General features: G+C 35.4%; 57 protein-coding genes, 1 other RNA gene and 2 other annotated features (1 of these 60 running past the window's edge). Of the genes, 55 read left to right on the top strand and 3 right to left on the bottom strand.

Annotated features, from left to right (window positions below):
- The 4 genes from CD172_RS01820 to CD172_RS01805 form a co-directional block, all read left to right on the top strand.
- Positions 1-35: the end of a uroporphyrinogen-III synthase gene (locus CD172_RS01820; protein ID WP_103345292.1), read on the top strand. Its footprint begins 646 nt before the window's first position; 35 of the gene's 681 nt are visible here — the last part of the coding sequence; its start codon lies beyond the left edge, outside the window; the stop codon is at positions 33-35.
- The gene (hemB, locus tag CD172_RS01815) at positions 32-1,009 is read left to right on the top strand and encodes a porphobilinogen synthase (RefSeq protein ID WP_060551210.1); all 978 of its coding nucleotides are present in this window, start codon (positions 32-34) and stop codon (positions 1,007-1,009) included. Before CD172_RS01820 ends, hemB begins: the two co-directional genes overlap by 4 nt.
- 15 nt (positions 1,010-1,024) lie before the next feature.
- Positions 1,025-2,311 carry a glutamate-1-semialdehyde 2,1-aminomutase gene (gene hemL / locus CD172_RS01810; RefSeq protein ID WP_103345291.1) on the top strand — a complete coding sequence of 429 codons (1,287 nt, stop codon included), beginning with the start codon at positions 1,025-1,027 and terminating at the stop codon, positions 2,309-2,311.
- A 215-nt stretch (positions 2,312-2,526) separates the two neighbouring features.
- Positions 2,527-3,597, top strand: a complete 1,071-nt coding sequence (locus CD172_RS01805; protein ID WP_103345290.1) for an AbrB family transcriptional regulator — start codon at positions 2,527-2,529, stop codon at positions 3,595-3,597.
- Between the two features lie 55 nt (positions 3,598-3,652).
- On the opposite strand, the gene CD172_RS01800 is transcribed toward CD172_RS01805, so the two are convergent.
- Entirely contained in the window at positions 3,653-4,204 is a 552-nt protein-coding gene (locus CD172_RS01800) for a DNA-3-methyladenine glycosylase I (RefSeq protein WP_085622502.1), read from the bottom strand.
- A 55-nt stretch (positions 4,205-4,259) separates the two neighbouring features.
- Positions 4,260-4,469 (top strand) — a binding site (T-box leader).
- A gap of 42 nt (positions 4,470-4,511) precedes the next feature.
- Between CD172_RS01800 and CD172_RS01795 the strand changes: the two genes are divergently transcribed.
- The 28 genes from CD172_RS01795 to CD172_RS01665 all read left to right on the top strand — a co-directional run bounded on the left by CD172_RS01795 (position 4,512) and on the right by CD172_RS01665 (position 33,495).
- On the top strand, positions 4,512-7,142 hold the full coding sequence (locus CD172_RS01795) for a valine--tRNA ligase (protein WP_103345289.1): 2,631 nt from the start codon (positions 4,512-4,514) through the stop codon (positions 7,140-7,142).
- 11 nt (positions 7,143-7,153) lie between these two features.
- A complete protein-coding gene (locus CD172_RS01790) occupies positions 7,154-8,416 on the top strand; it encodes a bifunctional folylpolyglutamate synthase/dihydrofolate synthase (RefSeq protein WP_103345288.1) in 1,263 nt (420 codons plus the stop codon).
- A 170-nt stretch (positions 8,417-8,586) separates the two neighbouring features.
- Positions 8,587-9,300, top strand: a complete 714-nt coding sequence (locus CD172_RS13110) for a prepilin peptidase (RefSeq protein WP_082624728.1) — start codon at positions 8,587-8,589, stop codon at positions 9,298-9,300.
- Positions 9,297-9,980, top strand: a complete 684-nt coding sequence (gene radC, locus CD172_RS01780; protein ID WP_060551203.1) for a RadC family protein — start codon at positions 9,297-9,299, stop codon at positions 9,978-9,980. The genes CD172_RS13110 and radC overlap by 4 nt, the downstream gene beginning before the upstream one ends.
- Positions 9,981-10,316: 336 nt before the next feature.
- Positions 10,317-10,775, top strand: a complete 459-nt coding sequence (locus CD172_RS01775) for a DUF4930 family protein (protein ID WP_103345287.1) — start codon at positions 10,317-10,319, stop codon at positions 10,773-10,775.
- Positions 10,776-10,845: 70 nt separating this feature from the next.
- Positions 10,846-10,989, top strand: a complete 144-nt coding sequence (locus tag CD172_RS12665) for a hypothetical protein (RefSeq protein WP_165805190.1) — start codon at positions 10,846-10,848, stop codon at positions 10,987-10,989.
- Between the two features lie 231 nt (positions 10,990-11,220).
- The gene (mreC, locus tag CD172_RS01770) at positions 11,221-12,057 is read left to right on the top strand and encodes a rod shape-determining protein MreC (RefSeq protein WP_060551201.1); all 837 of its coding nucleotides are present in this window, start codon (positions 11,221-11,223) and stop codon (positions 12,055-12,057) included.
- The gene (gene mreD / locus CD172_RS01765) at positions 12,054-12,578 is read left to right on the top strand and encodes a rod shape-determining protein MreD (RefSeq protein ID WP_103345286.1); all 525 of its coding nucleotides are present in this window, start codon (positions 12,054-12,056) and stop codon (positions 12,576-12,578) included. Before mreC ends, mreD begins: the two co-directional genes overlap by 4 nt.
- A gap of 28 nt (positions 12,579-12,606) precedes the next feature.
- Positions 12,607-12,680, top strand: a sequence feature (ribosomal protein L21 leader region).
- 11 nt (positions 12,681-12,691) lie between these two features.
- The gene (gene rplU / locus CD172_RS01760) at positions 12,692-13,000 is read left to right on the top strand and encodes a 50S ribosomal protein L21 (protein ID WP_037565481.1); all 309 of its coding nucleotides are present in this window, start codon (positions 12,692-12,694) and stop codon (positions 12,998-13,000) included.
- A gap of 2 nt (positions 13,001-13,002) precedes the next feature.
- A complete protein-coding gene (locus CD172_RS01755; protein ID WP_037565480.1) occupies positions 13,003-13,323 on the top strand; it encodes a ribosomal-processing cysteine protease Prp in 321 nt (106 codons plus the stop codon).
- Between the two features lie 10 nt (positions 13,324-13,333).
- A complete protein-coding gene (gene rpmA, locus CD172_RS01750; protein WP_014613716.1) occupies positions 13,334-13,618 on the top strand; it encodes a 50S ribosomal protein L27 in 285 nt (94 codons plus the stop codon).
- A 168-nt stretch (positions 13,619-13,786) separates the two neighbouring features.
- Entirely contained in the window at positions 13,787-15,076 is a 1,290-nt protein-coding gene (gene obgE, locus CD172_RS01745) for a GTPase ObgE (RefSeq protein WP_103345285.1), read from the top strand.
- A 15-nt stretch (positions 15,077-15,091) separates the two neighbouring features.
- Positions 15,092-15,535, top strand: coding sequence for an ACT domain-containing protein (locus CD172_RS01740; protein WP_037565478.1), 444 nt, complete (start codon positions 15,092-15,094; stop codon positions 15,533-15,535).
- 12 nt (positions 15,536-15,547) lie between these two features.
- Positions 15,548-16,147, top strand: a complete 600-nt coding sequence (gene ruvA, locus CD172_RS01735; protein WP_103345284.1) for a Holliday junction branch migration protein RuvA — start codon at positions 15,548-15,550, stop codon at positions 16,145-16,147.
- 15 nt (positions 16,148-16,162) lie between these two features.
- Positions 16,163-17,158, top strand: coding sequence for a Holliday junction branch migration DNA helicase RuvB (gene ruvB, locus CD172_RS01730; protein ID WP_103345283.1), 996 nt, complete (start codon positions 16,163-16,165; stop codon positions 17,156-17,158).
- A gap of 13 nt (positions 17,159-17,171) precedes the next feature.
- On the top strand, positions 17,172-18,197 hold the full coding sequence (gene queA / locus CD172_RS01725) for a tRNA preQ1(34) S-adenosylmethionine ribosyltransferase-isomerase QueA (protein ID WP_103345282.1): 1,026 nt from the start codon (positions 17,172-17,174) through the stop codon (positions 18,195-18,197).
- Positions 18,198-18,210: 13 nt separating this feature from the next.
- Complete coding sequence (tgt, locus tag CD172_RS01720; protein WP_103345281.1) at positions 18,211-19,350, top strand: tRNA guanosine(34) transglycosylase Tgt; 1,140 nt, start codon at positions 18,211-18,213, stop codon at positions 19,348-19,350.
- A 15-nt stretch (positions 19,351-19,365) separates the two neighbouring features.
- Positions 19,366-19,629, top strand: a complete 264-nt coding sequence (gene yajC, locus CD172_RS01715; RefSeq protein WP_039645397.1) for a preprotein translocase subunit YajC — start codon at positions 19,366-19,368, stop codon at positions 19,627-19,629.
- 308 nt (positions 19,630-19,937) lie between these two features.
- Entirely contained in the window at positions 19,938-22,217 is a 2,280-nt protein-coding gene (secDF, locus tag CD172_RS01710) for a protein translocase subunit SecDF (RefSeq protein WP_103345280.1), read from the top strand.
- A gap of 92 nt (positions 22,218-22,309) precedes the next feature.
- Entirely contained in the window at positions 22,310-24,592 is a 2,283-nt protein-coding gene (recJ, locus tag CD172_RS01705; protein ID WP_103345279.1) for a single-stranded-DNA-specific exonuclease RecJ, read from the top strand.
- 11 nt (positions 24,593-24,603) lie between these two features.
- Positions 24,604-25,122: an adenine phosphoribosyltransferase gene (locus CD172_RS01700; protein WP_037565470.1), complete on the top strand. Its 519-nt coding sequence runs from the start codon at positions 24,604-24,606 to the stop codon at positions 25,120-25,122.
- A 411-nt stretch (positions 25,123-25,533) separates the two neighbouring features.
- Positions 25,534-27,723 (top strand): RelA/SpoT family protein, encoded by a 2,190-nt coding sequence (locus CD172_RS01695; protein ID WP_103345278.1) that lies wholly within the window; start codon positions 25,534-25,536, stop codon positions 27,721-27,723.
- Between the two features lie 11 nt (positions 27,724-27,734).
- Positions 27,735-28,187, top strand: coding sequence for a D-aminoacyl-tRNA deacylase (gene dtd, locus CD172_RS01690; RefSeq protein WP_037565468.1), 453 nt, complete (start codon positions 27,735-27,737; stop codon positions 28,185-28,187).
- Complete coding sequence (locus CD172_RS01685) at positions 28,184-29,059, top strand: N-acetylmuramoyl-L-alanine amidase family protein (RefSeq protein WP_060551190.1); 876 nt, start codon at positions 28,184-28,186, stop codon at positions 29,057-29,059. Before dtd ends, CD172_RS01685 begins: the two co-directional genes overlap by 4 nt.
- Before the next feature lie 324 nt (positions 29,060-29,383).
- Positions 29,384-30,655, top strand: a complete 1,272-nt coding sequence (gene hisS, locus CD172_RS01680) for a histidine--tRNA ligase (protein WP_060551189.1) — start codon at positions 29,384-29,386, stop codon at positions 30,653-30,655.
- Entirely contained in the window at positions 30,655-32,421 is a 1,767-nt protein-coding gene (gene aspS, locus CD172_RS01675) for an aspartate--tRNA ligase (RefSeq protein ID WP_103345277.1), read from the top strand. Before hisS ends, aspS begins: the two co-directional genes overlap by 1 nt.
- 52 nt (positions 32,422-32,473) lie before the next feature.
- Positions 32,474-32,665: non-coding RNA, 6S RNA (ssrS, locus tag CD172_RS01670), on the top strand.
- 62 nt (positions 32,666-32,727) lie between these two features.
- Positions 32,728-33,495, top strand: a complete 768-nt coding sequence (locus CD172_RS01665; RefSeq protein WP_037565464.1) for a tRNA threonylcarbamoyladenosine dehydratase — start codon at positions 32,728-32,730, stop codon at positions 33,493-33,495.
- A gap of 108 nt (positions 33,496-33,603) precedes the next feature.
- Here the strand turns inward: CD172_RS01665 and CD172_RS01660 are convergent, their stop codons facing one another.
- On the bottom strand, positions 33,604-34,860 hold the full coding sequence (locus tag CD172_RS01660) for a replication-associated recombination protein A (protein ID WP_103345276.1): 1,257 nt from the start codon (positions 34,858-34,860) through the stop codon (positions 33,604-33,606).
- Positions 34,861-35,002: 142 nt separating this feature from the next.
- On the opposite strand from CD172_RS01660, the gene cymR reads away from it, so the two are divergent.
- From cymR to CD172_RS12660, 4 genes are all read left to right on the top strand, one after another.
- The gene (gene cymR, locus CD172_RS01655) at positions 35,003-35,422 is read left to right on the top strand and encodes a cysteine metabolism transcriptional regulator CymR (protein WP_060551185.1); all 420 of its coding nucleotides are present in this window, start codon (positions 35,003-35,005) and stop codon (positions 35,420-35,422) included.
- Positions 35,423-35,496: 74 nt separating this feature from the next.
- The gene (locus CD172_RS01650; RefSeq protein ID WP_103345275.1) at positions 35,497-36,327 is read left to right on the top strand and encodes an aldo/keto reductase; all 831 of its coding nucleotides are present in this window, start codon (positions 35,497-35,499) and stop codon (positions 36,325-36,327) included.
- A 66-nt stretch (positions 36,328-36,393) separates the two neighbouring features.
- Positions 36,394-36,579, top strand: coding sequence for a CsbD family protein (locus CD172_RS01645; RefSeq protein WP_103345274.1), 186 nt, complete (start codon positions 36,394-36,396; stop codon positions 36,577-36,579).
- 85 nt (positions 36,580-36,664) lie between these two features.
- Positions 36,665-36,829, top strand: coding sequence for a hypothetical protein (locus CD172_RS12660; RefSeq protein ID WP_164671788.1), 165 nt, complete (start codon positions 36,665-36,667; stop codon positions 36,827-36,829).
- A gap of 51 nt (positions 36,830-36,880) precedes the next feature.
- Here CD172_RS12660 and CD172_RS01640 read toward each other — a convergent pair whose 3' ends face one another.
- A complete protein-coding gene (locus tag CD172_RS01640; RefSeq protein ID WP_103345273.1) occupies positions 36,881-37,891 on the bottom strand; it encodes an LLM class flavin-dependent oxidoreductase in 1,011 nt (336 codons plus the stop codon).
- A gap of 220 nt (positions 37,892-38,111) precedes the next feature.
- Between CD172_RS01640 and CD172_RS01635 the strand changes: the two genes are divergently transcribed.
- The 19 genes from CD172_RS01635 (at position 38,112) to CD172_RS01545 (ending at position 57,656) form a co-directional block, all read left to right on the top strand.
- Positions 38,112-39,251: a cysteine desulfurase family protein gene (locus tag CD172_RS01635; protein ID WP_103345272.1), complete on the top strand. Its 1,140-nt coding sequence runs from the start codon at positions 38,112-38,114 to the stop codon at positions 39,249-39,251.
- 2 nt (positions 39,252-39,253) lie between these two features.
- Positions 39,254-40,363, top strand: a complete 1,110-nt coding sequence (gene mnmA, locus CD172_RS01630; RefSeq protein WP_103345271.1) for a tRNA 2-thiouridine(34) synthase MnmA — start codon at positions 39,254-39,256, stop codon at positions 40,361-40,363.
- A 38-nt stretch (positions 40,364-40,401) separates the two neighbouring features.
- Positions 40,402-41,076, top strand: coding sequence for a tetratricopeptide repeat protein (locus CD172_RS01625; RefSeq protein ID WP_103345270.1), 675 nt, complete (start codon positions 40,402-40,404; stop codon positions 41,074-41,076).
- Between the two features lie 3 nt (positions 41,077-41,079).
- On the top strand, positions 41,080-43,452 hold the full coding sequence (gene recD2, locus CD172_RS01620; RefSeq protein WP_103345269.1) for an SF1B family DNA helicase RecD2: 2,373 nt from the start codon (positions 41,080-41,082) through the stop codon (positions 43,450-43,452).
- A 232-nt stretch (positions 43,453-43,684) separates the two neighbouring features.
- The gene (gene alaS, locus CD172_RS01615) at positions 43,685-46,315 is read left to right on the top strand and encodes an alanine--tRNA ligase (RefSeq protein ID WP_103345268.1); all 2,631 of its coding nucleotides are present in this window, start codon (positions 43,685-43,687) and stop codon (positions 46,313-46,315) included.
- A gap of 63 nt (positions 46,316-46,378) precedes the next feature.
- Positions 46,379-46,651 (top strand): IreB family regulatory phosphoprotein, encoded by a 273-nt coding sequence (locus tag CD172_RS01610; protein WP_039645438.1) that lies wholly within the window; start codon positions 46,379-46,381, stop codon positions 46,649-46,651.
- Positions 46,644-47,072, top strand: coding sequence for a Holliday junction resolvase RuvX (gene ruvX / locus CD172_RS01605; protein WP_037565451.1), 429 nt, complete (start codon positions 46,644-46,646; stop codon positions 47,070-47,072). The genes CD172_RS01610 and ruvX overlap by 8 nt, the downstream gene beginning before the upstream one ends.
- Positions 47,073-47,086: 14 nt before the next feature.
- Positions 47,087-47,407, top strand: coding sequence for a DUF1292 domain-containing protein (locus CD172_RS01600; RefSeq protein ID WP_060551176.1), 321 nt, complete (start codon positions 47,087-47,089; stop codon positions 47,405-47,407).
- 329 nt (positions 47,408-47,736) lie between these two features.
- A complete protein-coding gene (locus CD172_RS01595) occupies positions 47,737-48,381 on the top strand; it encodes an O-methyltransferase (RefSeq protein WP_060551175.1) in 645 nt (214 codons plus the stop codon).
- Complete coding sequence (locus tag CD172_RS01590) at positions 48,374-49,303, top strand: peptidase U32 family protein (protein ID WP_037565448.1); 930 nt, start codon at positions 48,374-48,376, stop codon at positions 49,301-49,303. Before CD172_RS01595 ends, CD172_RS01590 begins: the two co-directional genes overlap by 8 nt.
- 35 nt (positions 49,304-49,338) lie before the next feature.
- Positions 49,339-50,604, top strand: a complete 1,266-nt coding sequence (locus CD172_RS01585) for a peptidase U32 family protein (protein ID WP_060551174.1) — start codon at positions 49,339-49,341, stop codon at positions 50,602-50,604.
- Between the two features lie 4 nt (positions 50,605-50,608).
- Positions 50,609-51,235 carry a uridine kinase gene (gene udk / locus CD172_RS01580; RefSeq protein ID WP_037565447.1) on the top strand — a complete coding sequence of 209 codons (627 nt, stop codon included), beginning with the start codon at positions 50,609-50,611 and terminating at the stop codon, positions 51,233-51,235.
- Positions 51,236-51,262: 27 nt separating this feature from the next.
- Positions 51,263-51,739 (top strand): transcription elongation factor GreA, encoded by a 477-nt coding sequence (gene greA / locus CD172_RS01575; protein ID WP_060551172.1) that lies wholly within the window; start codon positions 51,263-51,265, stop codon positions 51,737-51,739.
- A gap of 363 nt (positions 51,740-52,102) precedes the next feature.
- A complete protein-coding gene (gene pxpB, locus CD172_RS01570; protein WP_103345267.1) occupies positions 52,103-52,834 on the top strand; it encodes a 5-oxoprolinase subunit PxpB in 732 nt (243 codons plus the stop codon).
- On the top strand, positions 52,824-53,849 hold the full coding sequence (locus tag CD172_RS01565; RefSeq protein WP_103345266.1) for a 5-oxoprolinase subunit C family protein: 1,026 nt from the start codon (positions 52,824-52,826) through the stop codon (positions 53,847-53,849). Before pxpB ends, CD172_RS01565 begins: the two co-directional genes overlap by 11 nt.
- Positions 53,840-54,283: an acetyl-CoA carboxylase biotin carboxyl carrier protein gene (locus CD172_RS01560; protein WP_103345265.1), complete on the top strand. Its 444-nt coding sequence runs from the start codon at positions 53,840-53,842 to the stop codon at positions 54,281-54,283. Before CD172_RS01565 ends, CD172_RS01560 begins: the two co-directional genes overlap by 10 nt.
- A gap of 12 nt (positions 54,284-54,295) precedes the next feature.
- Entirely contained in the window at positions 54,296-55,660 is a 1,365-nt protein-coding gene (locus CD172_RS01555) for an acetyl-CoA carboxylase biotin carboxylase subunit (RefSeq protein ID WP_103345264.1), read from the top strand.
- A complete protein-coding gene (gene pxpA, locus CD172_RS01550) occupies positions 55,653-56,414 on the top strand; it encodes a 5-oxoprolinase subunit PxpA (protein ID WP_103345263.1) in 762 nt (253 codons plus the stop codon). Before CD172_RS01555 ends, pxpA begins: the two co-directional genes overlap by 8 nt.
- A gap of 3 nt (positions 56,415-56,417) precedes the next feature.
- Positions 56,418-57,656: an NRAMP family divalent metal transporter gene (locus CD172_RS01545; protein ID WP_103345262.1), complete on the top strand. Its 1,239-nt coding sequence runs from the start codon at positions 56,418-56,420 to the stop codon at positions 57,654-57,656.
- The last annotated feature ends 15 nt before the right edge of the window (positions 57,657-57,671 follow it).

Raw genomic sequence — 57,671 nt, 5'->3', positions numbered from 1 at the left:
TTAATAAAATTATTGAAGAGGGGTCAAATATATGAAGTTTGATAGACATAGAAGATTACGCGTTTCACCAACAATGAGATCAATTGTGCGAGAGACACATTTACGTAAAGAAGATTTAATTTATCCGATTTTTGTTGTTGAAAAGGATGATGTTAAAAAGGAGATTACATCTCTTCCTAATGTATATCAAATCAGTTTAAATTTATTACATGAAGAAATCAAAGAAGCTTATGATTTAGGCATTCGTTCATTTATCTTTTTTGGTATTCCTAATGAAAAGGATGCATGTGGTACTGGGGCGTTTATAGATGATGGTGTGATTCAAAAAGCGACGCGCATTGCAAAAAAACTTTATGACGATATTTTAGTTATAGCAGATACATGTTTATGTGAATATACAGATCATGGACATTGTGGTTTGATTGACGATCATACACACGATGTTGATAACGATAAAACTTTACCTTTACTTGTTAAAACAGCGGTTTCTCAAGTTAAAGCAGGCGCTGACATTATCGCACCAAGTAACATGATGGATGGGTTTGTTGCAGAAATTCGTCAAGGTTTAGATGAAGCAGGTTATCAACATATTCCAATCATGAGTTATGGGATTAAATATGCGTCTAGTTTCTTTGGACCATTCCGAGATGCCGCTGAATCTACGCCATCTTTTGGTGACAGAAAAACATATCAAATGGATCCTGCTAATCGCCTTGAGGCACTTCGTGAATTAGAGAGTGACCTGAAAGAAGGTGCAGATATGATGATTGTTAAACCTGCACTCAGCTATTTAGACATTATTAGAGATGTACGAAATAACACGAACATCCCAGTTGTTGCATACAATGTGAGTGGTGAATATAGTATGACAAAAGCTGCAGCGATAAATGGTTGGATTGATGAAGAAAAAGTGGTCATGGAACAAATGATTTCTATGAAACGTGCAGGGGCAGATTTAATTATTACGTACTTTGCGAAAGACTTATGTCACTATATCGAGAGACAATAGGAGGTTATGAACGATATGCGTTATGAAAAATCAACTCAAGCTTTTGAAATTGCTGAAAAATTAATGCCTGGTGGCGTTAATAGTCCCGTTCGTGCATTTAAAGCGGTAGACACACCTCCTTTATTTATGGAACGTGGTGAAGGAAGTAAAATATATGACATTGATGGCAATGAATATATTGATTACGTATTGAGTTGGGGACCTTTAATTTTAGGTCACCGGGATCCTAAAGTGATAGATGCGATTCATAAGGTTGTGGATCGTGGCACAAGTTTTGGTGCATCTACCCTTGAAGAAAATAAATTAGCGCAACTTGTTATCGATCGTGTCCCTTCAATCGAGAAAGTAAGAATGGTTTCTTCTGGTACAGAAGCGACGCTTGATACATTAAGACTCGCGCGTGGTTATACTGGGAAAAATAAAATTATTAAATTTGAAGGAAATTATCATGGGCATAGTGACTCTCTATTAATTAAAGCGGGTTCCGGTGTTGCGACACTTGGTTTACCGGATTCACCAGGTGTACCAGAGGGCACGGCTAAGAATACAATTACGGTCCCTTATAATGATATAGAAGCGGTAAAATATGCATTCGAGCAATTTGCCGATGATATCGCGGCAGTGATTGTCGAACCAGTTGCAGGTAATATGGGTGTAGTTCCCCCAGTAGAAGGGTTTTTACAAGGTTTAAGAACCATTACACATGAACATGATGCATTGTTGATTTTTGATGAAGTTATGACTGGATTTAGAGTAGGTTACCATTGTGCACAAGGTTACTTTAATGTCACACCAGATTTAACTTGTCTAGGAAAAGTAATTGGTGGTGGCCTTCCAGTGGGGGCGTTTGGTGGTAAAAAAGAAATTATGGATCATATCGCACCGAGTGGTGATATCTACCAAGCGGGAACGCTATCAGGAAATCCGCTTGCCATGACAAGTGGCTATATGACGTTAAGTCAATTGACTCCTGAAAGTTACGTATATTTCAATGAATTAGGGGACGCATTAGAAGAAGGACTTAAAACAACCTTTGCTAAATATAACGTACCGATTGTGATTAATCGTGCCGGTTCGATGATAGGTTTCTTTTTAAACGAAGGACCTGTGACGAATTTTAAACAAGCGAATCAAAGTGATTTAAAATTATTCAGCATGATGTATCGTGAGTTAGCGCAAGAGGATGTCTTTTTACCTCCGTCACAATTTGAAGGTATGTTTCTTTCTACATCACACACACATGAAGATGTTCAAAAAACAATAGCAGCTTTTGATACAGCTTTAAGTAGAATTATTAAGTAATGTTAAAAATATTAAAATTGTCATAAGTTTGTTTTATGAGTAGGTTGCCGTGGCAATAATAGGATTGGTTTTCCATTGAAAAGATGTGAGGTATACAAGTAAATGATGCAAGAATGAATTGATGTACATATGTGACAATTGCTACAATCAACATCGTTTTATTTTATATCACTTGAAAATGGAAAACCTATAATTTTTTATTGGCGGTGTTTGAGATGAAAAGCACGTATCTAAAGCATAATTTAATATTATTTGCACTTGCATTAGCGTGTAGCTTTATTTTGTACTTTCTCAATATTATGCTGCCATGGATGTTTGGACCTATCATAGCCAGTGTGATTGCTGTGCGTGTTTTAAAACTAAATGTAAAATGGCCATGGCTTTTAAGTGAGTTAGGTTTAATTATGTTAGGTGTACAAATAGGAAGTGCATTTACGTCTAAAGTGATAAATGATATTAAATACGATTGGTTTTCTATTATTCTAGTTACAATCCTTTTATTGGTATTAGCGCTTATCGTGTCAATAGGGTTTAAGCGTATTGCTAAAGTGAATACTGAAACGGCATTACTCAGTGTGATACCCGGTGCACTCAGTCAAATGCTTGTAATGGCTGATGAAAATAAAAAAGCGGATATTCTTGTCGTGAGTTTAACCCAAACGTCACGGATTATATTTGTCGTCATACTGGTACCACTGATTTCATTCTTTTTTAAACATGATCAATCAACGACAGCTGAACACAATCTCCCACTTACTCAAGTTCTCAACATTCTGGATGTGTTCATTCTCGTTATGAGTATAGCGTTGGTTTATTTTTTAATGAAATGGATCAAGTTCCCAACCAAAATGTTGTTAGCCCCTATAGTGGTTTTAATTGTGTGGAATATTGCTACAGGTCGTGCTTTTACTGTAGATTATCCTATTATTGCGATAGCACAAATGATGTATATGATTCGTATTGGTATTCAAATTTCACATCTTATTGATCGTATGAAAGGTCGCGTTGCTGTTGCGGTAGCGTATCAAAATATTTGTTTGATTTTAGGTGCGTTTATAATGGTTTTTGCAATTAAAACTTTTAATACTGCATCTATCAATGAACTCTTTTTGAGTGCAGCGCCTGGTGGGATGAGTCAAATTGTTTTAATTGCACTTGAAACCGGGGGAGATGTTGCGATGATTTCTAGCTATCATATCTTTAGGATATTTTTTATCCTCTTTATCATCGCTCCAATCATTCATTACTATTTAGGTTATCGTATGAAGCGGAATGCGGATAATTAAATTATAAATGAGCAGTATAATGCATTTGATAAAACGATGCACTATACTGCTTTTTTTAAGGTCTATAAGGACAATCTATAAGATGACTATTATACATACCACACGCTTCCATAAAAGAAAAAATGGTCACTGGTCCGATAAACTTAAATCCATAATGCTTTAAATCTTTAGAAAGTTTTTTGGCTGTATCATTGACTGTTATACGTTCATCAGCTGTTTGATATTTGAAATCAATTGGCGTGTGATTGACATAAGACCATAGGAAGTCACTGAAACTGCCATGTTCTTGTTCAATTTTAATATAACCTTTTGCTTGTGAAACAATAGCTTCAAGTTTTTTTCTATTATGAATGATATTAGGAAATGTCATTAGCATATCGATATCATTTTGTGTCATTTGCGCTATTTTATATGGGTCAAAATCATGAAACGCTTTTCGATAATCGTCTTTTTTCTTTAAAATAGTCAACCAAGATAATCCAGCGTGTTGAGATTCTAATGCTAAAAGTTCAAATAATGCGAGACTATCATACATTGGCTTTCCCCATACATCATTGTGATAAGCGAGATAAATAGGGTCTTTCGTACCAAAAGCACATGCATTCATAAATATCACTCCAATTATTGACTTCATTATGGATTCAGTATACTATAATAATGAATTAAATATTAAATTTGGGAAGAGTAGGTAAGTCACTTTTTTAAGAGAGTGCATGGTGCTGTGAATGCATAAAAGTCTTATTGAAGGTAGCCCACGTGTACTTTAACTGAACCATCGGAGTAAGTTAAAGCGTCTCATGAGCGTTAATCATTAGAGTGCAATAGTGTATACTATTGAAAATAGGTGGTACCACGGAACATCCGTCCTATATCAGGACAGATGTTCTTTTTTATTTTACGGAGGGATTAAAACTATGGAAATGCAACCTAAATATCATCCGCAAGAAGTTGAAGCGGGTCGTTATCAAGAGTGGTTAGACCAATCACTTTTTAAACCTACAGGAGATCAAACGAAACCAACATATACAATTGTCATCCCACCCCCAAATGTTACAGGTAAGTTGCATTTAGGACATGCTTGGGATACAACTTTGCAAGATATTTTAACGCGCATGAAGCGTATGCAAGGTTATGACACATTGTATCTACCAGGTATGGATCATGCAGGTATTGCGACTCAGGCTAAAGTTGAGGCAAAAATGAAAGAAGAAGGTATTTCACGTCATGATATCGGACGCGAAAAATTCCTTGAAAAAGCTTGGGATTGGAAAGAAGAATATGCAGACTTTATCCGTCAACAATGGGCAAAACTTGGTTTGGGTCTTGATTATTCCCGTGAACGTTTTACATTAGATGAAGGTTTGAGTAAAGCGGTACGAAAAGTTTTTGTTGATATGTACAACAAAGGATTAATTTATCGCGGAGAACGCATTATTAACTGGGATCCAGAAGCACGTACCGCATTATCAGATATCGAAGTGGTACATGAAGATGTCAACGGTAAATTTTATCATTTTAAATATCCTTTTGCTGATGGAGAAGGATATATTGAAATCGCTACAACGCGTCCAGAAACGATGTTAGGTGATACAGCAATTGTTGTAAATCCAGATGATTCACGCTATCAGGATGTGATTGGTAAAAAAGTTATCTTACCACGCGTAGGTCGCGAATTACCTATTATTGCAGATAGCTATGTAGATAAAGATTTCGGTAGTGGTGCGATGAAAGTGACACCTGCACATGACCCAAATGACTTTGAAATCGGAAATCGTCATGAACTTGAACGCATCGTGGTAATGGATGAATCGGGTCATATGAATGATTTAGCAGGTGAATATGCAGGACTAGATCGCTTTGAATGTCGTAAAAAACTCGTTGCGGACTTAGAAGCTGAAGGCCTTGTAATTAAAATTGAAGATCATGTGCATTCTGTCGGTCATTCTGAACGTACAGGTGCAGTGGTGGAACCTTATTTATCTACACAATGGTTTGTTAAAATGGCACCTTTAGCTCAACAAGCATTAGATAATCAAAAAGGTGATGGCCGTATTGAATTTGTGCCAGCTCGTTTTGAGAAAACTTTTAATCGATGGATGGAAGAGATTAGAGATTGGACAATTTCTCGTCAATTATGGTGGGGGCATCAAATTCCGGCTTGGTATCATAATGAAACCGGTGAAATTTATGTTGGTGAACATGCACCTAAAGATGCCCACAATTGGACACAAGATGAAGATGTCCTTGATACGTGGTTCTCAAGTGCATTATGGCCATTTTCAACGCTTGGTTGGCCAGATGAAGAGGCGCAAGATTTTAAACGTTATTATCCAACCAATGTACTTGTAACAGGATATGATATTATTTTCTTCTGGGTCGCACGTATGATATTCCAAGGTTTAGAATTTACAGGTCAAAAACCATTCAATGATGTGTTATTACATGGTTTGGTTCGTGCTGAAGATGGTAGAAAAATGAGTAAATCTTTAGGAAATGGTGTAGATCCTATGGATGTCATTGATCAGTATGGTGCGGATAGTTTAAGATTCTTCTTAGCTACAGGTTCATCACCAGGGCATGATTTACGCTATTCTACAGAAAAAGTTGAATCCGTATGGAATTTCATCAATAAAATTTGGAATGCTGCGCGTTTTAGCTTAATGAATATCGGCGAAACGTTCAAATATGAAGATATTGACTTAACTCAAGATTTATCAGTCGCAGATCAATGGATTTTAACACGCTTGAATGAAACTATTGAAACAGTGACGCACTTAAGTGATAAATATGAATTCGGTGAAGTAGGTAGAGTACTTTATAACTTTATTTGGGATGAATTCTGTGATTGGTATATTGAAATGAGTAAAATACCAATGAATGGTGATGATGAGAATCAAAAAAATGTAACGCGATCCGTTTTAAGTTATACACTTGACCGTATGATGCGCTTACTTCATCCTTTTATGCCATTTGTAACAGAGCATATTTGGCAAAACTTACCACATGAAGGCGAATCTATTGTCACAAGCGAATGGCCAACTGTAAATAATGCATTGATGTTCTCAGAAAGTAAACAAATCATGCAACAGCTTGTTGAAATTATTAAGTCCGTTCGTCAATCACGACTAGAGGTGAATACACCTTTATCTAAAGCAATTCCTATTAAAATTCAGGCTAAAAATGACGCAACAAAAGCATTGTTAATTGCAAATCAACATTACTTAGAGCGTTTCTGTAATCCGAGTGAATTAGAAATAAGTACTGAAGTGTCTATTCCTGAAAAAGCAATGACTTCTGTAGTGAGTGCAGGTGAAGTTATTCTTCCATTAGAAGGTTTAATTGATATGGATAAAGAAATCGCGAGACTTGAAAAAGAGCTTGATAAATGGCAAAAAGAGTTAGACCGTGTGAATAAAAAATTATCAAATGAGAATTTTGTTAATAAAGCACCTGAAAAAGTCATTAATGAAGAACGTGCAAAAAAAGCGCAATATCAAGAAAAATTTGACGGTGTTCAATCAAGAATCGAACAACTAAAAGCTTAGGAGTATAGGGTATGAATTATCTAGATAGTTTATATTGGATACACGAACGTACAAAATTCGGCATAAAACCTGGTGTGAAACGCATGGAATGGATGTTAAGTCGCTTAAATCACCCTGAACGTAATATTAAAGCAATTCATGTTGGGGGTACAAACGGCAAAGGTTCAACTGTTGCGTATTTACGTACAGCGCTTGTTAATAATGGTTATGAAGTCGGCACATTCACATCTCCTTATATTGAAACATTCAATGAGCGTATCAGTTTGAATGGTGAACCAATATCAAATGATGCAATTGTAGCGCTAGTAGCACGCGTAAAACCTGTAAGTGAAGCAATGGAACAAGAGACGGATTTAGGTGTTGCAACGGAATTTGAAATCATAACAACCATGATGTATCTCTACTTTGGTGAGATACATCCCGTTGATTTCGTCATCGTTGAAGCAGGGTTAGGTGTTAAAAATGACTCGACGAATGTTATTCAACCTATCTTAAGCGTCTTAACAAGCATAGGACTAGATCATACGGATATTCTGGGCCATTCTTATTTAGATATAGCAAAAGACAAAGGTGCTATTATTAAGCCACATACACCGGTTATATACGCAGTTAAAAATGAAGAAGCTTTAAAATATTTGAGACAACTCGCGATCGATTTAAATGCCCCAGCAATGGAGTATGACCGAGATATTTTAGTAGTGTCAGAAGCAGATGAATTTACGTATAGATATAAAGACTATGAAATGGAAAATATTGCCTTAAAAATGCTAGGAGAACATCAAAAAGAAAACGCTGCTTTAGCTATTACAGCATTGATTGATCTATTTGAACGACAAATCATTGATATTGATTTTAATAAGATGATTCAAGGTATAGAAAGTGTACAGTGGAAAGGGCGAATCGAAAAAGTAAATGACAGCCCTTTAATTATTATTGATGGTGCGCATAACAAAGAAAGTGTAGATGCGCTTGTCGATACGATTGGTCGTTATTATGGTCTTGATAAAGTCGATATTTTGTTTTCTGCTATTAAAGGTAAACCTATTTCTTCGATGTTAACTGCTTTTAATACGATTGCAAACCATTTTTATGTTACTGGCTTTGAATTTCCTAAAGCTTTACCGAAACAAACACTTTATGATGAAGTAGAGTTTAAAGACAAAACTTTAATCGATGACTATGTCGACTTCATTAAAAATTATCAAGGTGAAGCGTTATTAATAACTGGAAGTTTGTACTTCATAAGTGAAGTCAAAGCTAAGATGGGATACTAATTAATACAGTTTATTAAAAACGTGCTTAAACTTTGAAAGATTATTACAATTTTTCAAGTACTTTAGGCGCGTTTTTAATTATATAGTCAATTAAACGTGGGAAAATAAGAGTGATCGAAATTTATATTTATTGCCTGCCGTCATGTATACTTTATGTGAGGGAGGTCATCATGATTTTACAATGCTATTTTGGAAGTTGTTTAATGAGTTTTCTATTATGTGTTTCGCGATATCGTTTACATCATTGGAAACAATTATTTTCACGGTCAAAATGTAACCATTGTTTTAAAACTTTAAGGTGGTGGATGCTCATTCCAATAATGAGTTTCATTTTACTCAAAGGGAGATGTTTTTACTGTCATTACCAAATACCACGTTTTTTATGGGTCGGTGAATGCTTAGGCGCGTTCACAAGTTTTTTAATTTTTACACATGCATTTCAAATCGAAACAATGTATTTTTATCTTTTGAGCTTCATTTTACTGACGATGAGTTTCATTGATGTTCAGTCTTATATTGTCCCACATCGTCTTTTGCTATTATTACTAGTGATGGTAGCAATCATGAGACCAGGCCAGTTTCATTTTTCTCTTCTTACATGTTTATGTATAAGCATACTTCTAGTCATAGGAATTGTATTTCACCACTTCATAGGATTTGGTGACATTAAACTTTTGATGATTCTATTTACGATCTTACCTGTCCCATTCGTCCTTTACACAATATGGTTTACTTTTCCTTTAGCATATTTATGTTATCCATTTTACGCTCCATTTTTATCTGATAAGCATTATATCCCCCTTGTTCCTTTTATCACACTATCATTTTTTATTGTTGCTTATTGTTATCCACTGTTGAATGTATGGTTAGGAGGTGTCATATGACCCGCATCAAAGATTTATCTCCTGAAGAAATGCCCAAAGAGCGTTTAATTCATTCAGGTGCTCAAGCGCTATCTAATACAGAATTGTTAGCCATATTAATTAACACTGGTAGCAAAGGGCGATCGAGTTTAGATATTGCAACCACTTTATTGTCCCAAAGTAAGACGTTGAGCGCTTTACAAAATATTTCATTGCAAGAATTAGTAACTTTTGAAGGTCTCGGGACAAGTAAAAGCACGACATTGTTGGCAGCTTTTGAATTAGCGCGACGTTTAAATTTTAAAGTTGATAAAAACAACTCACAAATGATTAAACATCCTGATCAAATCGCAGCCATGTTATATCCTCAACTTCAATTTGAAAAGCAAGAACATTTTATCGTGTTCATTTTAAATACTAAACATCAAATCATTCATCAAGAAACATTATTTAAAGGCACTTTGAATAGTGCTATCATTCATCCAAGGGAAGTTTTTAAAATCGCGCTTAAATATTCAGCGCATGCGATCATTGTGGCACATAATCATCCATCTGGTGACCCAACACCATCTTCTGCAGATATCGAAACGACCATACGTTTAGCAGCATGTGGAGACACGATGGGGATTCAACTACTCGATCATATAGTGATTGGACACCAATGTTATGAATGTGTCATTATTGATGAAAACAAAAAATAAACGCTATACGTAATTTTACGTATAACGTTTTACATTAAAGTTGAAAATTTTCAGCAAGCAACATGAATAATTTATAACACAAGTAAATGATTAAAACAAATATTCCGGCTTTGATTAAAAATCTTATTATCGTAACACTTACTCTAAATAGTAATACGACAAGTAATATAATTAAGAATATTGAAAGTATGCTCAATAATCGTCACTCCTTTACTCTAATATACGCATTTTAAATAAAAATTGCATCCGACTTGCGCTCGTGGTTAAATTAAGTCTATAGAATGAGGTTGGATGTGAGTAAATGATCTATAATTGATTGATAAAGGAGGCATATCAATGAAATTGATTTTAAGTCTAATAAAAATGTTTATCGTTATCATATGTATTGGATTAATTGCATTTTTTGTCATTAAAGACGTGCCTCAAATCAATCAAGCGAAATGGAATCCGTTACAAACGACAGTACAACAAAATGTAGATGAAGACGGTTTTATCATTCCAACTGAAGGGAAAAAATATGTCGTTGAGGATAATGAAATTTTAAGAAATGTTCCTTCAAGTCAGGCGCGTAATTTCTTTAATTGGATTGATAAATATGAATTTATGCAAGTTAATGCATTTTCTAGAATGGGTTATGATGATAAATATTTAATTGCTGAGAGAGACACGCAATATATAATATATCAATTTGGAAGCCGCCATGTACGAGTCTATACGACCGAGCATGATTTATATTCAGACTTAAATCAACTTGGACATCAAATTGAAATGCATCCTATAACAGCATATCAATAATGACGCTGATATTTGAAAATTTATCTCAAATACGTTAGGCTTGAATAAAATTGTAAAAAGGGTGAGTCATATGTCTACAGAAAATAATGCGCAACAAAGCAATGAACAATTAAAAGCGCAAAAGTTATTTGCTCAATGGCGAAAGGACGAAACTTTATACAAAGAAGATGCGCCACAAAACGATAAGTCTAAAAAAGACAGTCAGTCTCTATAATTGATATTATTTGTCACCATAATTCATCTTTATATGAACTATGGTGGCTTTTTAATATTAATTGTCGTTTTAAAGTCTTAAGGGTTGGGACAAAACAATTTTGTATATCCAATCTTCTTTCAATTAGTATTCCAGTTATTTTAGAATAATTATCTCTTGTGGCTTTATTTCATTGTCATAGTGATATAAAATAATGAGTGTTATTTACAATTACATATTGAGGTGTTGAGGTTGTCTCATTTTTTTAAAAATAATAAATTAATCGTGTTGTTTTGTGCGCTCATTATTTTTATAGCTTTAATTGGATTGTCAATACGTTCACACTCACAATCCATTCCTGAGCAATATGCAGGTGATTCTATTTCGTTTGGTCAACGCGTCTTTTCATATCCTATGCAAGTCATTTCTGCGACTACAAAAGCCATTTTTCATAACGAAGCACAACCATCGCAATCAGAAAACCAACTTAAATCTGATAACCAACGACTTCAAGCTGAAAACAAGCAGTTACGTGATGATTTAAAAATCAGTGATATTTCTAAATATGATCCTATGGCTGTCAACGTTATCGCACGGCATCCTGATCAATGGATGAATACATTAATCATTGATAAAGGCGCAAAGTCAGGTATTACAGAAAACATGGCAGTATTAACACCCAATGGTTTGATTGGGCGCGTGACAAAAGTTAATCAATTCTCAGCACAAGTCAATTTAATATCTACAAAAGGGCGTACAAATCGACTTTCCGTACATATATTAAATAAAGACAAAGAAGCTTTTGGTTTAATTGATCATTATGATGAAAAATCGGACCGACTCATTATTTCAGATATTGATAACAGTCATAAGTTGTCTAAAGGAGATAAAGTGATTACAAGTGGTTTAGGTGATCAATTACCACGGGGCATTTTTGTAGGAGAAGTTGAAAAAGTTCAAAATGATCAGTATGGATTGTCTAAACAAGTGGTAGTGAAAACAGGTGCAAATATTAATCAAATCGGCACAGTTTATGTTGCAAAACGTGATCCTAAAACAGTAGATCGTTCTGAGGAGGATGCATCATGAAACGTGCATCAGTTTACCTCATAGTTGCGATCATATGTTTTTATTTAGATACGGTTCTTACGATGATGTCGCCGATAAAGATTTTTGGCATCCAGTTTATTATGGTGCCGCGTCTCACTTTAATCATTCTATTATTAATGACCTTTTACAGAAATGTGTATAGTGCATTGATTTTAGGTATGTTCCTAGGGTTAATGACCGACCTATACTTTGGTGAAATATATGGCGTTTATTTAATAGCGTATTTAATGCTGATTTTGTTTGTTGAAAAGTTTTTTTCACTTTTTTATCGAGACCATGCAGTAGTATTCTTAGTGATTTTAGTCAGTGTTATTGTACTTGATATTTTTGTAGCGTTCTTATATCACTTGGTAGGCTTGATTGACTTTAATATTTTAGATTATTTACTTTTTAGAGCACCTTTAACGTTGCTGCTAAATGCCATTTTACTCATCTTCATTTATACCTTGTTAGATTACCGTCAAAATCGCAAAAGAACTATTGACATCAAAATCAAGTGATGGTATGATGCAGTAGTTGAGTAGTTTTAGCTACATACAACCGCTCAAATATAGGTTTTAAGTACATGATGTCACCTATATATGGCGTGACTTAATTATAGGAGGTGCAAAGTATGTTTGCTATTATTGAAACAGGTGGAAAACAAATCAAAGTAGAAGAAGGTCAAGAAATTTACGTTGAAAAATTAAACGGTAATGAAGGCGATACTTTTACTTTTGATAAAGTCTTATTCGTAGGTGGAGATAGCATCACTGTTGGCGCGCCAACAATCGAAGGTGCAACAGTATCTGCGAAAATTAACAAACACGGTCGTGGTAAAAAAATCACTGTATTTACTTACCGTCGTCGTAAAGACTCTAAACGTAAAAAAGGTCACCGTCAACCATATACGAAGTTAACAATCGACAAAATTAGCCTTTAATTATGATTAACGTTGATATTAAGTTAAATGATGACGGACAGGTCACAGATGTGATAATGGAAGGACATGCAGATTTTGCTGAACATGGACAAGATATTGTGTGTGCAGGCGCATCAGCTGTACTTTTCGGTAGCGTCAATGCTATTATAGGATTAACTTCTGAAAGACCTGATATAGATTATAGTGATGACGGAGGCTATTTTCATTTCCGTAGCGTAGATACATCTAATGAAAAAGCACAGTTAATCTTACAATCTATGTTAATATCTTTACAAACAATCGAAGAAGAATATAAAGACTACATTAAATTAAATTATAAGTGAGGTGTAACTCATGCTTAAATTAAACTTACAATTTTTCGCATCTAAAAAAGGGGTAAGTTCTACAAAAAACGGACGTGACTCTGAATCAAAACGTTTAGGTGCTAAACGTGCAGATGGTCAATTTGTTACTGGTGGATCAATTTTATTCCGTCAACGTGGAACAAAAATTTACCCAGGTGAAAACGTAGGTCGTGGCGGCGATGACACATTATTCGCTAAAATCGACGGCGTTGTAAAATTTGAACGTAAAGGTCGCGACAAAAAACAAGTATCTGTATATGCAGTTGCTGAATAATTTGTCCACATACACACACCAGAAGGTTGCTTCTGGTGTTTCTTTTTTATCTAATGCTATTTATGAAGTGAAATGCTTGATTAAACATACGTTGAATTCTATGCCATTTCTATAGTTTTGACTTCAAAAGCTAGATATTAACATATAAAATGAAAATGAGGTGAAATCATGTTTGTCGATCAAGTTAAAATATTTTTAAAAGCAGGAGACGGAGGTAATGGCATTACAGCTTATCGCCGTGAAAAATATGTTCCTTTTGGTGGTCCAGCTGGCGGCGATGGTGGTCGTGGCGCATCTGTCATTTTTGAAGTGGATGAAGGTTTAAGAACTTTAATGGATTTTCGCTTTCAGCGCCATTTCAAAGCTAAAAAAGGTGAAAACGGACAAAGCAGTAATATGCATGGTAAAAATGCTGAAGATCTTGTATTAAAAGTGCCTCCAGGTACTATTGTAAAAGATGTAGAAACAGAACAGACATTAGCTGACTTAGTAGAGCACGGGCAACGTGCAACGATAGCTAAAGGGGGGCGTGGCGGTAGAGGCAACTCTCGTTTTGCGACGCCTAAAAACCCTGCACCGGATTTTAGTGAAAATGGAGAACCTGGTGAGGAACTAGAAGTAACTTTGGAACTGAAATTGTTAGCCGATGTTGGACTTGTTGGTTTCCCAAGTGTTGGAAAATCTACTTTACTTTCCATTGTGTCTAAAGCTAAACCAAAAATAGGAGCCTATCATTTTACAACAATTCAACCCAATTTAGGTGTAGTAACTACACCAGATCAACGTAGTTTCGTTATGGCTGATTTACCTGGTCTTATTGAAGGTGCATCAGAAGGTGTTGGGCTTGGTCATCAATTTTTACGCCACGTTGAACGCACAAAAGTTATTGTTCATGTTATTGATATGAGCGGCATGGAAGGGCGCGATCCTTACGAGGATTATGTAACTATAAATAGAGAAATGTGCGCTTATGAAGAAAAATTACAGAAACGTCCTCAAATTATCGTTGCAAACAAAATGGATATGCCTGAAGCCGAAGCACAACTTGAATTGTTTAAAGAACAGCTCGAGGAAGATGTTACAATCATACCAATTTCGGCATATACGCGAGAAAATATTGATCAACTGTTATATTCAATTGCCAACACTCTAGAATCTGTTAAAGATATTGATTTCAATGCTGAGGAGGAAACGCCTGGCATTCACCGTGTTGTTTATAAACATACGCCGTCTGTAGATAAGTTTACAATCTCTCGTGATGATGATGGTGCTTATGTTGTCAGCGGTAATGCAATAGAACGACTCTTCAAGATGACGGACTTCAATAGCGATCCAGCTATTCGACGATTCGCTCGACAAATGCGCTCAATGGGTATTGATGATGCGTTACGTGAACGCGGTGCTGAAAATGGTGATATCGTTCGTATTCTAGGTGGAGAATTTGAATTTGTAGAATAATAGGAGCGGGTTAAAATGAAATATCAGTATTTTCTTATACGGGAAGATGTTTTGCCTTACGTGGTTTCAAAAGTACTTCGCGTAAAAGAGAGCTTAAAAGACAATCCATCATTAACCGTGCAAGAGGCAGTAAAACTTCACGACTGTTCAAGAAGTGCTTTTTATAAATATAGAGATACCATTTTTCCTTTAGATGAGGTCAACAATGCTTCTAAAGAATTTACGATTATTTTATTTGTGACAGATAAAGTAGGCACACTTGCGACGATTTTGGATAAAATTTCTCAACTTCATTTATCGGTTTTAACCATTCACCAAAGTGTCCCTATAGATAAAAAAGCGTCAATCACGTTATCTTTAAATGCCAGTAAGACCGATTTAAATGTATACGATATCATTAATACTTTGCGTCAATTAGATAATGTACATAACGTAGATATTATCGGAATGAATATGTAAGGAGATATGAAAATGTACGCATATATTAAAGGAACACTGAAACATTTATATCCGACACATGTGGTGGTAGAAACGTCTTCTGGTGTCGCATATGAAATTCAAACGCCTAATTCTTATCGTTTCCAAAGTCAACTTAATCAAACATGTATCATCTACACAGCTTTAATCGTTCGTGAAGATGCGCAATTGCTTTATGGTTTCATAGATAATGAAGAAAAAGATATGTTTCTAAGTTTAATTAAAGTGACTGGCATTGGACCGAAATCTGCATTAGCCATACTGGCAGCAAGTACACCTAACCAAGTGAAATTAGCAATCGAGAGTGAAAATGATGCGTATTTAACACAATTTCCTGGAATCGGTAAAAAGACAGCACGTCAAATTGTTTTAGATTTAAAAGGGAAAGTAGTTGTGACTGAAGAGCAAGATGCTACGCTCATGATACAATCTGATACCAACACATCCGTGTTTAAAGACGAAGCAATTCTTGCATTAGAAGCATTAGGATATTCTAAACGAGAACTCAATAGGATTGAAAAGAAAATGGCTAAAGAGTCATTTGATACTGTAGATGAAGCAGTTAAATTTGGTTTGCAACAACTCATTTCATAACTAAGGAGGAGTTCAATGGATAAAAAACGTATGGTTGATGGTCACGAAACGGTAGAAGATCATGATTTTGAACTATCATTACGTCCTGATCGTTTACGTCAGTATATCGGTCAATCATCTATAAAATCTAATTTGGAAGTTTTTATTAAGGCAGCTCAGCTTAGAAAAGAACCATTAGATCACGTATTGTTATTCGGTCCTCCTGGCCTTGGGAAAACGACATTATCACATATTATAGCAAATGAAATGAATGTGAATTTACGCACAGTTTCAGGCCCATCTATAGAACGCCCTGGTGACTTGGCTGCTATTTTAACTGGTTTACAACCTGGTGACGTATTGTTTATTGATGAAATTCATAGATTAAGTAGTGTAGTGGAAGAGGTCCTTTACCCAGCAATGGAAGATTTTTTTCTAGATATTGTTGTCGGAAAAGGTGAAGAAGCGAGAAGTATACGTATTGATCTGCCTCCATTCACGTTAGTAGGTGCAACTACGAGAGCTGGTAGTTTAACAAGTCCTTTACGCGATCGATTTGGGGTTCATTTAAGGTTAGAATATTATAGAACCGAAGAACTACAACAAATCATTACCCGTACTGCAGAAGTGTTAGGGACAATGATCGATTCTGAAAGCGCCCTTGAAATAGCCAAGCGCAGTCGAGGTACCCCAAGAATTGCCAATCGTTTGTTAAAACGTATTCGAGATTTTCAACAAGTTAATGAAGACGATCAAATTTATATTGAAACTACAAAATATGCATTAGACTTACTTCAAGTTGATGAAGAGGGTCTAGATTATATCGACCATAAGATGATGGCATGTATAATTGAACAATATCGTGGTGGTCCAGTCGGATTAGACACCATCGCCGTATCTATAGGAGAAGAACGTATCACTATAGAGGATGTGTATGAACCTTTCTTAATTCAACAAGGGTTTATTGAACGCACACCAAGAGGTCGAAAAGCAACACCTAAAGCTTACGCACATTTTAATTATTCTGTTTAAATGAGGGACTAATTTGAATATAGAAGATTTTAACTATCACTTACCTGAAAACTTAATTGCTCAAACACCACTTAAAGAGCGCGACACGAGCAAACTTTTATATATGAACCGCGAGACAGGTGATATTCAGGACTTACAGTTTAAAGAGGTTATTCGATTTTTCAAACCTGGAGATACACTCGTATTAAACGATACTAAAGTCATGCCTGCACGGTTGTTTGGGTTAAAGAAAGAAACAAACGCCAAAGTAGAAATGTTAATGCTTACCAATATTGAAGGCGATGATTGGGAAGTGCTTTTAAAACCTGCTAAAAGAATAAAGGTTGGCCAATCTATCTCTTTTGGTGATGGTAAAATTGTAGCGACGTGTATGAAAGAGTTAGATCAAGGTGGCAGGGTAATGCGATTGCATTATGAAGGAATTTTACAAGAGCGTCTTGATGAACTAGGTGAGATGCCACTGCCACCATACATTAAAGAACGGCTTGATGACCGTGACCGTTATCAAACGGTTTATGCAAAAGCAACTGGATCTGCAGCAGCACCTACAGCGGGCTTACACTTTACCGATGATTTGTTGAAAAAAGTACAAGATAAAGGTGTTCAAATTGCATTTGTGACACTTCATGTAGGTTTAGGAACGTTTCGACCTGTTAGTGTTACGGATGTCAATGCACATGAAATGCATAGCGAATATTACACAGTGAGTAAAGAGACAGCTCAATTACTGAATGAAACAAAAGCAAAAGGTCACCGCATTATTGCCGTAGGTACAACTTCAACACGAACATTAGAGACGGTAGTAAGAGATCATGGTGAATTTACGCAAGCAAGTGGATGGACAAATATTTTTATCTATCCTGGTTTTGAATTTAAAGCCATTGATGGCTTAATTACAAATTTTCATTTACCAAAATCAACATTAGTGATGCTTGTGTCTGCTTTTAGTTCAACACAATATGTTTTAAACGCATATACACATGCGGTCAATGCAAAATATCGATTTTTTAGTTTTGGAGATGCAATGATTATTATATAGAGAGGTTTTGACTATGCCAGCAGTTACTTACGAACATATCAAGACGTGTAAACAATCTGGTGCCCGTCTAGGAATTGTTCATACACCACATGGTTCATTTGAAACACCGATGTTTATGCCAGTAGGGACTAAAGCAACGGTAAAAACGATGAGCCCAGAAGATTTAAAAGCGATGGAAGCGAAAATTATCCTTAGTAATACGTATCATCTTTGGTTACAACCTGGAAATGATATTGTAAAAAAAGCTGGGGGTCTTCATAAATTCATGAATTGGGATGGTCCGATTTTAACAGACTCGGGTGGATTCCAAGTATTTAGTTTAAGTGATTTACGTAAAATTAGTGAAGAAGGCGTTGAGTTTAGACACCATGCCAACGGCTCAAAATTATTTTTGTCACCTGAAGATTCTATTAAAATCCAAAATGATTTAGGTTCAGATATTATTATGGCATTTGATGAATGTCCACCTATGCCAGCTGAATATCAGTACGTTAAAGATTCTATAGAACGCACCACGCGTTGGGCGAAACGCTGTAAAGATGCACACCAACGTCCTGAAGATCAAGCATTGTTTGGCATCATTCAGGGTGGGGAGTATAAAGATTTACGCCAACAAAGTGCAGAAGATCTTGTCAAATTAGATTTTCCTGGTTATGCAATTGGTGGTTTATCAGTTGGAGAACCAAAACCTGTAATGTATGACATGGTAGAACATACTGTTCAATTCATGCCTAAAAACAAACCAAGATATTTAATGGGTGTTGGTTCACCAGATGCACTGATTGAATGTAGTATTCGTGGCATGGACATGTTTGACTGTGTTTTACCTACACGTATCGCTAGAAACGGCACATGTATGACATCACATGGTCGATTGGTTGTCAAAAATGCGAAGTTCAAAGATGATTTTAGCCCTTTAGATGAAAATTGTGATTGCTACACATGTAAAAATTACACACGTGCTTATTTAAGACATTTAATTAAAGCAGATGAAACATTTGGTATTCGTCTTACCACTTATCATAACCTTCATTTTCTGCTAAAATTAATGGAGAACATTAGACAAGCAATTCGAGAAGACCGTCTTTTAGATTTTAAAGAAGAATTTTTCGAACAATATGGTCTTAATGTTGAAAATCCGAAAAATTTCTAGATAGGAGTTTATTTTATGTCTTCATTACTTAGTTTATTACCATTAATCCTACTTTTTGTAGTTATGTGGTTCTTTATGATTCGTCCGCAACAAAAGCGTGCGAAAGAACATCGTGAAATGGTTTCCCAATTACAATCAGGTCAACGTGTAACGACAATTGGTGGTATTAAAGGGACAGTGCGTGCTGTAGATGAAACAACTGCTGTTGTTGTTGTTAATGGAAAAGGCACTGAAATGACATTTGAAAAACAAGCAATTAAACAAGTAGATCCTTCATAATTTGAAAATAAGGATTGAATCGGGATGAGAAATCAAAGACGTCATGTATGATTTCAATCCCGTTTTTTTATGATAATTCTGTGTGAATTGTAAATAACTTGAAAAAATGACATTAAAGGCGTACAGTTATAAATTGGTTGAACACGTGAACGTTAAAAAGTAGTGTGGTACTTTACAATAAACGTTTAAAAATTCATAAAATTATTTAATGGAAGCAAGTTTAAGATAACTTTAATATATTAAAATAACTTGCGTGCTAAACTATAACTAAAGTATGCTAGTTTCATAAGCTAAAAAGAGGTGTTTATGTGAAAAAAGTCAGTAAATTGATTACTTTTTTACTGTTAGTCGTATTGCTCTTTGGCGGCATGGCTGCAACGTATAAAAATGTAGTCAAAGATGTTAATTTAGGACTTGATTTACAAGGTGGATTTGAAGTTTTATATCAAGTAAAACCACTCTCTGACGGTGACAAAATCGATAAAACTGCCGTCCAGTCCACTGCTAAAACATTAGAACGTCGTGTCAATGTTTTAGGGGTCTCTGAGCCAAAAATTCAAGTCGAAGATCAAAACCGAATTCGTGTCCAATTAGCGGGCGTGAAAGACCAAGATCAAGCACGAAAAATTTTATCATCACAAGCTAATTTAACGATTAGAGATGCCGATGATAAAATCAAATTGACAGGTAAAGATTTAGTTCAAGGTTCTGCTAAACAGGAATTTAAACAAAACACAAATCAACCTGCCGTCACATTTAAATTAAAAGATAGTGACAAATTTAAAAAAGTTACAGAAGAAATCTCTAAAAAGCAAGAAAATGTAATGGTCGTATGGTTAGATTATCAAAAAGGAGATAGCTATCATAAAGAGAAAACGAAAGAAAAACCCAAATACGTTTCTGCTGCTTCTGTAGACCAACCTATTAATTCACCTAACGTTGAAATTTCAGGTGGTTTTAAAGGTGAAAAAGGTATCACTGAGGCGAAACAAATCGCAGACTTATTAAATTCTGGTTCCTTACCAGTTAAATTAGATGAAATCTACTCAACATCTGTAGGTGCACAATTTGGTCAGGACGCGCTCCAAAAAACAATTTTCGCATCTATTATAGGTATTAGTCTCATCTTTATTTTTATGACATTATTCTACCGCTTGCCTGGTATTATTGCGGTAATTACGTTAACAACATACGTTTACTTGACATTATTGGCATTCAATTTCATTTCAGGTGTACTTACGCTACCTGGTCTTGCTGCATTAGTACTTGGGGTTGGGATGGCAGTTGATGCTAACATTATTATGTATGAACGTATTAAAGATGAGCTCAGAATAGGGCGTAACTTAAAACAAGCCTATAAAAAAGCCAACAAGTCATCATTTATTACAATACTAGATGCCAATTTAACAACGGTATTAGCCGCAACTGTACTCTTTTTCTTTGGTGAAAGTTCAGTAAAAGGTTTTGCTATAATGTTACTCTTGGCCATTCTAATGAGCTTTGTAACAGCTGTATTTTTAACACGATTACTATTATCACTTATCGTTTATTCTAACGTGTTTAAGAAAAAATTATGGTGGTTTGGTGTTAAGAAAAATCAAATTCATGATATTAACGAAGGTAAAGATGTTTCAGAATTAAGTACACCGTACGATCGTATTGATTTTATGAAACTTGCTAAACCTCTTTTTGCTGTTAGTGGTTTAATCATTGCAGCCGGGGTTATCATATTATTTATTTTCAAACTTAACTTAGGTATTGATTTCACGGCGGGTACACGTATTGATGCACAAAGTGACCATGCTTTAAAGCAACACCAAGTTGAAAAGAAAATGGAATCAATTGGCTTGAAACCAGATCAATTGTCTATTGGTGGCACTAATGATACAAAAGCCTCTATGCAATATAAACATGATTTATCTAAAGAAGAAGTTTCTAAAGTAAAATCATTGATTCAAAAAGAATTTGGTCATGATCCAACTGTAAATACTGTATCTCCGGTTATTGGTCAAGAGTTAGCTAAAAATGCAATGTTAGCGGTCTTATTAGCATCCATTGGCATGATTATTTATATCACGCTGCGTTTTGAGTGGCGTATGGGTATATCTTCAATCATTTCACTTTTACATGATGCGTTTATGATTATTGCTGTATTTAGCTTATTCCGATTAGAAGTCGATATAACATTTATCGCTGCCGTATTGACGATTATAGGTTATTCCATTAATGATACGATTGTTACTTTTGACCGAGTACGGGAAATGTTAAGAAAAGTAAAAGTCATCACGAAAGAAGAAGAAATTGATTATATTGTTAATAGTTCTATCAGACAAACGTTAACTCGTTCTGTAAATACTGTATTAACAGTAGTCATCGTAGTAGTCGCGTTATTATTACTTGGTGCATCAAGTATCTTCAATTTCTCACTGGCATTATTGATTGGTTTAGTTTCCGGTGTATTTTCATCTATCTTTATTGCCGTTCCGTTATGGGGTATTTTAAAGAAACGTGAATTACGCAAATCTGAACATCATAAATTAACAGTTTATAAACGCAAACGTAGTAATGATGAAAAAGTATTAGTATAATTTTAAAGGGATGAATCCTCAAATGATTCATCCCTTTAATGTTTCTCATACATATTTTTGATATAATGTTTGAGTGAAATGAGGCGTTAGTAATGATTCAATCTAAATATAAATGGGTTACTAAAAAAACGGATAACGTTATCACTGAAGATACAATTAAAGCTTTTAATATTACGCCGTTAATGCAAAGTATTTTAGAAAGTAAAGGAATAACAAGTTACGAAGATATTGACCAAATGTTAAATACAAAAACGGTTACTCATGATACAGCACGTTTAAGTGATATACAACGTGCGACAAATCGTATCCAACAAGCTATCAATGCAGAGGAACCGATTTTAGTTTATGGTGACTATGATGCTGATGGCGTGACGTCAACAACCATTTTAGTACAAACTTTAAAAAAATTAGGCGCCGTTGTCGGTTGGTATATACCTAATCGTTTTTCTGAAGGTTATGGGCCCAGTGAGGTAGCTTTTAAAAATGCCTATGACGAAGGTGTTAAATTAATCATTACTGTTGATAATGGCATTCAAGGACACCATGAAATCGATATGGTTCAGCAATTAGGTGTAGATGTCATTGTAACCGATCATCATGAAATGGGTGACACTTTGCCAAATGCCTATGCCATCATACACCCGATGCACCCTGATTATGATTATCCGTTTCAATACTTATGTGGTGCTGGTGTAGCATTAAAACTCGCGCAACATTTACTAGATGACATTCCTGACTACTTTTGGGTTTATGCCATGATAGGAACGATTGCAGATTTAGTTCCGATGCGCGATGAAAATAGAAGTATCGTCCGTAAAGGCTTAAAATTGATCAATCATGATATGCCAGTTGCGCTCAAAGCATTATTAAATGAAGCGAATTATGATGATGCAGTTAATGAAGAAACAATTGGGTTTACAATTGGGCCTAGATTGAATGCGGTTGGACGTTTAGACGATGCGAGTTTAGCCGCTGAATTGTTGATGACAAACGATGAAGATGAAGCCCAATTTTTAGCAGAACAAGTAGAACATTTTAATCAAGAACGTAAGACAATTGTGCAAGCTGTAACTGAAGAAGCTATGATTATGGCTCAAGCACAAGTTGCAGAAGGACAACGTTTTTTAGTTTTATATCAAGAGGATTGGCATGAAGGAATTTTAGGAATTGTAGCATCTCGAATCGTCGAATCCTATCAACGACCAACCATGATTTTGAATATTGATCATGAAAAGCAACATGCTAAAGGCTCTGCACGTAGTATCTCACAAATTTCAATGTTCGAATTGTTATCTACTCAAGCCGATTTAATAGATAAATTTGGAGGACATCATGCTGCTGCTGGCTTAACACTGCCTATTGAAAATGTTGAAAGTTTAAAACAGGCGCTTAACGAAGTCATGAAAAATCAATATAAAGAAGATGCACTTCAACCTGAAAAATATATCGATTCGGCAGTTGCGCTTGATACTGTCACTGTAGAAAATATTGCGTCTTTAGAACGTTTGCGTCCATTTGGTATGCAATTCGAACGCCCGTTATTTCAATTAAATCATTTAACAATTCAACAGGCTAGGGCGATTGGTCAACAACAAAATCATTTAAAAATTTCATTTGTAGAACAAAAACTTCAAGGGCTTTTTTGGAATGAAGGTTCTCGTATCCACGAAATAATGCCTAATCAACACATTAATGCGATTGGTGAATTGCAAATAAACGAGTGGAACGGTAACCGAACGCCGCAACTAATTGTTACCGATATCCATAGTAATGAACGCCAAATGTTTGATTATCGTAGTAAAAACAAAAAGTTGCCACAATTTGAGACAACTTCTAATACATGCTATTTGATTCATCCGAGCAGCGACAAACGACATCAACATGAATATTATTATGGAGAACCTATACCTAGTGATTATGAGAAATGTGTTTTCTTAGAGCTACCTCTCACAATAGATGATTTCAAAGAGAGCTTGCAACATATTTCGGCATCACAAGTTTATGTTCAATTTACACACCAAAAATCGATATATTTCGAAGGTATACCGAAAATTGATACCTTTAAAAAATGTTATAAGCTATTATACCAACAAAAAGAGATTGACCTTACAAAAGAGGGCTTAAACATGAGTCGTTTCTTACAAATTGAACCACAATTGTTAAAATTTATATTAAAAGTGTTCCTCGATTTACAATTTATCACACAAAATAATGGTATAATAAAAATCGATACTACTGCTACCAAACAAGACATTACTTCTAGTCGTATTTATCAAGGACGGTTACATCGAATAGAAGTAGAAAAGCAGTTATTATATTCCGATTTTCCAGCTTTACAACAATGGATGGAAAATGCGATGCAAAAGGAAGAATGAGGAGGAAAAGCATGGATTTAAAGCAATATGTCTCAGAGGTGCAAGATTGGCCAAAAAAAGGTGTTAATTTTAAAGACATTACTACAATTATGGATAATGGTGAGGCATATGGGTATGCTACGGATCAAATTGTAAAGTATGCTAAAGAAAAAAATGTTGATATCGTAGTAGGTCCAGAAGCACGTGGCTTTATTATCGGATGTCCTGTCGCGTATGCTATGGGTATTGGGTTTGCGCCTGTTCGTAAAGAAGGCAAATTACCACGAGAAGTGATTCGTTACGAATATGATTTAGAATATGGCAGTAACGTTTTAACGATGCATGCGGATGCGATTAAACCAGGTCAACGTGTGTTGATTACCGATGATCTATTAGCAACAGGTGGTACAATTGAAGCTGCCATTAAATTGGTTGAACAACAAGGCGGTATTGTTGCTGGCATTGCTTTTATTATAGAGTTAGCATATCTAAATGGAATTGAAAAAATAAAAGATTATGATGTGATGCGTTTAATATCTTATGATGAGTAATCCTTGATTTTAAGATATTGAACTATTAAACGCATTTGATTTGTTAAAGTGATGTATCAATTTTAATACAATTGCTAGTTTTAAATATTAAAGATGATGTCTTATTCATATAACCATCGAAGTTCATTTCTAAATGAATTTTGATGGTTATTTATATAGGAAGCACAAGTTACTCATTATTTTATAGTCCGATGAAATTAAACGTTAAGCATGATGATTCGAATGATTCATTTTTTAATCCTATATTACGTATTTTTTATCGTGATTTTAAAAAGATTTGTGATGGTATATAAAGTGTTAAATGTCACATAAAAGTGAGACAATATTGTGTACTATCAGTAGAATACAGTTCATTTCTTGATAATCATGTAGTATGATAGAAGTATTATTTAGAAGATGGGGGTGCCCTTTATGAATAACGAATATCCATATAGTGCTGACGAAGTATTACATAAAGCGAAAACGTATTTAGATCAAAAAGAATATGAATATGTTTTGAAAAGCTATCAAATTGCATATAAAGCACATGAAGGTCAATTTCGTAAAAATGGATTACCTTATATCATGCATCCCATTCAAGTTGCAGGCATATTAACCGAAATGCGTTTAGATGGCCCTACGATTGTAGCAGGTTTTTTACATGATGTAATTGAAGATACGCCTTATACCTTTGACGATGTAGTCGAAATGTTTAATGTTGAAGTAGCGACAATCGTTGATGGTGTTACGAAGTTAAAAAAAGTGAAATACCGTTCAAAAGAAGAGCAACAGGCTGAAAATCATCGAAAATTATTTATAGCCATTGCGAAAGATGTCCGTGTTATATTGGTGAAGTTAGCCGACAGATTACATAATATGCGTACATTAAGAGCCATGCCACGAGAAAAACAAATACGCATTTCAAAAGAAACGCTAGAAATCTATGCACCACTTGCACATAGATTAGGTATTAATACAATTAAATGGGAACTTGAAGACATTGCATTAAGATATATCGACAACGTTCAATATTTTAGAATTGTAAATTTAATGAAAAAAAAGCGAAGTGAACGAGAAGCCTATATTGAAAATGCGATAGAAAATATTCGTAAAGAAATGAATCTGATGCAAATCGAGGGCGATATTAGTGGCCGACCAAAACACATTTATAGCATTTATCGTAAAATGATGAAACAAAAGAAGCAATTTGATCAAATATTTGATTTATTAGCTGTTCGAGTGATTGTTTCATCTATTAAAGATTGTTATGCGGTTTTAGGTCTAGTTCACACGTTATGGAAACCTATGCCGGGACGATTTAAAGACTATATAGCGATGCCAAAACAAAATATGTACCAATCATTGCATACGACAGTTGTCGGTCCCAATGGTGATCCGTTAGAAATTCAAATTAGAACATTTGAAATGCATGAAATTGCAGAACACGGTGTTGCTGCTCACTGGGCGTATAAAGAGGGTAAAAAAGTAGATAAAGATAGTGAAACGTATCATAAGAAATTAAACTGGCTGAAAGATATTGCAGAACAAGACCACACCTCCTCTGACGCGCAAGAGTTTATCGAATCCCTGAAGTTTGATTTACAAAGCGATAAAGTGTACGCATTTACACCTGCAAGTGATGTTATAGAGTTACCTTATGGTGCAGTGCCAATAGATTTTGCGTATGCCATTCATAGTGAAGTGGGCAATAAGATGATAGGTGCTAAAGTAAATGGTAAAATTGTACCCATCGATTACGTATTACAAACAGGTGATATTGTCGAAATTCGTACAAGTAAACATTCGTATGGTCCTAGTAGAGATTGGTTAAAAATTGTCAGATCTTCTAGTGCGAAAAGTAAGATTAAAAGCTTTTTCAAAAAGCAAGATCGTTCGTCTAATATTGAAAAAGGTAAATTTATGATTGAAGCTGAAATTAAAGAACAAGGCTTCAAAGTCGAGGAAATTTTAACCGAGCGGAATATTAAAATTGTCAATGACAAATATAACTTTGCCAACGAAGATGACTTGTTTGCTGCAGTTGGTTTTGGTGGCGTTACATCAAATCAAATTGTTAATAAACTCACAGAACGTATACGTATTGAGAATAAACAAAAAGCACTAAACCAGGCACAATCTGTCACAAAATCAGTGCCTATTAAAGATCATATTACAACCGATTCAGGTGTGTATGTCGAAGGTTTAGATAATGTGTTAATCAAACTATCTAAATGTTGTAATCCAATTCCTGGAGATAAAATTGTTGGATATATTACAAAAGGACATGGCATTAAAGTTCATCGTACCGATTGTCCAAATATACAAAACGAAGCAGAACGTTTAATTGATGTAGAGTGGGTTAAGTCTAAAGATGCTTCACAAAAATATCAAGTAGACTTAGAAGTAACGGCCTATGATCGTAATGGATTACTTAATGAAGTATTACAAGCCGTGAATAGTACGTCGAGTCATCTCGTTAAAGTAGCTGGTCGTTCTGATGTAGATAAAAATGCTGTCATTAATTTAAGTATTATGGTAAAAAATGTACATGAAGTATATAAAGTAGCTGATAAAATAAAACAGCTCGGTGACATTTATACTGTAACACGAGTTTGGAATTAGGAGTGCCATAAATGAAAATTGTAGTTCAAAGAGTGAAATCGGCGGGTGTTCGAAACTCGAATATTCATCGCACTATTGAAAAAGGCTATTGTTTGTTGGTTGGTGTTGGGGAACATTCTACTCATGCTGATGCCGAAATTTTAGCTAAAAAAATTATCAATGCTCGATTATTTGAAGATACAGAAGGTAAACTTAATTTAAATATACAACAAGTCAAAGGCGAAATACTTTCAATTTCTCAATTCACTTTATTTGCCGACGTTAAAAAGGGAAATCGACCAAGTTTTACTAAAGCAAAAGCACCAAATGAAGCAAATGAAATATATGAAGTGTTTAATCGCGCTTTAGCATCATATGGGTTCGATGTTGTGACTGGCGAATTTGGCACTGATATGACCATCGATATTCAAAATGATGGTCCTGTTACCATTATTTATGAAAGTGAAAACGGCAAAATAATATGAAATACTTTGAGAAATGGTTACGTTCAAAAAATATAGAACCTAAGCGCTTTTATTTTGGTGCCATCATTATCTCACTAGTTTTTATACTCCTTGTAGTGATTAATGCAATCAAAGATAATGCTGATGATAAAATCTATCTGATTGAAGATGCACAAATTCGCACAGGTCCCAATGCGAGTTACCCTGTTTTATTTAATAGTCGCGAAGGTGAAGCATTTAAAGTGATTGGTAAAGAAGGTAAATGGTTAGAAGTCACATCATATGATGATTCACAAAAAGGATGGATTGCAGGTTGGCATACCAATTTAGATATTAAAGAGGATGAGAACCCACATGCACGTCCATTGAAAGGAAAAGTCATTGTTATTGATCCTGGTCATGGTGGCAATGATCAAGGGGCATCAAGTCAGACGGGTAAAAATACCCTTGAAAAAGATATGACTTTAAAAACGAGTCTAGAATTAAAAGATAAACTTGAAAAAGAGGGCGCTAAAGTTAAATTAACACGTAGTGATGATACGTACGTACGGTTAAAAGACCGAAAAGCCACGGGTGACGCTTTTATTAGTATACATAATGATGCTTTAGAGTCGAACAAAGCAAATGGCGCTACCGTATACTGGTATCATGAACAACAAGAAATGTTAGCACAAACTCTGAATGCAAGTATTCAAAAAAAGGGCATGCTTTCAAATCGTGGTGTACGTCAAGAAAATTTTCAAGTTTTGAGACAAACCGATATGCCTGCTGTACTTCTTGAACTTGGCTACATTAGTAACCCTACTGATGAAGTGATGATAAAAGATAACAATCATCGCCAAGTGGTTGAAAATGCTTTAGTGGAAGGCCTTAAAAATTATTTTTTAAGTTAATATCTTGAAAACCTCAATAAAAACATGTATGATAATTACTGAATTTGATAAATAAAACCGATTGTATTCTTGAAATTGAATGTTTTTAACTTGTTATAGAGAGTTTATACGTGGCTGAAATATAAACCTTGTTTGCATTCATTTGAACACAAGAAGAGGTGCTTTATGAAAATAAAGCCGTCTTGCTTACGTTATGAGCTATTGAGTGAGTACATGGTCTTCATGTACTTAAATTAGGGTGGCAACACGGCTAAAGTACGTCCCTTGTATGTGGTTACGCATGCAAGGGGCTTTTTTATTAAAAAAAATAAGGAGGATGGACTGATGATTAATATTCCTCGTGGAACACAAGACATATTACCTGAAGAATCGCCTAAATGGCGTTATATTGAATCAAAGTTACATCAATTAATGGAAGTGTACAATTACCAAGAGATTCGAACACCAATATTTGAAAGTACGGATTTATTTGCTAGAGGTGTTGGTGATTCAACAGATGTTGTACAAAAAGAAATGTACACGTTTAAAGATAAAGGCGACCGTAGTATTACATTACGTCCAGAGGGGACAGCAGCAACTGTAAGAAGTTACATTGAAAATAAAATGCAAGGTCTAGCGAATCAGCCAGTTAAGCTTTATTATAACGGTCCAATGTTTCGTTATGAAAGAAAGCAAAAAGGACGTTATCGTCAATTTAACCAATTTGGTATAGAAGCTATTGGTGCTGAAAATCCTAGTATTGATGCTGAAGTTCTAGCAATGGTGATGCACATTTACCAGTCTTTTGGTTTAAAACATTTAAAACTTGTCATCAATAGTGTTGGTGATGCAGAATCACGTGTAGAATATCAAGAGGCATTAAGAGCGCATTTCAAACCGGTGATTCATACGTATTGTCAAGATTGTCAAAACCGTATTGAAACGAATCCAATGCGTATTTTAGATTGCAAAGTCGATAAAGATAAACCAGAAATGAAGACAGCACCATCCATTACAGATTATTTAAATGATTATTCAAAATCATATTTTGATGCGGTAAAAGCACATTTAGATCGCTTAGGCATACCATATGTCGTTGATCCAAATCTTGTTCGTGGTTTAGACTATTACACGCATACAGCTTTTGAATTAATGATAGATAATGAAGACTATAAAGGCGCAATTACAACATTATGTGGCGGTGGACGCTACAATGGTTTGTTAGAACTTTTAGGTGGTCCAAATCAAACTGGTATTGGCTTTGCATTGAGTATTGAGCGTCTTCTTATGGCACTTGAAGAAGAAGGAATTGAACTTCCCCATACGTCACATTTAGATTTGTTCATCGCTACAATGGGCAACGATGCTGATGACTATGCAGTGAAATTATTAAACGATTTACGACACGAAAATATTCGCGTTGACAAAGATTATTTATCACGCAAGTTAAAGGGTCAAATGAAGCAAGCTGATAGATTAAATGCAACGTATACCATTGTACTCGGGGATCAAGAACTTGCGACAAATGAAGTTGCAATCAAACACATGGCTACGGGAGAAAGTCATACGATTAAATTAAATGAAATTGCACAATTTATAAATGGAGGAAAAGCATAATGACACCACGTACTACTTATTGTGGATTCATAACAGAATCATATTTAGGTCAAGAAGTTACATTGAAAGGATGGGTGCATAACCGTCGAGACCTTGGTGGACTCATTTTTGTTGATGTTCGTGATAGAGAGGGGATTGTACAAGTAGTTTTTAATCCTGACTTCTCTAAAGAAGCGTTAGAAGTTGCAGAACGCATTCGCTCAGAATATGTAGTTGAAATTAAAGGGACTGTAACTAAAAGAGATGCTGATACCATAAACCCTAAAATCAAAACGGGTCAAGTGGAAGTACAAGCATCTCATATTCAAATTATCAATAAATCTGAAACACCACCATTCTCAATTAATGATGAAAATGTAAATGTTGATGAGAATATTCGATTAAAATACCGTTATTTAGATTTACGTCGTGAGGAATTTGCTCGTACTTTCAAATTACGTCATCAAACAACGCAAGCCATTCGCCGCTATTTAGATGATGCAGGATTTTATGATATTGAAACACCCGTATTAACAAAATCAACACCAGAAGGAGCTAGAGATTATCTTGTCCCATCTCGTGTTCATGAGGGTGAATTTTATGCATTACCGCAATCACCACAATTATTCAAACAATTATTAATGATGAGTGGTTTTGATAAATACTACCAAATTGTTAAATGTTTTCGAGATGAAGATTTACGTGCTGACCGTCAACCTGAATTTACACAAGTTGATATTGAGATGAGTTTTGTTGAACAAGAAGACGTAATGCAACTTGGAGAACAAATGTTAAAAGCTGTCATGAAAGATGTAAAAGGGATTACTATTGATGAAGCCTTTCCACGTATGACTTATGCCGAAGCGATGGAACGTTATGGTTCGGATAAACCAGACACAAGATTTGGCATGGAGCTGATCGATGTATCTCAACTTGGTAGCATGATGGACTTCAAAGTTTTTACAAGTGCGGTTGAAAATGGCGGACAAGTGAAAGCAATAGTTGTGGAACAAGGCGCCGACAAATATACACGTAAAGATATCGATGGTTTAACTGAATTTGTTAACATTTATGGTGCTAAAGGTTTAGCATGGGTTAAAGTTGTTGAAGACGGTTTAAATGGACCTATTGCAAGATTCTTTGAAGCAGACCATGTTGAAAAATTACGTGAACTCACTGCTGCTCAAGCTGGTGACCTTGTATTATTTGTTGCAGATTCTAAAGACGTAGTGGCACAAAGTTTAGGTGCATTGCGTGTCAAATTAGCAAAAGAATTAAACTTACTTGATCCAAATCAATTCAATTTCTTATGGGTTACGGATTGGCCATTATTAGAATATGATGAAGAGACAAATCGTTATGTTGCAGCTCACCATCCATTTACGTCACCAAAACCACAAGATATTGATAAATTAGAAAGTGCACCAGAAACTGCACAAGCACAAGCCTATGATATCGTGCTTAACGGTTTTGAGCTTGGTGGCGGATCGATTCGTATTCATGATGGCGATATACAATCTAAAATGTTTAAAGCACTTGGCTTTACTGAAGAGAGTGCACAAGAACAGTTTGGTTTCTTATTAGATGCATTTAAATACGGTGCACCGCCTCATGGTGGTATCGCACTTGGTCTTGACCGCTTAGTGATGTTACTGACTGGTGCATCTAACTTACGCGATACGATTGCATTCCCTAAAACGGCATCAGCTACAGATTTATTAACAAATGCACCAAGTGAGGTTTCATCGAAACAATTAGATGAATTATCTTTACGTATTAAACATTAAATTCATATCACTTGCCAAATACATGATATGTGGTATGATGAATGCATAAGATAGTCGTCTGTAGTGTACGTAAGTTCGCTTTATGTATTTTGACCTAACACTCTTTGATCAGGGAGTCCAATGGGTTTTCTTGCAGCGCACACGCCTCTAAAGGAGGACGTGCAAAACAAGAAACAGGACACCCACCTGTATATAGCAGGCCAAAATGATCAAGCACTTTAAACTACGGCATGACGGATTCTATCGGTACGCAAGACGTATGTCTTGCGTATTTTTATGCGTTCAAACAGATTAAAGGAGTTCATTATGAAGCATCAATTTTCGAGAAATGAATTAGCTATCGGACAAGAAGGATTAAAATTACTAGAAAATACAACCGTTGCTGTTTTAGGTGTAGGAGGCGTAGGTTCCTTTGCGGCAGAAGCACTTGCGCGTACAAATATTGGACATATCATCTTGATTGATAAAGATGATGTAGATATAACGAATGTTAACCGTCAATTACATGCATTAACGTCTACCATTGGTCAAAGTAAAGTAAGCTTAATGGAAGAACGAATCAAACTGATCAACCCGAAATGTACCGTAACATCCTTGCACATGTTTTATACTGAAGAAACGTACGAACAATTATTTAATGATTATCAAATTGATTATATTGTTGATGCAAGCGACACTATTATTTACAAAGTACACCTTATGGAACAATGTCTGAACAGAGGGATTAAAATCATCTCTAGTATGGGGGCGGCGAATAAAATTGATCCGACACGTTTCCAAATTACGGATATTTCGAAAACACATACAGATCCAATTGCTCGTGTAATCCGAAATCAGTTAAAACGTAAAGGGATTTATAAAGGCATTCCCGTTGTATTTTCTGATGAAAGTCCAATTGTAATTCGTGAAGATGTGAAAGCTGTAGTCGGCGATGCAAATGGAAAAAACCGTAAAGCGCAAATGCCACCATCATCTAATGCATTTGTGCCAAGTGTGGTTGGTTTGATTTTAGCGAGTTACGTTTGTAATGATATTACGCGTGACATTCCTTTGACACGAATAAAAGATAAATAGACCTAACGCGTTCTATAAAATAGATAAAGGTCAAAACCACTTACAACATTCATATAAAATAAGCCTTCAATAGCCATAAAAGATGATTATTGAAGGCTTATATTATATTTACTTTTTTAAATTATCATAAATGGCTTTAAACTGTTGTTCTGATTTAGAAGTTGTTTTCGGTTGATAGTATTGCTTACGTTTTAGTAAATCAGGTAAATATTGTTGTTTTACATAACCATTTTCATAATTATGAGGGTACTTATAACCAATGGCATGACCTAAATCTTTAGCACCTTGATAGTGACCATCTTTTAAATGATTTGGGATTTGACCAACATGACCTTTTCGAACATCAGATAATGCAGCATCAATAGATTGAATAGCGGTGTTAGATTTTGGAGATAAACAAAGTTCAATCACCGCTTGGCTTAAAGGGATTCTTGCTTCAGGGAATCCGAGTCGTTCTGCCGCTTCAATCGCAGCAAGCGTACGTTGACCAGCTGCAGGCGATGCCAAGCTGATATCTTCGTAACTAATTACTAATAAACGTCTAGCAATTGTTGGTAAATCACCAGCTTGAATTAAGCGTGCCAAATAATGTAATGCTGCATCTACATCACTTCCACGTATAGATTTTTGAAAGGCACTCATCACGTCATAATGCATATCTCCATCTTTGTCACTTAAAAATGCTCCGCTTTGTAAGCAATCTTCCGCATCTTTAAGTGTAATGTGAGGGGGCGTTTCAGTATCACTTAAAACTGCTAATTCTAAAGCATTTAAAGCACTACGAACATCACCTTGACTTTGAGTAGCGAAATATTCAAAAGCGTCATCATTCATTTGCACATTGTGCGTTTTCAGACCACGTTCCTCATTTTCAAGTGCGAAGGTCAAAGCTTTTTTAATATCATTCGTATCTAAAGGATACAGCTCGAATATTTGTGCACGTGAACGAATCGCTGGATTGATAGCATGGTAAGGGTTAGAAGTTGTCGCACCTATCAGTACGATTTTACCGTTTTCTAAATGTGGTAATAAAAAATCTTGTTTTGCTTTATCCAAGCGATGAATTTCATCTAGTAACAAAATAACTTGTCCCGACATTTTAGCTTCATCAACAATCATTTGCATATCTTTTTTTGTATGTGTCACGGCGTTTAATTGGCGAAATTTATATGCCGTACTACCAGCGATTGCCTGAGCAATACTGGTTTTACCAATACCTGGAGGTCCGTAAAAAATCATTGAAGACAATCGTTTGGCGTTAACCATACGTCGAATAATGCCATTCGGACCAACCAAGTGACTTTGTCCAATAACATCGTCTATCGTTTTAGGTCTCATACGAGATGCTAACGGTTCAGTGTTCATAGTTACCCTCCATGTCTAAAATAGCCATACAAATTTTTTAAACCTTTGGCTCTTATTTGTACTCTTTTTGCAATAGTATTATACTAATATAAATAACGATAAATTGTAAGTAAATCGTTTATCAATAATGTGAGGTTATAATATGAAAATTTCAACAAAAGGTAGATATGGGCTTACTTTGATGATTGCATTAGCAAAACGTCAAGGTACGGGATGTGTCTCACTTAAGACAATAGCAGAAGAAAATCAATTAAGCGATTTGTATTTAGAGCAACTCGTTGGTCCATTACGCAATGCAGGATTAATTCGTAGTGTGCGCGGCGCTAAAGGCGGATACGAATTAAAAATGCCAGCGGATGAAATTACTGCAGGAGACATTATACGTCTTTTAGAAGGTCCAATTACAATCGTTGAACGTATGGAATCTGAATCGCCTGCACAGCAACAATTATGGTTACGTATGCGAGATGCTGTAAAAGATGTATTAGATCAAACAACGCTACAATCATTAGCTGAATATCAGGAAAAAGATTATCTAGAAGGATATATGTTTTATATTTAATTTGAACAATAATTTTACAACAATGACACGGTTCGTCGTGCAATCATTGTTGTATTTTTTTAGGAGGTTAAAGAATGAATACATACACATTAAATGACGGTCATATTATCCCACAAATAGGATTTGGTACGTATAAATTAAACGGAGTCGAAGGGGTACATGCTATCCAAAACGCACTCAAAGTGGGATATCGAGTACTTGATACAGCTTATAACTATGAAAATGAAGGTGCTGTGGGCAAGGCAATTGCTCAAAGTAAAGTTGCAAGAGAAGACATTACAATTATTTCTAAATTGCCAGGGCGTTACCAAGCATATGATGATGTGTTTCAAACCATTGAAGAAAGCCTTTATCGCTTAGGCGTAGACTATATTGATATTTATTTAATTCACTGGCCCAATCCTAAACAAGGCTTATATGTTGAAGCATGGAAAGCGATGATTGCTGCAAAAAAAGCGGGTTTAATTCGTTCAATAGGTGTGTGTAATTTTTTACCGGAATATATAGAAACGTTAAAACAAACTACAGGTGTTCTACCCGTGCTAAATCAAATAGAGTTGCATCCTTATTTCAACCAAGAAGCGATGTTTTCATATCATGAAGAAAATCAAATCTTAATTCAAGCATGGAGTCCTATCGGTCGAGATAATGGCTTATTAAAGGAACCTATTTTGCAAGAATTAGCTCATAAATACACTAAATCAGTTGTACAAATTATTTTAAGATGGCATATACAAAGAGGCATAATGCCAATTCCAAAAGCAACATCGCATGCTAGACAACTTGAAAATCTTCAAATATTTGATTTTAATATTTCTGACGCGGACATGACATTGATTAACCAATTATCAAAAATTGATGGAAGACGAAAAGGACAAGATCCTTCGATTTATGAAGAATTCTAACACCGGGTTTAAATAAATGTGGTTTGTGGAATGATTATATTATCTCAATTAATCGGAGGGATATATATGTCATTAGATAAAGGTAAAATGGACCAAACTAAAGGCTCAATTAAAGAGTCAGTTGGCAAAGCGACAAATAATGAATCACTTGAAAATGAAGGTAAACAAGATAAAGTGGCAGGTAAAGCTAAAGAAAAAACAGAAGATGCTAAAAACTCAGTGAACGATGCAATGGATAAATTCAAACAATAACCGTTTTAATCTCGAATATTGTTGCATGTTTAACATTCACTCGTAAGGGTATTCACATAATATCTTGAACAAGGAGGTATCCATAATGGATAAAAAACAAGGCGAAGAATATTTAGATAAAGCTAAAGACGCTTATGACAAGTATCAAGATAAACAAAATGGTGAAAATAACGACAACAATGACGATAAAGGCGGCTTAGCTGACAAAGCTAAAGACGCATTTAACAAATTTTCTGGCGATAATAAATAAATGTGAAAAGCAATGGGTCTTTTAGATCCATTGCTTTTTTGTGTCATTACGTCAGGAATGATTGATTTCATCTATAACTTCCTTAAAATATTGATAAGAACGGTGTTGTAAAGTAGTGTCATAAATATAACTTACTGTCATGATTTCATTAATTGCACCATAGTGTGCGATAAAGTCTTTAATTTTTTCTTTAACCGTTGCTTTGTCACCAACTAATGACCCTGCAATGCGTTGTTCAGCTAATGCGATGATACGCGGTGATAATATTTGAGTCAAGTCTTGAACAGGTGGTTGCATTTTTTGCATACGTCCATTCAAAATACTCGCGAAGACTTGTGCTTGTGTAGTTGCTAAGTAATTTGCCTCCTCATTAGAATCAGCTAAAATAGCATTAAGACACACGATGATGTAGGGTTCGGATAAATATTGTGATGGTTCAAATAATTCTCTGTAGATAGCCAGTGCTTCCTTCATTTGTTGAGGGGCAAAATGACCAGCAAATACATAAGGCAAACCTTGTCGGGCGGCAACATGAGCAGAATCAGTAGACGACCCTAAAATATACAAAGGTACTTGTTTATTAACTGCTGGAATGGCTTTAACATATCCTTGATTGGTTTCAGAACCGAAGTATTGTAATAGTTGTTGCACTTCCTCAGGAAATTGATACACGCCATCATGTTGGTCACGACGTAGGGCACTCGCAGTTGCCATATCTGTACCAGGTGCACGACCCAGCCCTAAATCTACACGATCACCATATAACACATTTAACGTACCAAATTGTTCAGCAACAATTAAAGGTGCATGATTCGGTAACATAATGCCACCTGAACCTATACGCATATGGCGCGTCTGGCTTAAACAATGTTGAATTAATAGGGCAGTGGCCGAACTAACTAAATTAGGTGCATTATGATGCTCAGCAATCCAATATCTTTCATAGTTTAACGTTTCTAAGTGTTGCGCCAATGCTGTCATTTGAGCAATTGCTTCTTTTTCATTAGATCCTTCGCGAATTGGTACTAAATTTAATGCAGAGTAACGAATGTGATTTGACATATTAACACTTCCTTCCTCATTACTATACCAAACGACGATTCATACAAATATGAATATGCTTATTGGAATAAAATCCTCTTTACGTTCACGTTTTATCCATAGAATGATATGCTTAAATTAATTAATATATGGTTACTATACTTTATAAACCAGCGACTAGAAATTTTAAGTGTCAAGTGCTAAAATAGGAACATTGAAAATAAGAAAGGACGGACGAATAATGGGTGTATATGCTGATTATGCTGCGACAACGCCAGTAAAGCCTGAAGTCATAGAATCCATGACTAAAATTTACGAAACACATTATGGGAATCCCTCATCTATCCACGCGCAAGGTCGTGATGCGCGACGCTTCTTAGATGAATCAAGACGACAAGTTGCGCAAATATTAAATGCAAATACGAACGAAATTATATTCACGAGTGGCGCGACTGAGTCTAATAATACGGCAATTAAAGGTATTGCGATGGCGAATCAATCCAAAGGTAGACATTTAATTACGACTAAGATTGAACATCATTCAGTACTGCATGTATTTGAATTCTTAGAAACGCAAGGATTTGAAGTAACATACTTAAATGTCGATGAGGATGGTTTAATTGATTTAGACCAATTCAAACAAGCTTTGCGACCTGATACGACACTTGTGTCAATCATGTTTGTCAACAATGAAGTAGGAACAGTTCAGCATATTTATGACATTCAAGATATTCTAAATTCACATTCAGCATTTTTCCATATGGATGCTGTTCAAGCCATCGGTCATTTACCTGTGGATGTCAAAGATTTAAAGGTAGACGCTTTAAGTTTAACAGCTCATAAATTCGGTGGTCCAAAAGGCGTAGGTGTTTTATACGTGAAAAATGGTACGCGTATTCAATATCATCAACAAGGCGGTGAACAAGAAACGAGACGACGTGCTGGTACTGAAAACGTTCCTCAGATTGTCGGCTTAACAACTGCCTTAAAATTAGCTGAAGCACATCGTGATGACAACCAGATTCACATTACTCGTTTAAAAGAATTGCTACTTGTCAGTTTACAAGAGCGTGCCATACCATTTGAATATAACGGTTCAATGATTGATAGCTCGAACCATATTATTAATTTATATTTTCCATTTATAGATGTTGAAACATTGCTAACGCTATTAGATATGGCACAAATTTATGTTTCGTCAGGTTCAGCATGTACTGCCGGATCAACGATTCCATCACACGTCTTATCTGCAATGTATGGTGAACAAGAACGCGTTACGCGCTCTATTCGCATTAGTTTGAATGAAAATGTAACCGAACGTGATATTAAAACAATAGTTGCTGAAATTCAAAAAATATATTTAAAGTTTAAGGAGGAATAACTTTGACAAATCAAAACACACGTGTTGTTGTGGGCATGTCTGGAGGTGTAGACAGTTCAGTTACAGCACATTTACTCAAAGAACAAGGCTATGATGTGATCGGCATCTTTATGAAAAATTGGGATGATACGGATGAAAATGGCGTCTGTACTGCTACAGAAGATTACAATGATGTGATTGAAGTATGTAACCAAATAGGTATTCCATATTATGCTGTTAATTTTGAAAAGGAATATTGGGATAAAGTATTCACATATTTTTTAGATGAATATAAAAAGGGCCGTACACCAAATCCAGATGTCATGTGTAATAAAGAGATTAAATTTAAAGCCTTTTTGGAGCATGCTTTAAAATTAGGTGCAGATTACGTGGCAACCGGGCACTATGCACGTGTTAGACGCCATAACGGACGCGTTGAAATGTTACGCGGGGTCGACAGCAATAAAGACCAAACATATTTTTTAAATCAATTAACGCACTCTCAATTGGAAAAAGTAATGTTTCCTATAGGTGATATCGAAAAAGCGAAAGTACGAGAAATTGCAGAAGCTCAAAATTTAGCAACCGCTAAGAAGAAAGATTCTACAGGTATTTGCTTTATTGGTGAACGTAATTTTAAAACATTCTTATCTCAATATTTACCAGCACAATCTGGCGAAATGCGCACGTTAAATGGTGAACTAAAAGGTAAACACTCTGGACTCATGTACTATACGATTGGTCAACGTCATGGCTTAGGTATTGGTGGCGATGGTGACCCATGGTTTGTAGTCGGTAAAAATTTAGAAGACAATATATTATACGTTGAACAAGGATTCCATCATGAAGCACTTTATAGCGATTATTTAATTGCATCAGATGTCTCATTTGTAAATGACATTGACCTTTCTACCCCTTTAACATGTACTGCGAAATTTAGATACAGACAAAAAGATACTGGTGTAACAGTTACGAAAGAAAATGACGATACGATCCGTGTGACGTTTGATGAACCAGTTAGAGCGATAACACCTGGTCAAGCCGTTGTGTTTTATGATCAAGATGTATGTCTTGGCGGCGCAACGATTGATGATGTGTATAAAGAAAGTGGCAAATTAAGTTATATTGTTTAAGATAATTGAGTTAATATTTCGTCATAGAGGAGTTTAAAATGGAACAAACTGAAATTCACCAATTGATTCAACAAGGACTATATGATAAAGCACTAGAAGCTTGTTTTAATAATATAGAAGCTCAACCAGAACAAGTTGAAAACTATATCAATTCTGGTATTTTATTGGCAGAAGCTGGAGAAATTGAAAAGGCAGAAAAATTCTTCCAACGCGCCCTAACACTAAATCCTAAAAATGCCGCAATCTATTATAACTTTGCAAATGTTTATTATAATGAATCTCGTTTCCAAGAGGCGATTAAATTATATCAAACTGCGATTCAAAATGGATTAGATAATAAAGATACAAACTATATGATTGGCATGTCTTTTTATCAGTTGGATGCTAAAAAGCAAGCTTTGCCTTTTCTAATGAGAGCAGCTGAATTAGATGAAAACTTTGCTGATTTAGAAGTCCAATTTCAATACGGATTATTATTATGTGAGCTAGAAATGTTTCAAACAGCCATTTCTGTATTGTCGACGATTCTTGAAAAAGACAACAAGCATGCAGATGCCAAATATAATCTTACATTGGCAAATTATATGTTAAATGAAGACATTGATGAAGCCATTGAAGGGTTCAAAAAAGCAACTGAAATGGCTCATGATCATGTATTAAGTCACCATGCATTAAAAACATTTGAAATGATTAAATCTGAAGGGGAGGTATAACACGTGGAAAACCCAACACTATTTGAACAGTCATATATCAAAGGGAACATCGAAGTCATTCTTTTTCAAAATAGTGATAATTACTATACGGTCCTCAAAGTAGAGGTTGAAGATTCTAATGAAGACTTTGAAACAATGGCAACAGTTGTTGGGTATTTTCCAAATATCGTTGAAGGCGAAACATATACTTTCAAAGGTCAAGTAGCAGAACATCCTCGGTACGGCAAACAATTAAAAGCAGAAACGTTTCAAAAAGAAATACCTCAAACGAGAGATTCTATTGTTCAATATTTATCAAGTGACCTGTTTAAAGGTGTGGGTAAAAAAACAGCAGAATCCATTGTAGATACATTAGGTGACAATGCAATTCAGTCTATTTTAAATGACGCATCAGTTCTTGAACAAGTACCGAAATTGTCTAAAGCAAAGCAACAGCAAATTGCAGAACAAGTGTCTCAAAATCAAGCGAGTGAACAAATCATGATTCGCTTAAACGAACTTGGTTTTGGTGCGAAATTGGCCATGGATATTTATAAATTTTATAAGGATGAGACCATTAACGTTATTGATCAAAATCCCTATCAACTCGTATATGATATACGTGGCGTAGGCTTTCAAAAAGCTGATCAACTTGCAAGTTTAGTAGGTATTTCGTATACACACCCAAATCGACTTAAAGCAGGGATTCAATACATTGTAGAAGAAATCTGTATTAAACAGGGGCATACGTATTTACCTAAAGATACGTTAATGACTGAGTCCTCTACCTTACTTACTAAACAACACGAAACAGCAATTGATCAGACGATGCTTGAAGACGTACTTTGTCAACTTATAGAAGAGAAGCGGTTGATTAATGATAATGATCATATCGCGATACCAAGTTTGTATTATTCAGAACTTAAAAGTAGCCAAAATATCTATAAATTAATGCATAATCAAGTATTTATGGATACGTTTGATCAATCAGACATTCAATTACATATTGGTGAAATTGAAGAATCAAATGGCGTGACTTATGCTGAGGCACAAAAAGAAGCACTTGAAGCTGCAATGCAAAATAAAATGATGATTTTAACTGGTGGTCCAGGGACGGGTAAAACAACTGTAATCAAAGGGATTGTACACCTCTATGCGGCCTTACATGGTATTTCTTTAAATTATGACGATTACGGAGATGAAGATTACCCCGTGGTTCTCGCAGCACCTACTGGTCGTGCATCGAAAAGGTTGCATGATGCGACGGGTCTTGATGCTATGACGATTCACCGCTTGATAGGTTGGAATCAAGATACCAAGCCAGAAGACATTCTAGATAATGAAATTCATGCAAAGCTTATCATTATTGACGAAATGTCAATGGTAGATACATGGCTATTTCATCAATTTATGGCAGCAGTTCCTGAAGATGCACAAGTTGTATTAGTTGGTGATGAGGACCAATTACCATCAGTAGGTCCAGGACAAGTATTTAAAGATTTAATCTCATCAAAATCATTAAAGCGCATTAATTTAAAAGAAGTATACCGCCAACAAGATGGTTCAAGTATTATTGCACTTGCTCATAACATGAAGGCGGGTTTAAACGTAGACATTACCGAGCGGTTTCATGATCGATCCTTTATTCCTTGTCATATTGATCAAATTCCAGAAGTTGTTCGTAAAGTCGTAACAAATGCCGTGAGTAAAGGTTATGATATGTCTGATATTCAAGTACTTGCACCAATGTACCGTGGGAATGCGGGTATTCATAAGCTCAATAAAGTCCTACAAGATATTTTAAATCCAATTGAAAACGATGATACAAGAGCAATACACTTTGGAGATATTGTGTACCGAAAAGGTGACAAAGTACTTCAACTTGTTAATCGACCGAATGATAATATTTTTAATGGAGATATTGGTGTCATTGCTGGTATATTTTGGGCGAAGGAAAATGTACTGAACAAAGATGTGGTCATTGTAGATTACGAAGGTAATGAGATTACGTATTTAAAATCGGATCTAACAGAATTAACACATGCGTATTGTACGTCGATTCATAAAGCACAAGGGTCAGAATTTCCAATCGTCATTATGCCGATAGTCAAGCAATATTTTCGGATGCTTCAAAAGCCAATTCTTTATACGGGTTTAACCCGTGCAAAGCAATCACTTGTATTTTTAGGAGATTCAGATGCTTTCAATATTGGTTTGAAAACGGAAGGCCAAGTGAGACTCACGCGGCAACAATCCTTTTTAGAACAATATTTTAATTCTGAAGAGACATCGAGTGAAGTCATTTCATTAACTGAAGACACAATGTATAGCATTGATCCAATGATTAATATGCAAAATGTAAGCCCATACGATTTTATGGAAATTGACAATGTTTAAAACGCTTAATATAATAGAATTATTCAATTGATATAGCCGAGTAAATGCTTCCTTAATTCACAGAGACGTGCAGGTGCTGAGATGTACGATTAAGACCATTGAACGCTACTATATCTAGATTAATTATATATCGACAAAGTGATGATTTTAAAATCATAACTAGGGTGGTACCGCGAGACATTCGTCCCTTTTTGAGAGACGAGTGTCTTATTTTTTTAGGAGATGATGTGTGATGAAAACGTTAAAAGCTAGTGAAATAAGACAAATGTTTATCGATTTTTTTGTTGAAAAAGAACATATGGTGGAACCGTCAGCACCGCTTGTACCGATTGACGATGATTCGTTATTATGGATTAATTCAGGGGTGGCAACGTTAAAAAAATATTTTGACGGCCGAGAAATACCTAAAAAACCTCGAATTGTTAATGCGCAAAAATCAATTCGAACAAATGATATTGAAAATGTTGGTTTTACAGCGCGTCACCATACGTTTTTTGAAATGTTAGGTAATTTTTCAATCGGGGACTATTTTAAACGTGAAGCGGTTGCTTTTGCTTGGGAATTTTTAACAAGTGATCGTTGGATGGCAATGGATCCAGATCGTTTATATGTAACGATTCATCCAGAGGACACTGAAGCGTATCAACTATGGCATGATGAAATTGGCTTAAGCGAATCACGTATCATTCGTATTGAAGGGAATTTCTGGGATATTGGTGAAGGTCCATCTGGTCCAAATACTGAAATATTTTATGATCGTGGCGATGCTTATGGACAGGATGATCCAGCTGAAGAAATGTATCCTGGTGGAGAAAATGAACGTTATTTAGAAGTGTGGAACTTGGTATTTAGTGAATTTAATCATAATAAAGATCACTCATATACGCCACTACCAAGTAAAAATATAGATACAGGGATGGGGCTTGAACGTATGGCCTCGATTTCTCAAAATGTACGCACGAACTATGAAACAGACCTCTTTATGCCTATCATGCGTGAAGTTGAAAAGATTTCTGGGAAAACATATTTAGAAAATGCAACGCATGACATTGCCTTTAAAGTTATCACTGACCATATCCGGACGATTGCTTTTGCGATTTCTGATGGCGCACTTCCAGCTAATGAAGGTCGTGGCTATGTATTACGTCGTTTGTTACGTCGTGCAGTTCGATTTAGTCAATCATTGGATATTAATGAACCATTTTTATATCAGTTAGTTGATGTAGTGGCAACCATTATGGAACCGTATTACCCAAATGTAAAAGAAAAAGCCGATTTTATTGCGCGTGTAATTAAATCAGAAGAAGAACGCTTTCATGAAACATTGGAAGAGGGACTTTCAATACTCAATCAATTAATTGAAGCGTCAAAAGCTTCTAATGAAAGGATTAGCGGTGCTGATGCGTTTAAATTATATGATACGTATGGTTTCCCAATTGAATTGACTGAAGAAATAACTCAAGATGCGCAATTGGAAATAGATATGGAAAGTTTTAACGCACACATGGAAGCACAACGTGAGCGTGCACGAAAAGCAAGACAAAATAATCAATCCATGCAAGTTCAAAGTGAAGTATTAAAATCAATACGAACAGTAAGTCGTTTTGTGGGCTACCAAACGTTACAAACTGAGAGTGTGATTACGGATATTATAGTTGATGGCCAACGCCAAGAAAAAGTCGATGCTGGACAAACGATATATTTTGTAATGGATCAAACGCCTTTTTATGCAGTTAGCGGTGGTCAAATTGCAGATAAAGGTATTATTCAAAGTGATGAATTTGAAATTGAAGTATCCGAGGTCATCAAAGCGCCAAATGGCCAACACTTGCATACAGGACAGATTAAATTCGGACAAGTCTATGAAGATGCTATCGTTCATGCATATGTCAATGAGACAGAACGTAAAGCCATTATGAAAAATCATAGTGCCACACATTTGTTACATGCTGCATTAAAACAAGTATTAGGGACACATGTGAACCAAGCAGGCTCATTAGTAGATAGCGAGCGTTTACGTTTTGATTTTTCTCATATCGCACCTATGACAAGTGAAGAAATTCAACTTGTTGAACAGCGTGTTAACGAAGAAATTTGGAAGAGTATGGATGTTGAAACAAAAGAAATGGCTATTGAAGAAGCGAAGTCAGCTGGTGCTATGGCGCTATTTGGTGAGAAATATGGTGATGTTGTACGAGTTGTTGATATGGGACCATTCTCTAAAGAACTTTGTGGTGGAACCCATGTAAAAAACACTTCTGAAATTGGTTTATTTAAAATTACAAGCGAATCTGGTACCGGTGCTGGTGTGAGAAGAATTGAAGCCGTTACAGGCCAACACGCCTGCCTCTATTTAGAGCGTTACTTAGAACAATTTAATTTAATCAAGCAACAAGTTAAAGCAAAGTCGGATGATCAAGTATTTGATAAAATTGTTCAAATTCAAGAAGAAGAAAAAGCACTTCAACGCACGCTCGAACAAAAGTCAAAAGAGCTTAATAACTTGAAAATGGGTAGCATAGAAGATAAAGTAGAAGTAATTAATGATTTACCTGTATTGATTACAGAAGTAGAAGTGGATAATGCTAAAGCAATGCGTACGACTATGGATGATTTTAAATCACGCCTGCAAGATACGATTATTATTTTAGCGAGTCATGTTGGTGGTAAAGTATCTTTAATTGCGACTGTACCTAAATCTTTAACAGGCCAAATTAAGGCTGGAGATATTATTAAAGAAATGGCACCTATCGTAGGTGGCAAAGGTGGCGGTCGTCCAGACATGGCTCAAGGTGGCGGTACTGAACCTGAAAAGATAACAACAGCATTACAATTCATTAAAGACTATATTAAATCATTATAATCAATGTCTTGTTCGTGTAAAATAAAGAGTGTAATCACATTATGGTTTAAGGAGTGTTAAGGAATGGAAAACTTTGATAAAACGATGAAATTCAGCTATGAAGACATCCCTAAAGAAAACGTTGAGTATGTTTTGAACAATGTATATCATACACTTGAAGAACGTGGGTATAACGCAGTAAACCAAATTGTAGGTTATTTACTTTCAGGTGATCCAGCGTACATTCCACGTCATAATGAAGCACGTAATCAAATTAGACATATCGATCGCGATGATATTATGGAAGAGCTCGTATCTTTTTACTTAAAACATCATCAAAAGGATTCAGATGCTTAAACATAAAATTATCGGACTCGATGTAGGTAGTAAAACTGTCGGCGTTGCCATTAGTGATTTAATGGGATGGACAGCGCAAGGTTTAGACACACTCCATATTAACGAACAAAACAACCAGCTCGGAATAGATACCTTGATTGAAATTATTAAAAGAGAACATGTTGGCACAGTGGTTATCGGTCTCCCTAAGAATATGAATAATTCTATTGGCTTTCGGGGCGAGGCTTCTTTAAAATATAAACAAGCACTACAAGAAGCACTGCCAGAATTAGAAATTATTATGTGGGATGAACGATTAAGTACAATGGCAGCAGAACGATCATTATTAGAGGCGGATGTTTCAAGAGCAAAACGAAAAAAAGTAATTGATAAAATGGCCGCTGTATTTATTTTACAAGGGTATTTAGACTCACTAAATTAAGGAGAGAGCATATTATGACAAATATGAACCATAATAACCAAGAAATTGAACTTAAAAATGATGAAGAATTATTAACATTATTTGATGAAGATGGTAACGAAGTGTTATATAGAAAAATGTTAGAATTTTATCATCCAGGTTTTAAAAAGGATTATGTCATTCTTGCAGAAGAAGGCGCTCAAGCTGACGATGATGACTTAATTGAACTTATTCCAATGATTAATCAACCTGATGAAACTGGTGAAGGTGGTAAATTTTTACCCGTTGAAACAGATGAAGAATGGGACATGATTGAAGAAGTTGTGAATACGAACTTAGATGAAGTAGAAGAATAAAAAATAGTGTCGGGATTATCGACGCCTAAATCTTAACAAAGCCAGCAAAGTTCATGACAAGTGAATTTTGTTGGCTATTTTTATACGTGATAAGTTTAAGGTATCAGTGTGTTTTGTAATAAATCATCATTAAAGATGAATTCAGTGTTAAAAAATAATGTGAGTTGTGTTATAATTTTAAGAAGTATTTTATCAGTGTATATGTGCTCATATAAGAACACAGGCATTTCGCGATAACACTGTATGTATAGTTACATTAAGGAAAATCAGTCACTATGGCTGGTTTATTTTTTGATGTATGCATCTAACTAAAAAAGGATGAAATAGTAATGCTTGATAAAAATCAGGATTATTTTTTGAAAATACAATCACACGATTCGAAACTAAATACGTTACGCAGCTATGCGGAAGAACATAAAGTTCCAATTGTCGATCAACTGTCGTTAGACTTGATTTTACAACTTATACGAATGAAACAACCCAAAAACATATTAGAAATCGGTTGTGCTATTGGGTATAGTAGTATGCATTTTGCTTCAGTACATCCTTCTATCCACGTTACAACAATAGAACGAAACGCCGAGATGATTACTTTAGCAAAAGAGAATTTTAAAACTTTTGACTTTGAAAATCAAATTCGATTGATAGAAGCAGATGCTTTAGAAGCATATTCTGCAGTGAATGATCGACACTATGATATGATTTTTATCGACGCAGCTAAAGCACAATCACAAAAATTCTTTGAACTTTATCAAGATTTACTCTCTGAAAATGGCATCATTATTACAGATAACGTACTTTATCATGGCTTTGTATCAGATATCGAAATTGTTCGAAGTCGTAATGTAAAGCAAATGGTTAAGAAAGTACAAAAGTTCAATGAATGGCTTGTTCAACAAAAAACATTTACAACAAATTTTGTAAATATGGATGACGGTCTAGCAATTTCAATAAAGGAGCATAGTCATGACTGAGTTATTAGTAACGCCTAAATCATTAAGTCATATTGACACATTAATCGATAAAGGGGCTGACGCCTTTGTTATCGGAGAAGAAAAATTTGGTTTAAGACTTGCAGGCGAATTTAATAGAGAAGATTTAACAGTAGCAACACACAAAATTCAAGCTGCGGGTAAAAAAGTATATGTGGCCGTAAACGGAATATTTCACAATTACCATATCCCAGCTTTAGAAGATTATATAGCATTTTTACATGAATTACGTGTAGATCGTATTATTTTTGGTGACCCTGCTGTAGTAATGTTAGTAAAACAACAGGATAACCCCATTCCGTTAAACTGGAATGCTGAAACGTTAGTCACTAATCACTTCCAATGTAATTATTGGGGGAATAGAGGTGCTAAACGTGCAGTTTTAGCAAGAGAATTAAGTCTAGAAGAAATTTTAAGCATTAAAGCACACAGTGATGTTGAAATTGAAGTTCAAGTCCATGGCATGACGTGTATGTTTCAATCTAAGCGTATGCTTCTTGGGAATTATTACACGTTCCAAGAACGCCAAATGAAAATAGAACGACAACCTCATGCTGACGATACACAACTGCTTTTGTATGATGAAGAACGTGATAATAAATATCCGGTCTTTGAAGACTATAATGGCACGCATATTATGTCACCTAATGATATTTGTTTAATTGAAGAACTTGAACCGTTATTCGAGGCAGGTATTGATAGCTTTAAAATTGATGGCTTATTACATGATGAATCATATATTTCGCTTGTAACAGAACAATATCGAAAAGCAATTGATTTTTACGAAGCGTCACCTGAAGATTACGAAGACGAAAAATTTATGCTCGTAGATGCGATTGAAGAAATCCAACCAGAACATCGCCCATTTGATGAAGGTTTCTTCTACAAGCAAACCGTTTATTAAAATTATAAAATAGATATGGTATAGGAGAGATGACAATGAAGGTGATGGAGGCTATACGACCCAAAACCACACCCAAAATAAAAAAGCCTGAATTATTGGCGCCTGCTGGCAATTTAGAAAAATTAAAAATAGCCATACATTATGGGGCTGATGCAGTATTTATAGGTGGTCAAGAATATGGTTTACGATCAAACGCCGACAATTTTACTATTGATGAAATTAAAGAAGGCGTTGACTTTGCTAATCAATATGGCGCGAAAGTCTATATTACAACAAACATTATAGCTCATGACGAAAACATTGAAGGATTAGACACATATCTAAAACAACTCGAATCAACGGGTGCTACAGGCATTATAGTTGCCGACCCTCTCATCATTGAAACATGTAAACGTGTCGCACCTAAATTAGAAATTCATTTATCAACACAACAATCTTTAAGTAATTATAAAGCAGTTGAATTTTGGAAAGAAGAAGGATTAGACCGCGTAGTACTTGCACGTGAAACAGGTGCTATGGAAATGCAGGAAATTAAAGATAAGGTAGACATTGAAATAGAAGCATTTATTCATGGGGCTATGTGTATAGCGTACTCTGGCCGTTGCACATTGAGTAATCATATGACAGCACGTGACTCTAATCGCGGGGGCTGTTGTCAAAGTTGTCGCTGGGACTACGATTTATTAACAGTTGATCAAGATGGTGAATTGGATTTATATTTTGATGATAGTCAATCTGTACCATTTGCGATGAGCCCACGTGACCTGAAATTAATAGAATCAATCCCCAATATGATGGATTTAGGTATTGATTCTTTGAAAATTGAAGGTCGTATGAAGTCCATTCACTATATTGCGACAGTTGTGTCTGTTTATCGAAAAGTGATTGATGCGTATGCTGCGGATCCTGAAAACTTCAAAATTAAACCAGAATGGTTAATTGAATTAGATAAATGTGCGAATCGTGATACCGCACCTGCTTTCTTCAAAGGAACGCCAGGATATGAAGAGCAAATGTTTGGAAATGAATCAGCTAAAAAGTCACCGTTTGATTTCATCGGATTAGTACTTGCATATGATGAAACAACACAACTTGCCACAATTCAACAACGTAATCATTTTAAACCTGGTCAAGAAGTAGAATTTTTTGGACCTGAAATTGATACATTTAAACAAGTGATAGACGTCATTTATGATGAAGAAGGCAATGAATTAGACGCAGCAAGACACCCACTTCAAATCATTCAAATCAAAGTGAATCAACCCATCTATAAAAACAACATGATGCGAAAGGAAGTTTAAAAACATGTCCTCAACTACGATTATTGGTATAGCTGGTGGTTCTGGCTCAGGTAAAACATCTGTTACAAATAAAATTATGAAAAACTTAGACGGTCACAGTGTTGCCTTAATTGAACAAGATTTTTATTATAAAGATCAATCTCATCTTACTTTTGAAGAACGATTACAAACAAACTATGATCATCCTTTTGCTTTTGACAATGATTTATTAATTCAAAATTTAAAAGATTTAAAAGCAGGTAAATCCGTTGAAGTTCCAACTTATGACTATACAATTCATACTCGAAGCGATAAAAAAATTGCATTTGAACCTAAAGATGTTATTATCGTAGAAGGTATATTTGCGCTTGAAAATGAAACGCTTCGAGATATGATGGATGTAAAAATTTATGTCGATACAGATGCAGATTTACGCATTCTAAGACGGTTAATCAGAGATACAAAAGAAAGAGACCGTACAATGGAATCTGTAGTAGAGCAATATTTAAATGTTGTGCGACCAATGCATAACCAATTTATAGAACCTACTAAAAAATTTGCCGACATAATCATTCCTGAAGGTGGAAGCAATAAAGTCGCCATTGATATAATGACGACAAAAATTCAAGCTTTAGTTCAAAAACAAGACTAATTTTAAACGTAAAAGGAAGATGCAAACATGGAAAATCAAAAACAATATCCAATGACACAAGAGGGCTTTGAAAAGCTAGAACAAGAATTAGAAGAATTAAAAACCGTTAAACGTCCTGAGGTCGTAGAAAAAATTAAAGTCGCACGAAGCTTCGGGGATTTATCAGAGAACTCGGAGTATGACGCTGCAAAAGACGAGCAAGGTTTTATTGAACAGGACATTCAACGAATTGAAACAATGCTTCGCCATGCTTTAATTATTGAAGATACAGGCGATAATCACATCGTTCAAATCGGTAAAACTGTTACATTTGTCGAGTTACCTGGTGATGAAGAAGAGAGCTATCAAATTGTAGGATCAGCTGAAGCTGATGCGTTTAATGGTAAAATATCTAACGAATCACCAATGGCGAAATCTTTAATTGGTAAAAAATTGAACGAAGAAGTTCGTGTACCACTTCCAAACGGTGGGGAAATGAATGTTAAGATTGTTAATATAAAATAACAATTTATGAATTAGAGGTTAAGAATTCCTTAAAATGGGAATAACTTAACCTCTATTTTTTTGTCCTAATCATTATTATGTGATAATGTTTTTTCGTGTGATTGTTTAAACGCATTATCTTTATTCATCGAATATATCAAGAAACATCATTATTGAGGTCTTTAATTGCAATCACATCGTTACTACACATGATAAACAAAACTATTGTCTACTTATAAAATCAAGACATAAATCATATCATACAGTAACGTTAGTATATGCTTTGAAACTTACAATTTATATTAATCCAATCCAAATTGTAAGACTAACATAAGCATGGTAAAATGACTCTTTGTAAAGGGTTTCAGAAAGGGGGATTTAAAAATGGAATATCAACAGATTAGCGAACAGGCATTCATGATTTATTTTGAATCAAATATAGATGAAACGACATTCAATCGGTTGCATATCGTAAAAACTTATATCGAATCATTAGAACATCCAGATATTAAAGAAATCGTGCCATCATATCGAGCGCTCTTAGTGTACTTCGACGGTATCTCCATAAAGTATGAATCATTACTTAAAGACTTAAAATTAGAATCGATTACATTCGATGACGTTGCTAAAAATCAAACACGTCGCATCATTAATTTACCAGTGTTATACGGGGGAAAATGGGGACCTGACATAGAGATTGTTGCACAACATAATCAACTTACAGCTGAACAGGTTGTTCAAACGCATACAGAAGGCTACTACTTAGTTTATATGATTGGATTTATGCCTGGGTTTCCATTTTTAGGTGGACTTGACAAACGAATTCATACGCCACGTAAATCAGAGCCAAGAATTAAAATTCCAGCAGGATCAGTGGGTATAGCAAATAATCAAACTGGTTTATACCCCGAAGATTCACCAGGCGGATGGCAAATTATTGGTCAAACACCAATTAAAGTGTTTGATATCCATCGGGATCCTAAAATTTTATATCAACCAGGCGATAAAATTAAATTTTATGCAATCAATGAAGAGCAATTTTTGCACATTAAAAAATATACACAAAACGGTCTCATTGATTATAAAGATTGGGTGATCATCAATTATGAGCATTAAAATATTAAAACCAGGACTTTTTACAACAATTCAAGATTTAGGACGTTTCGGCCATCAGGAAGAAGGTTTTTCTCCAGCTGGTGTGATGGATCGTCCAAGTTTTGAAATATTAAATGCATTACTTAATACGAATAATCAACCCTCTTTAGAAATTACAATGGTAGGCCCAACAATTCAATTTTTAGAACAAAATTTATTTGCGGTTACAGGCGCTCCATTTAATATGAAATTAAATGGTCATACTATACCACATCAAACTGTAATTAAAGCGGACCAAGGTGATATTTTAGAAATGGGTACTGCTCACGAAGGTGTACGTGCATACATAGGGTTTGCCAATCCCTTAAATGTTCCACTTGTTGAAGGGAGTGCGGCGACACATACACGGACATCTATAGGCGGTCACAAAGGGCGAGTCTTAAAAGCGAAAGATATCATCCCTACGATGCAGCACAATATTGACTATAGTCTCATTGGCCGTTCAACGGACTATCAAAGTTTTAGCCCCAAAGGGAATCTTCCTATTGGTATTATGGACGGTCCACAACTTAACGCCTTTTCTAAGCGTACAATAAAAGAAATTGAAAATTTAGAATTTACAGTATCTGATAGTTCTGACCGCATGGGTTACCGATTAAAAGGACCCTCTATTAAACCTTCAGAGTCAGCAGATATCATTTCTGAACCTGTTGCACTAGGAAGTATACAAGTTCCAAATGATGGCAACCCTATAATATTACTTAATGACAGACAAACTGTTGGCGGTTACACGAAAATTGCAACTGTCATAGATTCAGATATTGTAGATGTCATCCAAAAACGGCCTGGTGAAACCATTCAGTTTGAATGGGTCACATTTAATGAGGCAAATGAAATTCTTGACCGAAAAAACAGAAAACTGCAACATGCTATTTCACAATTACAAAAACAACCGAAACGTTATTTGAACAATATTAGACCCACTCAATCCAAAATTAAAAGTGTATTAAAAGGAGATAGTAAACCATGGATTTAAAACAAATCGATCAAACATTAAGTTTATTAAGAGCATACGGGGCGAAACATTTTAAATATAAAGATGATGATATTGAACTGGAATTAGATTTAGCTGCACAAGTTCCAAATGATGATATGCCTGCACCAACAGCATCTCACCTTACGGGTTCAACTCAGCTTCCATCAAATCATGACACCAATGATACCGAAGATAATGAGAAAGTCATTCGCTCTCAAATGATAGGAACGTTTTACTTACAAGATGAAAAAGAACTTACAAAACCTGTGATTAAAGTCGGTGATCACATCAATAAAGGTGATATTATTGGATATGTTGAAGCAATGAAAGTCATGAACGACGTTACAGCTGATGCATCCGGTGAAATAACAGAAATACTAGTTGATCATGGAGAAAACATCGAACATAACCAAATCATAGTGAAATTGAAATAAAGGGGGGGTTAGATGTTTCGAGTATTAGTTGCCAATCGTGGAGAAATTGCAGTACGTATTATACGTGCACTTCGAGAAATGAAAATGGAATCTGTAGCAATTTATGCAGTGGGAGATGAAGCGAGTTTACACGTTAAACTTGCTGACTATGCTGTATGTATTGGCGATGCAAATCCTTTAGACAGCTATTTAAATATAAGAAACATATTAGCTGCTGCTGAGATGACACAAGCCAATGCAATCCATCCTGGTTATGGTTTTTTATCTGAAAGTCCTACTTTTGCAGAGAAAGTTGAGGAAGAAGGTTTTTATTTTATAGGACCTACAAAACGAACTATGGAACTTATGGGAGACAAAATTACAGCACGTCAAACTGTCCATCAAGCAGGTGTTCCCGTTATTCCTGGTTCACAAGGTGCAGTCGAATCCGTCGATGAAGTAAAATCATTAGGAGAAGAACTTGGTTATCCGATTGTCTTGAAAGCGGCAAGTGGCGGTGGCGGGAAAGGCATTCGTATTGTCAAACAAGAGAGTGATATCGAGCGCCTTTTCAAAGAGGCTAAAAGTGAAGGAAATAAATATTTTAACGATAATCGAATATACGTTGAAGCTTTTATCCCAATTGCGAAACATGTGGAAGTACAAGTTTTAGGTGATGGCAAAACAAATTTTATTCATCTCGGAGAACGTGACTGTTCTGTTCAACGGAAAAATCAAAAATTAATAGAAGAGTCTCCTTGTAGTGCGTTAACAAATGAAAAAAGAGCTCAAATGTGTAATGATGCAGTAAAAGTTGCACAAGCAGCAAATTATCGTAGTGCAGGTACAATAGAATTTTTGGTAACAGAAGATGCGTATTATTTTATTGAAATGAATGCACGTATTCAAGTTGAACATACCGTAACTGAAATGCGTACTAATATTGACTTAGTACGACAACAATTATTAATTATGAGAGATGGAGCATTAAAATTAAAACAAGAGGAGATTCCTTTTCAAGGTCACGTCATAGAAGCACGCATTAACGCGGAGGATCCAGAAAAAGGTTTTCGCCCTACGCCTGGTACTGTTGAAAGACTGCATTTACCTCAAGGTTTTAATGTTCGTGTTGATTCACTTCTTTATAGTGGTTACACTGTGTCATCATATTATGATTCATTAGTTGCAAAAGTAATTGTTAAGGGTGACGATCGTTCACATGCGATAGAAAAACTAAAAGTCACTCTAGATGAAATGGTGATAGATGGCTTCACCACTACAGCTGATTTCTTATATGCTGTATTATCTTATCCACCGTATTATGAAGGTGATGCTAAAGATGTAGACATTAAATTTTTAGATCGTCATTCAATATTTGAGGAGGCAAATCATGAATAAAGTTGACTTAAATTGCGACTTAGGTGAAAGCTTCGGTAATTACACTATAGGAAATGATAAAGAAGTTATCCCGTTGATTACCTCTGCAAACGTTGCATGTGGTTTCCATGCTGGTGACCCGGTAGTAATTCAAAATACAGTCGCACGTGCGAAAACACATGGTGTTGGTATCGGTGCCCATCCAGGTTTTCCGGATTTACAAGGTTTTGGACGTAGACAATTAGATATGACACATGATGAAATCTACAGCATGATCATTTATCAAATTGGCGCGATTCAAGCATTTTGCGACCTTTATGACGTTCCATTAAATCACGTTAAACCACATGGAGCTTTGTATCAAATGGGGGCAAAAGATAGCGCAGTTGCTAAAGTGATTGCACAAGCTGTTTATGATATGAATCCAAATTTAATCTTTGTAGGTTTATCTCAATCTCACTTGATTGAAGAAGCTAAAAAAATTGGATTACAAACGGCGTCTGAAGTCTTCGCAGACCGTCGTTATGAAGAAAACGGACAACTTGTTAGTCGTAAAGAAAAACATGCTGTTATTGAAGATACTAACGAAGCGATTGCTCAAGTGATTAAAATGGTTACTGAGGGTAAGGTGACCGCAACAAATGGAGAAGACATTCATATTACTGCAGATACAATATGTGTGCATGGTGATGGGGCACATGCATTAGAGTTTGTGAGACAAATTCGTGACGCTTTATCAGCAGCTGATGTACGCATTGTTAAATTAGGGGGTTAATTAATGAAAAGGGAATCACAACAATTGAACAGTTCAAAACAATTTGAATTTACAAAAACACATAAACGTTTATTATTAGGTTCTGTGTTTTTGATGGCTACGTCTGCGATAGGACCTGCATTCCTTACGCAAACTGCTGTATTTACGCAACAATTTTTAGCAAGTTTTGCATTTGCAATTCTACTATCTATCATCATTGACATCGGTGCTCAAATTAATATATGGCGTATTTTAGTGGTCACTGGTTTACGTGGACAAGAAGTTGCCAATGAAGTCGTAAAAGGACTAGGAACATTTATTTCAATATTGATCGGTTTAGGGGGTCTCGCGTTCAATATTGGTAATATTGCAGGTGCTGGATTAGGTCTAAACGCCATTTTCGGCATTGATGTGAGACTTGGTGCTGCCATTACGGCAATTATTTCCATCTTAGTCTTTGTTTCAAAAAATGGTCAAAAAATTATGGATGTTGTTACACTTATTTTAGGTATTGTAATGATTACCATCGTAGCGTTTGTTATGATTAAAACAAATCCACCATACTTAGAAGCGGCTGGTCGAATGTTTGTACCTGAAAATCCCGCTGCACTCGTATTACCAATTATTACTTTAGTAGGCGGTACAGTAGGTGGTTATATTACTTTTGCGGGTGCACATCGTCTCCTAGATGCAGATATTAAAGGTAAAGATTATTTACCTTTCGTAAACCGTTCTGCGATTGCAGGTATTTTAACTACTGGTGTGATGAGAGGCTTGTTATTCTTAGGGGTTTTAGGCGTTGTTGTCACTGGCGTAGTTTTAAATCCTGAAAATCCGCCTGCCTCTGTATTTGAACATGCTCTAGGTCCAATTGGTAAAAATATTTTCGGTGTCGTACTTTTTGCCGCTGCAATGTCATCAGTAATTGGTTCGGCATATACAAGTACTACATTTTTGAAAACATTACATCATAAAATAAATAAACATGATAATTATGTAGTTATTACTTTTATTGTATTATCAACTATCATTTTCCTATTTTTAGGAAAACCTGTAACACTATTAATTGTTGCTGGTGCATTCAATGGCCTGATTTTACCTATTGTGTTAACAACAATTTTAATTGCTTCTAAAAATAAACGTATTGTTGGTGACTATCAACACCCGACATGGATGCTTATTTTTGGAATTGTTGCTGTACTTGTAACAATTTTTACTGGATTATATTCATTCCAAGGTTTGTTAGAATTAATTGGTAAATAAATGATTAACTTATGT

The organism is Staphylococcus agnetis, from assembly GCF_002901865.1.
Taxonomy (GTDB): domain Bacteria; phylum Bacillota; class Bacilli; order Staphylococcales; family Staphylococcaceae; genus Staphylococcus; species Staphylococcus agnetis.
This window is presented reverse-complemented; position numbering and strand designations above follow the sequence as displayed.

Excerpts from the sequence above, each read along its gene's own strand:
- hemB (WP_060551210.1), top strand. The coding sequence starts at position 32 with ATGAAGTTTGATAGACATAGAAGATTACGCGTTTCACCAACAATGAGA.
- hemL (WP_103345291.1), top strand. The coding sequence starts at position 1,025 with ATGCGTTATGAAAAATCAACTCAAGCTTTTGAAATTGCTGAAAAATTA.
- CD172_RS01805 (WP_103345290.1), top strand. The coding sequence starts at position 2,527 with ATGAAAAGCACGTATCTAAAGCATAATTTAATATTATTTGCACTTGCA.
- CD172_RS01800 (WP_085622502.1), bottom strand. The coding sequence starts at position 4,204 with ATGAATGCATGTGCTTTTGGTACGAAAGACCCTATTTATCTCGCTTAT.
- CD172_RS01795 (WP_103345289.1), top strand. The coding sequence starts at position 4,512 with ATGGAAATGCAACCTAAATATCATCCGCAAGAAGTTGAAGCGGGTCGT.
- CD172_RS01790 (WP_103345288.1), top strand. The coding sequence starts at position 7,154 with ATGAATTATCTAGATAGTTTATATTGGATACACGAACGTACAAAATTC.
- CD172_RS13110 (WP_082624728.1), top strand. The coding sequence starts at position 8,587 with ATGATTTTACAATGCTATTTTGGAAGTTGTTTAATGAGTTTTCTATTA.
- radC (WP_060551203.1), top strand. The coding sequence starts at position 9,297 with ATGACCCGCATCAAAGATTTATCTCCTGAAGAAATGCCCAAAGAGCGT.
- CD172_RS01775 (WP_103345287.1), top strand. The coding sequence starts at position 10,317 with ATGAAATTGATTTTAAGTCTAATAAAAATGTTTATCGTTATCATATGT.
- CD172_RS12665 (WP_165805190.1), top strand. The coding sequence starts at position 10,846 with ATGTCTACAGAAAATAATGCGCAACAAAGCAATGAACAATTAAAAGCG.
- mreD (WP_103345286.1), top strand. The coding sequence starts at position 12,054 with ATGAAACGTGCATCAGTTTACCTCATAGTTGCGATCATATGTTTTTAT.
- rplU (WP_037565481.1), top strand. The coding sequence starts at position 12,692 with ATGTTTGCTATTATTGAAACAGGTGGAAAACAAATCAAAGTAGAAGAA.
- CD172_RS01755 (WP_037565480.1), top strand. The coding sequence starts at position 13,003 with ATGATTAACGTTGATATTAAGTTAAATGATGACGGACAGGTCACAGAT.
- rpmA (WP_014613716.1), top strand. The coding sequence starts at position 13,334 with ATGCTTAAATTAAACTTACAATTTTTCGCATCTAAAAAAGGGGTAAGT.
- obgE (WP_103345285.1), top strand. The coding sequence starts at position 13,787 with ATGTTTGTCGATCAAGTTAAAATATTTTTAAAAGCAGGAGACGGAGGT.
- CD172_RS01740 (WP_037565478.1), top strand. The coding sequence starts at position 15,092 with ATGAAATATCAGTATTTTCTTATACGGGAAGATGTTTTGCCTTACGTG.
- ruvA (WP_103345284.1), top strand. The coding sequence starts at position 15,548 with ATGTACGCATATATTAAAGGAACACTGAAACATTTATATCCGACACAT.
- ruvB (WP_103345283.1), top strand. The coding sequence starts at position 16,163 with ATGGATAAAAAACGTATGGTTGATGGTCACGAAACGGTAGAAGATCAT.
- tgt (WP_103345281.1), top strand. The coding sequence starts at position 18,211 with ATGCCAGCAGTTACTTACGAACATATCAAGACGTGTAAACAATCTGGT.
- yajC (WP_039645397.1), top strand. The coding sequence starts at position 19,366 with ATGTCTTCATTACTTAGTTTATTACCATTAATCCTACTTTTTGTAGTT.
- recJ (WP_103345279.1), top strand. The coding sequence starts at position 22,310 with ATGATTCAATCTAAATATAAATGGGTTACTAAAAAAACGGATAACGTT.
- CD172_RS01700 (WP_037565470.1), top strand. The coding sequence starts at position 24,604 with ATGGATTTAAAGCAATATGTCTCAGAGGTGCAAGATTGGCCAAAAAAA.
- CD172_RS01695 (WP_103345278.1), top strand. The coding sequence starts at position 25,534 with ATGAATAACGAATATCCATATAGTGCTGACGAAGTATTACATAAAGCG.
- dtd (WP_037565468.1), top strand. The coding sequence starts at position 27,735 with ATGAAAATTGTAGTTCAAAGAGTGAAATCGGCGGGTGTTCGAAACTCG.
- CD172_RS01685 (WP_060551190.1), top strand. The coding sequence starts at position 28,184 with ATGAAATACTTTGAGAAATGGTTACGTTCAAAAAATATAGAACCTAAG.
- hisS (WP_060551189.1), top strand. The coding sequence starts at position 29,384 with ATGATTAATATTCCTCGTGGAACACAAGACATATTACCTGAAGAATCG.
- aspS (WP_103345277.1), top strand. The coding sequence starts at position 30,655 with ATGACACCACGTACTACTTATTGTGGATTCATAACAGAATCATATTTA.
- CD172_RS01665 (WP_037565464.1), top strand. The coding sequence starts at position 32,728 with ATGAAGCATCAATTTTCGAGAAATGAATTAGCTATCGGACAAGAAGGA.
- CD172_RS01660 (WP_103345276.1), bottom strand. The coding sequence starts at position 34,860 with ATGAACACTGAACCGTTAGCATCTCGTATGAGACCTAAAACGATAGAC.
- cymR (WP_060551185.1), top strand. The coding sequence starts at position 35,003 with ATGAAAATTTCAACAAAAGGTAGATATGGGCTTACTTTGATGATTGCA.
- CD172_RS01650 (WP_103345275.1), top strand. The coding sequence starts at position 35,497 with ATGAATACATACACATTAAATGACGGTCATATTATCCCACAAATAGGA.
- CD172_RS01645 (WP_103345274.1), top strand. The coding sequence starts at position 36,394 with ATGTCATTAGATAAAGGTAAAATGGACCAAACTAAAGGCTCAATTAAA.
- CD172_RS12660 (WP_164671788.1), top strand. The coding sequence starts at position 36,665 with ATGGATAAAAAACAAGGCGAAGAATATTTAGATAAAGCTAAAGACGCT.
- CD172_RS01640 (WP_103345273.1), bottom strand. The coding sequence starts at position 37,891 with ATGTCAAATCACATTCGTTACTCTGCATTAAATTTAGTACCAATTCGC.
- CD172_RS01635 (WP_103345272.1), top strand. The coding sequence starts at position 38,112 with ATGGGTGTATATGCTGATTATGCTGCGACAACGCCAGTAAAGCCTGAA.
- CD172_RS01625 (WP_103345270.1), top strand. The coding sequence starts at position 40,402 with ATGGAACAAACTGAAATTCACCAATTGATTCAACAAGGACTATATGAT.
- alaS (WP_103345268.1), top strand. The coding sequence starts at position 43,685 with ATGAAAACGTTAAAAGCTAGTGAAATAAGACAAATGTTTATCGATTTT.
- CD172_RS01610 (WP_039645438.1), top strand. The coding sequence starts at position 46,379 with ATGGAAAACTTTGATAAAACGATGAAATTCAGCTATGAAGACATCCCT.
- ruvX (WP_037565451.1), top strand. The coding sequence starts at position 46,644 with ATGCTTAAACATAAAATTATCGGACTCGATGTAGGTAGTAAAACTGTC.
- CD172_RS01600 (WP_060551176.1), top strand. The coding sequence starts at position 47,087 with ATGACAAATATGAACCATAATAACCAAGAAATTGAACTTAAAAATGAT.
- CD172_RS01595 (WP_060551175.1), top strand. The coding sequence starts at position 47,737 with ATGCTTGATAAAAATCAGGATTATTTTTTGAAAATACAATCACACGAT.
- CD172_RS01590 (WP_037565448.1), top strand. The coding sequence starts at position 48,374 with ATGACTGAGTTATTAGTAACGCCTAAATCATTAAGTCATATTGACACA.
- CD172_RS01585 (WP_060551174.1), top strand. The coding sequence starts at position 49,339 with ATGAAGGTGATGGAGGCTATACGACCCAAAACCACACCCAAAATAAAA.
- udk (WP_037565447.1), top strand. The coding sequence starts at position 50,609 with ATGTCCTCAACTACGATTATTGGTATAGCTGGTGGTTCTGGCTCAGGT.
- greA (WP_060551172.1), top strand. The coding sequence starts at position 51,263 with ATGGAAAATCAAAAACAATATCCAATGACACAAGAGGGCTTTGAAAAG.
- pxpB (WP_103345267.1), top strand. The coding sequence starts at position 52,103 with ATGGAATATCAACAGATTAGCGAACAGGCATTCATGATTTATTTTGAA.
- CD172_RS01565 (WP_103345266.1), top strand. The coding sequence starts at position 52,824 with ATGAGCATTAAAATATTAAAACCAGGACTTTTTACAACAATTCAAGAT.
- CD172_RS01560 (WP_103345265.1), top strand. The coding sequence starts at position 53,840 with ATGGATTTAAAACAAATCGATCAAACATTAAGTTTATTAAGAGCATAC.
- CD172_RS01555 (WP_103345264.1), top strand. The coding sequence starts at position 54,296 with ATGTTTCGAGTATTAGTTGCCAATCGTGGAGAAATTGCAGTACGTATT.
- pxpA (WP_103345263.1), top strand. The coding sequence starts at position 55,653 with ATGAATAAAGTTGACTTAAATTGCGACTTAGGTGAAAGCTTCGGTAAT.
- CD172_RS01545 (WP_103345262.1), top strand. The coding sequence starts at position 56,418 with ATGAAAAGGGAATCACAACAATTGAACAGTTCAAAACAATTTGAATTT.